The sequence below is a fragment of the Pseudomonas lutea genome, from assembly GCF_000759445.1.
In the GTDB taxonomy this organism is placed as follows: domain Bacteria; phylum Pseudomonadota; class Gammaproteobacteria; order Pseudomonadales; family Pseudomonadaceae; genus Aquipseudomonas; species Aquipseudomonas lutea.
In genome coordinates this window covers 1,262,613-1,320,283 of record NZ_JRMB01000002.1, presented here as the reverse complement: position 1 = coordinate 1,320,283, position 57,671 = coordinate 1,262,613, and the positions used below count along the sequence as shown (strand labels likewise).

Here is a 57,671-nt window from a genome sequence, read left to right as displayed (position 1 = left end):
GGAGCCGGCTTGCTGGCGAACGCGATGCGTCAGGTCCTGCAAAGGGGAATGACCTGACGCGTTCGCGGGCAAGCGCGCTCCTACAAGGGCTAGCGCAGGATCAGAACACCGACGCGTAATCGCCCAGCTCGACCTGAACCGACTTGATGCGTGTGTACTGAGCCAGTGAGCTGATGCCGTTTTCGCGGCCCACGCCGGACTGCTTGTAGCCACCCACCGGCATTTTCGCGTCGGATTCGCCCCACGCGTTGATCCAGCAGATACCGGCTTCGAGCTGGTGAATCACTCGGTGCGCGCGGTTCAGGTCTTTGGTCACGATGCCGGCGGCCAGGCCCATCTCGGTGTCGTTGGCACGGCGAACCACTTCTTCCTCGGTGTCGTAGCCGAGAATGCTCATGACCGGGCCGAAGATTTCTTCTTTGACGATGGTCATGTCATCGGTGCAATCGGTGAACACCGTCGGCGCAACGAAAGCGCCTTTGGCCAGCTCGCCCTCGGTCAGGCGGTCACCGCCGATCAGCAGGCGTGCGCCTTCTTCCTTGCCCTTGTTGATGTAGCCAAGGACGCTCTCCATGTGCGCGAAGCTCACCAGCGGACCGAAGTTGGTGGCATCGTCCTGCGGGTTGCCGACGCGGATGCGTTTGACGCGTTCAAGGATTTTCGCCTCGAATGCAGTCTTCAACGCATTCGGCACGAACACGCGAGTGCCGTTGGTGCAGACCTGACCCGAACTGTAGAAGTTGGCCATCATCGCGATGTCGGCAGCGCGATCCAGGTCGGCGTCGTCAAAGATGATCAGCGGCGACTTGCCGCCCAGCTCCATGGTCACTTCCTTGAGCGACGAACTCGACGCACTGGCCATGACTTTCTTGCCGGTCGCTACTCCACCGGTGAAGGAAATCTTCTCGATGCGCGGGTGCTCGGTCAGCCAGCTGCCAACCTCGCTGCCTGCGCCGGTCAGCACGTTGAACACGCCGTCCGGTACACCGGCTTCGGTGTAGATTTCGGCCAGTTTGAGCGTGGTCAACGACGTTACTTCGCTTGGCTTGAAGATCATCGCGTTACCGGCTGCCAGCGCAGGGGCGGACTTCCACAGGGCGATCTGGATGGGGTAATTCCACGCGCCGATGCCGACCGTGACGCCCAAAGGCTCGCGGCGGGTGTAGACGAAGGAGGTGTCGCGCAGCGGAATCTGCTCGCCCTCGATGGCAGGCACCAGACCGGCGTAGTACTCCAGTACGTCGGCGCCCGTGACGATATCGACGTATTTGGTTTCGGAGAGCGCTTTGCCGGTGTCCAGGGTTTCCAGTTCGGCCAGCTCATCGTTGCGCTCGCGCAGGATGTCGACGGCGCGACGCAGAATCCGGGAACGCTCCATGGCGGTCATGGCGGCCCAGATTTTCTGGCCCTTTTCGGCGCTGACAACAGCGCGTTCAACGTCTTCCCGGGTGGCGCGCTGAACCTCGGCCAGGACTTCGCCATTGGCCGGGTTAATGGCTTCGAAGGTCGCGTTGCTGCTGGCGTCGACGTAGCCGCCGTCAATGTATAGTTTTTGCAATTCGAAACGGGCCATAGAGTCCTCGCGATAGTCTGTGATGGGTAACGATCAAGTGCGCTGTGCGCGGCCTGGATCGTGGTGCCGGCTGCTTCAGCTCGGCGCTTTTGCCAATTGCAGGTCCATGTATTCGTAGGCGATCCGCTGCGCCTGTTCGGTATCGAAGGCGTCCCCGGAGAGCGCGCCACGCAGCCATAAGCCGTCGATCAATGCCGCAAGTCCTCTGGCGGCGCTGCGCGCGTCCTCCAGTGGGAGTGCGCGGCGGAACTGACAGCAGAGGTTGGAATACAGGCGGTGATCGTTGATCCGCTGCAGCCTGTGCAGCGAGGGCGAATGCATGCTGGTTGCCCAGAAGGCGAGCCAGGTTTTCATGGCCGGGCCATTGACCTGACTGGAATCGAAGTTGCCTTCGATGATCACTTTCAGGTGAGCCCGTGGACTGTCGTCGTTCAACGCCCGTCGCCGTTCGGCAACGCTGGCGATCAGCGCATTCATCAGGTGGCGCATCGTCGCTGCGATCAGGCCGTTCTTGTCCTGAAAATAGTGACTGATGATGCCGTTGGAGACTCCTGCCAGTTTGGCGATCAGCGCAATGCTTGCATCGCCCATCCCGACCTGATCGACCGCCGTAAGGGTGGCCTGGATCAGCTGTTGACGCCGAATGGGTTGCATACCGACCTTGGGCATTTGCGAAGCCTCCTGGACTTGCCGGGTAAGTGTGAAGGGCTGGAAACGGCGTCCACTGTAAAGCTTTTTAATTGAACGTTCAATCAACAAAAAAGAACGGGCGTGCGAAATTCGACCTGGAGTGCCTCCTAATCACGTGTCAAAGCGATTACTTGTGGGAGTGAGCTTGCTCGCGATTGCATTGGGTAAGGCAACGTTGTTTTGAACCTGCTGACGCCTTCGCGGGCAACCGCGCTCCTACAGATTTTGCCGTTCCGGCAATCTCTGATCGACGCGAATCTGAGCCATCGCGAGCAAGCTCACTCCTACAGTAGGTTGTGCCTTCGCGCGATGAGCATTCGCCACGAATCTGTAGGAGCCGGCTTGCTGGCGAACCCGCTGTGCAGGCGCCACCTCAGCCGTGATTCTTGCCCAGCAGTGCGTGGTACAGCTCGCTGTCGCCGAGGATCCCGACCAGTTGGTTGTTCTCCTGCAGTACCAGCTTGTTGCCGGTGTGATAGCGGATCTGCAGGGCGTCGCGCATGCCGATGTCGGAATGAACCACGGTTGGTCTGCGGCCCAGCGTATCGACCGACTGCCCGGGCTCCCAACTTTGCAGGTCCAGGGTCGCGCCATGCTGGTGAGCGCCGGTGATGGCGTTGCCATCGGCCAGATCAATCCAGGTATCGTCGGTTGGGTCCAGACACACTTGGGAGCCGTTGATACGCGTGCACTGGGTGATCGGGCGCATTAGGCTGCGGCCGCACAGCACGTTGAGCGGGTTGGTGTGAGCAACAAACGTGCGCACGTATTCATCGGCAGGGTTCAACACAATCTCTTCCGGTACGCTGTACTGGATGATCCGGCCGTCCTTCATGATCGCAATCCGGGTGCCGAGCTTGAGCGCTTCGTCCAGGTCGTGACTCACAAACACGATGGTCTTGTTGAGCTTCTTCTGCAGCGCCAGCAACTCGTCTTGCAGGCCTTGGCGGATCAGCGGATCGAGGGCGGAGAAAGGCTCATCCATCAGCAGAATGTCGGCGTCCATCGCCAGCGCGCGGGCCAGGCCCACACGCTGCTGCATGCCACCCGAGAGCTCGTCGGGCTTCTTGTTGCGCCATTGCGTCAAGCCCACCAGTTCAAGCTTCTCGTCCACCAGCTGACGCCGCTCTTTCTCGGGCCGACCCTGCATTTCCAGGCCAAAACTGATGTTCTCGCGCACTGTGAGCCAAGGCATCAGGGCAAACTTCTGGAACACCATCGCGATGCGTTTGGTGCGCATCATCTTCAGCTCGGCAGGGGTGCAGGCGGCAATGTTGATCTGCTTGCCTTCGTGCTCCACGAACAACGAACCACGACTGACCGTGTTCAGCCCGTTGATGCAACGCAGCAGGCTCGATTTGCCCGAGCCCGACAGGCCCATCAGCACGCAGATTTCGCCTTTGTTGATCTCCAGCGAGGCTTTTTCGACGCCGACGATCTGGCCGGTTTTCTTGAGGATTTCTGGCCGCGTGAGGCCTTGGTCCAGCAGCTTGAGCGCCTCACGCGGGTCTTTGGAAAAGACGACGTCAACCTGATCGAATTTGATGATGCTCATGCGTCAGCCCTCACTTTAGCGTCCGGTTGTTTGCAGATCCGGTCGAGCATGATCGCCAGTAATACGATCGCCAGGCCCGCTTCGAAGCCCAGTGCGATATCAGCGGTGTTCAGTGCGTTGACCACGGGTTTGCCCAAGCCGTCCGCGCCTACCAGCGCGGCAATGACCACCATCGACAGCGACAGCATGATGCACTGAGTGATGCCGGCCGCGATGCTCGGCATGGCATGGGGTAATTCGATGCGCGACAAGAGCTGGCGGCGCGAACAGCCGAAGGCCTTGCCGGCGTCGAGAAGTTCTTGGGGAACGTCGCAGATGCCCAGATACGTCAGGCGTATGGGTGCAGCAATCGCGAACACCACTGTCGAGATCAGGCCTGGTACCACACCGAGGCCGAACAGGGTGAGCGTCGGGATCAGGTAAACGAACGTAGGAACGGTCTGCATCAGGTCGAGTACGGGGCGCATGCAGGTGTAGAACATCGGCTTGTGCGCGGCAATGATGCCAAGCGGCACGCCGATCACCACGCAGACCGCCGTGGCGAATAAAACCTGCGCCAGGGTCTCCATGGTCTCTTGCCAGTAGCCCAGATTGAGTATGAGCAAAAAGGAAATCACGACAAATGCGGTCAGGCCCCACTTGCGTTGAATGAAGTGCGCAAGCAAGGCAACCAGGCCGATCAGCACGAAGGGGTTGAACCAGGTCAGGCCGCCGGTGAGCCCGTGGATCATGGTTTCCAGTGACGAAGCGATGGCGTCGAAGGTGCTGGCGCCGTGCTGCGTCAGCCATTCGACAAAGCCGGCGATGTACTGGCCCAAGGGGATTTTATGATCAGTCAGCATGATAGTGGTTGTCCGCGTGCGGGATGAAAAAAGGACAACAGGCGGGCGTTACCCGCCTGCCTGTCGAGTTACTTCGTCAGCTCGGCTTTTGCGGCTTCCAGGCCAGGTTTGCCGTCCACGGTGGTGACACCTGCCAGCCATGTATCGAGTACTTGAGGGTTCTTTTTCAGCCACGCCTTGGCGGCGACTTCAGGCTTCATTTTGTCGTCGAGGATGTTGCCCATCAGCGAGCTTTCCATCGGCAAGGTGAACGACAGGTTCTTCAGCAGTTGGCCGACGTTGGCGCACTCGGTGGTATAGCCCTTGCGCACATTGGTGTAGACAGTGGCTTTGCCGAAGTCGGGGCCGAAGTAGTCATCGCCGCCAGTCAGGTACTTGATTTTGAAGCGGGTGTTCATGGGGTGCGGTTCCCAGCCCAGGAACACCACGTCGGTATTGCGCCGGGACGCCCGGTCAACCTGGGACAACATGCCCGCTTCGCTCGATTCCACGACTTTGAAGCCTGCGTCTTTTAGGCCAAAGGCGTTTTTGTCGATCATGCTCTGGATCAGGCGGTTGCCATCGTTGCCCGGTTCGATGCCGTAGATTTTGCCGTCGAGTTCTTTCTTGAATTTGACGATGTCGGCGAAGTCGTGAAGGCCTTTGTCGTACAGGGCCTGGGGAACGGCGAGGGTGTATTTGGCGTTTTCGAGGTTGGCGCGCACGGTCTCGACGGTGCCGGCTTCGCGATAAGCCTTGATGTCGTTTTCCATGGTCGGCATCCAGTTGCCGAGGAAAACGTCCATGTTTTTGCCATCGGCCAGCGACTTGTAGGTCACGGGCACCGAAATCATGGTGGTTTTGGTTTTGTAGCCCAGCGACTGCAACACGACGCTGGTGACGGCGGTGGTCGCCGTGATGTCGGTCCAGCCCACATCGGAAAAATTGACCATTTGGCAGGCGGCGGGCTCAGCGGCCTGGGCCAGGATCGGAAGACTCAGCGCAACGCCCAGCAACAGCCTGTGTGAATTTTTCATGTCGGACTCCTTTGGTGTTTTTTTCTCGGCATCAACCGCAGCTGATGCGTTTTCTGGTGTCGGCGAGTCAAGTTGAAAAACAGCTCCATCACTGCGTCTGGCGATTGAGTCGACAACGATCATGTAACAGGGAAAAACAAACGCCTACAGGGGGCGTCGTATCCAGTACACAGGGAGTCGTATCCAGCATCAGTGACGTCGCTTACAGGTTTTTCCTCTGCTCGCCGAATGATTCCCGCGACAAAAGCAGAGTGACGATACGGCAAAAAGTGCCGGAATCGGCTGCGAACACGCTTGCACGTCGGCGTTCGCAGACACGACGTTGGTGGGCATGGGTGAGTCGGTGTGGGACGTCGCCCTGCAAAACAAAAGGCTGATGATGCCGCCATCTCGATGGAATGCTGCTTGAGCGTAGCAGCTTCATCGCCGGCCGCGCGGCGCGCCGGGAACCCTGTTTGCGGGAGGTTTGCGGTTATGGCTATCAGCGTGTTCGACCTGTTCAAGATCGGTATCGGCCCCTCCAGCTCACACACGGTCGGCCCCATGCGCGCTGCTGCACTGTTTACCCAAGGGCTGCGCGAACGTGACCAACTGGGGCGGGTCGGGCGGATAGAAGTGCAGCTTTACGGCTCGTTGTCAGCGACCGGGGTTGGGCATGGCAGCGACAGCGCGGTCATCATGGGTCTGATGGGCGAATGGCCTGATGCGATCGATCCAGGGCTGATCGGCCAGCGCATCGCTGAACTGCGCGAAACCGGGACGCTGCAGCTCAATGGCGATCACCCCGTGCCGTTTCTGTGGCAGCGCGACATGCTGCTCATCGATGAGAACCTTCCCTTCCACCCCAATGCCATGACGCTGGTTGCTTTCGATGAGCAGGGCGAGCTTCATCGCGACACGTATTACTCGGTGGGCGGCGGCTTCGTTGTCGATGAAGCGCAGGCTGCCAGCGGCGTGCTGGACCGCGACGAGACTGTTCTGCCTTACGATTTCTCCAGCGCCGATGAACTGCTGATGCTCTGCGAAAAGCATGGCTTGCGGGTGTCGCAGTTGATGATGGAGAACGAGAAGATCTGGCGCAGCGAAGACGAGATTCGCGCCGGGCTCATGCGCCTCTGGAAGGCTATGCAGGCCTGCGTGGAGCTGGGGTTGAAGCACGAAGGTATTTTGCCAGGCGGCCTGAACGTGCGTCGTCGCGCGGCGCGTCTGCATCGCAGCCTGCAAGAGCTGAACAAGCCGAACGTCATTGGCTCGACCTTGAGCGCGATGGAGTGGGTCAACCTGTTTGCATTGGCCGTCAACGAGGAAAACGCCGCCGGAGGACGCATGGTCACCGCGCCCACCAATGGCGCGGCGGGGATCATTCCGGCGGTGCTGCACTACTTCGTCAAGTTCAGCGACGAGGTCAGCGAAGCCAACGTGGTGGACTACCTGCTGGGCGCCGCGTCGATCGGTATTCTGTGCAAGAAGAACGCGTCGATCTCTGGCGCCGAGGTGGGCTGTCAGGGCGAGGTCGGTTCCGCCTGTGCCATGGCGGCGGCGGGGTTGGCAGACATCCTGGGCGCGACGCCGGAGCAAGTGTGCAACGCCGCCGAGATTGGTCTGGAGCACAACCTCGGCCTGACTTGCGATCCGGTCGGTGGCCTGGTTCAGGTGCCGTGCATCGAGCGCAACGCGATTGCCGCCGTCAAAGCCATCAATGCCGCGCAGATGGCGTTGCGCGGTGACGGTCAGCACTTCATTTCGCTGGACCGGGTCATCCGCACCATGCGCGACACCGGGGCGGACATGCACGACAAGTACAAGGAGACGTCCCGTGGCGGGCTGGCGGTGAGCGCAGTCGAGTGCTGACGGCCCGATCACAGGGCCCCGCGCACGGAGTCCTTCGTGACAGGGCTTTTGTCTGAAGCCATCTGCTGCTGCCTGCAGCGCCTCCGGCAAGGCAACCCAGGCCGCGCCGCTTGCCCGCTTTTCGCCCACGCCGAGAAGCTACCGCTACGTTTTGGCGCGCCGGCCCCGATAGCGAGTCCCAGCCCATCCGAGCCAATGGCTGACTCACTGGATTCCAGCACCCCGTGCATCGGGTGACACTCCGTGACCGCTCGGTCACGCTATCGTTCACACAAGTGCTACGCAATTGCCCATCCCGCCCGCCACGTCTGCGGCTCAGCGGTCCTGAAGTCGCGAATTGAATTGTCCTGTCGCTCCTGAATAGACGCTTCGCGACGTCGCAATCAAGAGTTGTTGAACGCGCATTCAGCTTTAGGCATGGCATTTGCGTTGCACTCACCCAGCTCTCCACAGATGAGAGCGATACAACAAGAGCCTCTTGCTGGGGCCATCAACCGTTTTACGCGTGAGGAGAAATTGTGATGACTTCGTTCAACTCCGGGGCCCAACCCCAGAACCGTGCGCCCCAATCCATCGGCTTTCTGCTGCTGGACAACTTCACATTGATCTCCCTCGCGTCAGCGGTCGAGCCTCTGCGGATGGCGAACCAATTGTCAGGCCGCGAGCTGTATCGCTGGACCACCCTCAGCGTCGACGGCGGCCAGGTCTGGGCCAGCGATGGCCTGCAGATCACCCCGGACGCCGCGATGCACAAAGCGCCGGTGCTGGACACTGTGATCGTCTGCGGCGGCGTAGGCATTCAGCGGACGGTGACCCGTGAGCATGTGAGCTGGCTGCAAAGCCAGGCGCGACAGTCCCGTCGGCTTGGCGCGGTGTGCACGGGCAGCTGGGCGCTGGCATGCGCGGGTTTGCTGGACGGTTTCGATTGCAGCGTGCACTGGGAGTGTCTTGCTGCGATGCAGGAGGCGTTTCCGCGCGTCACCATGAGCACGCGCCTGTTCACCCTCGACCGCAACCGTTTCACCAGCTCGGGCGGCACCGCACCGTTGGACATGATGCTGCACTTGATCAGCCGCGATCATGGCCGTGAGTTGTCGGCTGCTATCTCGGAAATGTTTGTCTATGAGCGTATCCGCAACGAGCAGGATCACCAGCGTGTGCCGCTTAAACACATGCTTGGCACCAACCAGCCGAAGTTGCAGGAAATCGTCGCGTTGATGGAGGCGAATCTGGAGGAGCCGATCGACCTGGACGAACTCGCGGTGTACGTCGCGGTATCCCGGCGCCAGCTGGAGCGGCTGTTCCAGAAATACCTGCACTGTTCGCCGTCGCGCTATTACCTCAAGCTGCGGTTGATCCGCGCGCGGCAGCTGCTCAAGCAAACACCGATGTCGATTATCGAAGTGGCCTCGGTGTGCGGTTTCGTGTCCACGCCGCACTTTTCCAAGTGCTACCGCGAATACTTCGGCATCCCTCCACGGGATGAGCGCGTCGGCTCCAACACTGCGCAACAGGTGGCAATGCTGCCTATTCCGCAATCACTGGTGATGGCGCCATTGTCCGGCCCGCTTTCGGCACTGAGCCAGGCGCGTAACGAGTCGACGTTTGCAAGTGTGCGGCTGTAAGACGCTGTAAGAGAAAGCCCCGTGCGCTGTCGACTCAGGCCTTTGTCTGGCCTTGTTTGAACGTTGCCAGCGCGGGCAGCAGCTGTTGATCGATTGCCTGGCGCACGGCGGGGAGGATGGTGGCACCGCCCTTCAGCATTTTTTCCACCATTTGCCGTAATGCCCGAGCGCGGTCGTCATTCAGACCGCGCACGGCGTGGGCGCACGCCTGCTCGGGGCTGATGCCGGAGGGCACGTCCAGGCCTATTCCTCTGAGTTGGCTAATCAGGTCGTCCTGGTCGATCAGGTCTGTATGCATCATGGCGTACGCTCCGTTTAGGGGAATGCCCCGATTCTGGTGGCGCGGTGTGAGCTCGGCAAGTGCTGGCCCTGCCGATGTCTGGCATGCATATCACCGTGTCGTTTTCGGCTACGTTGTTGTTTAGTCCGCTCGGCATAATCGCTTCATCTACAGTGCGCAGGGTACGGCTTGGTCCCCCTCTGGCCTGCGCAACTGCCTCATCCCGGTTTGGTAACGGCTTAACCGGGTTTTTTTTGCCTGCAGGAAAGCCAACCTTTCAGCCCTTATAGCGATTCGCTCGATCAGCTATCGCTAAACAGTCGCAGGTGTTGCGCATCGACTCGCTAGTCTGAAGCCAGCAGCAGGTTTTTTGCCGGGCGGACGTACAGGGAGATAGATCACCAATGGATATTGATCAACGTCTGAAACCGGGAGACCGAAGAGGCCTTCTGCGCCGAACTCTTGCAGGCTCATGCGCATTTGTCCTGGCAACCGCCTGTGTGATGCCGGCGTCAAGCGCGGAACTGGACAACCCTGGCGCTATACCCCTGGATGCCCCGCGCTCATGGGAGGTGATCGACATTGGCAACGGCTTTTACCAGATCAGGCTCCAGCGCACAGGGGATCTTGAAACAAAGTGCCTGGCCGGTGTGCCCGGGCAAGCGGCCGTCCTGTTGCTTGACTGCGATCCTCACCCTGGCGCGCCTTCGACAGTGCGTCAGTGGAGCTTCCATCGTCTCACCGCCGGTGGTTATCAGGTGGTGAGTCGCTGGGCTGACTTCTATGGATATCCTGCCTGTCTGGCTGCCACTGATAAGTCTCTGGCGCTGATCCCGTGCGCGCCGGGGGTAAGCGGCTCGCAGCTGCCGCAGGACATTGCAAAGCTTTACGCAGATCCCACTGAGCCGCTGACCGAGTAATCACCCGGCGGTGAGCGCCGCCTGATGAAGCGTCTGCCAATGCACGCCTGGTTTGGTAAACTCCGCAGCCTTCCAGGAGCTGCCATGAACTACCGTCACGCCTTCCATGCCGGCAATCACGCCGATGTCTTCAAACACATTGTTCTGACTCGCTTGATCGCGCTCATGTCGCGCAAGGAGCAGCCATTTGCCTATCTCGATACCCACGCAGGTATCGGTCTGTATGACTTGCAGGGAGACCAGGCAACGCGCACCGGCGAGTGGATCGAAGGTATTGGCCGCCTGTGGGATGCCGCCGACGTGCCTGAGATGGCGGCCGGTTACATCGATGCGATTCGTCAGATGAATCGCAAGACGGGTGAATTGCGGTACTACCCGGGCTCGCCCGAATTGGCCCGCCGCCTGACCCGCGAGCAGGACCGCGTGCTGCTCAACGAGAAACATCCTGAAGACGGTGCACTGCTCAAGGACAACATGAAGTACGACCGCCGTGTCGCTGTGCACCTGGGCGAAGGCTGGCATGTGCCCCGCGCCCTGCTGCCGGTGCATGAGAAGCGCGCGGTCATGTTGATCGATCCGCCTTTCGAGCAGCTCGACGAGATGAAGCGTTGCTCCGTCGCCCTGAAAGAAACCATTGCGCGTATGCGCCAGACCGTCGCGGCCATCTGGTACCCGGTCAAGGACCAGCGCGCGCTGAAGCGTTTCTATCAAGAACTGGCCGAAACCGGCGCACCGAAGCTCTTGCGCGTCGAGCTTTTCGTCCATCCGCTCGACACCCCCAATAGCCTGAACGGCTCAGGCCTGGCGATCGCCAATCCGCCGTGGGGTCTGGAAGAAGAGCTGCGCGAGTTGATGCCATGGCTGGCGAAAAAACTCGGTCAGACCCAGGGCGACTGGAAGATGGATTGGTTGATTGCGGAGTAAGTGAGTTGTTGCGGTGAAGCGCCCGACGTCTTCCCGGCTAAAGCCAGTCCTACAAGGATATGCGCAGTGTCAGAGGGATACGCGCGGTGTCAGTGGGATACGCGCGGTGTCAGTAGGACCGGCTTCAGCCGGGAAGAGGCCAGTTGCAACACCTTCAATTCTGCGGCGCGACGACCGACATGTTCCCGGCTAAAGCCAGTCCTACAAGGGATATGCGCGGTGTCAGGAGGGATGCGTGCGTGTCAGTAGGACCGGCTTCAGCCGGGAAGAGGCCAGTTGCAACACTATCAATTCTGCGGCGCGACGACCGACGTGTTCCCGGCTAAAGCCAGTCCTACAAGGATATGCGCAGTGTCAGAGGGATACGCGCGGTGTCAGTAGGACCGGCTTCAGCCGGGACGAGGCAAGTTGCAACACCATCAATCCTGCGGCGTGACACCCGGCGTCTTCCCGGCTAAAGCCCAGTCCTACAAGGGATACGCGCGGTATCAGTGGGACCGGCTTCAGCCGGGAAGGGGCAAGTTGCAACACCTTCAATTCTGCGGCGCGACGCCCGACGTGTTCCCGGCTAAAGCCAGTCCTACTCGAGCACCCATTCACAACCCCACAATGGATACTCCTCCCGCTGACTTACCAGACCTGCCCTTACTGGGTTATTAACGACGTAGCGCGCCATTTCGACAAGGTCCTCTTCGGCCCTGACCCCGTGATCGTGATAACCCTTCTGCCATGTGAGTGTTTTCGCGCCGTGAGCCTTGTTCACTGCGAAGGCGCTTCTCCCCTTCAGCGCTTGCATGACCGCGGGCAGTGACCCTGCCTTGAGCGCGAACAGCCAATGCAGATGGTCGGGCATAACCACCCACGCCATTGAGTGCACAACCCCAGACTCATCCAGTTGCTCCATTTCCGTGCGCACCCTGCAGGCTATTTGAATATCAGTGAATATAGGCAGGCGATTCTTGACCACAGAGGTCACAAGATAGACGTTCCCTGGCTGGGAAGATCGCCCGATACGGAGAGACCGTGCGTGTTTGATTTCCTGCATTCCATTGCTCCTCTTCGTGTGAGGACAAACAATAAAAGCAGAACGCGGATTCAAGTATGGATAGTGGTTGTCAGAAGATTTCTGGCGGGCGGTGATATGTCAGTAGGACCGGCTTCAGCCGGGAAGGGGCAAGTTGCAACACCATCAATTCTGCGGCGCGACGCCCGACGTGTTCCCGGCTGAAGCCAGTCCTACAAGGGATACGCGCGGTGTCAGGAGGGATACGCGCGGTATCAGAGGGATACGTGCGTGTCAGTAGGACCGGCTTCAGCCGGGAAGAGGCCAGTTGCAACACCATCAATTCTGCGGCGCGACGACCGACGTGTTCCCGGCTAAAGCCAGTCCTACAAGGGTTATGAGCGGTGTCAGTGGAACTTTTGAGGTTGTTGGGGGGTTGGTTCAGTTACCCGCCAGGCTCGGCGGCATGCAGACACCGGTCCCACCAATGCCGCAGTAGCCTTGAGGATTTTTCGCCAGGTACTGCTGGTGATACGCCTCGGCGAAATACACGGTGGGCGCTTGATCGATCTCGGTGGTGATGTCACCAAGACCCGCCTTGTTCAGCTCGGCCTGATACACCTCGGCGCTTGCTTTGGCAGCCTGCAGTTGTTCAGGCGTTGTGGCGTAGATCACCGAGCGGTACTGCGTGCCGATGTCGTTACCCTGGCGCATGCCTTGTGTCGGGTTATGCAGCTCCCAGAACATCGCCAGCAGGGCTTCGTAGCTGACCTTCGCCGGTTCGTAGACCACCAGCACGACTTCGGAATGGCCCGTCGGGCCAGAGCACACTTCTTCGTAGGTCGGGTTCGGTGTGAAACCGCCTGCGTAACCCACAACGGTGCTGACCACGCCTTCACGCTGCCAAAAGCGACGTTCCGCCCCCCAGAAGCAACCCAGCCCGAAAATCGCGAACTCAACGTCCTCGAAGAACGGTCCGAGCAGAGGCTTGCCGGTGACGAAATGAGTCTCCGGCAGCGCCATGGGAGTTTCGCGCCCGGGCAGTGCCTGCTGAGCGGTGGGTAAGACGTTTTTATTCACAAGAATTTCCGAGCGCAAAACCATGAGGCACATCCTCTCTGGGACAGAACAACCAGACGCGTTGTCATTGAAACCGGTATATGGGGTCAGAATCGGCTGATGCAAATGCAGGGCGGCAAGTGTGCCGCACTGCCGCGGAGCAGGGAAGGGTGACTCAGGCGAGCGGGCCGCGTGGATAGCGACGCAACTTCTCGATCAGGTCTTCGCCAGGAATCGGCTTGTCGAACAGGTAGCCTTGCCCAACATCGCAGCGGTGGCGACGCAAGAAGGCCAGCTGTGCGGCCGTTTCGATGCCTTCGGCGACGACGGTCAGCTTGAGGTTGTGGGCCATGGCTATGACCGCTGACGTGATCTCCATATCGTCCTGATCATCAGGAATATCGCGAATGAAGCTGCGGTCGATCTTGATCACGTCGATGGGGAATTTCTTCAAATAGCTGAACGACGAATAACCCGTGCCGAAATCGTCCATCGCCAGGGTCAGGCCCAGGGTCTTCAACGACTCCAGCTGCAGCCGCGTATCTTCGGTTGCCTCCAGCAAGAGGCCTTCAGTCAACTCCAGCTCCAGCAGCGAAGGGTCCAGTTGCTCATCGCGAAGGATAGTGGCGAGGGAGCTGACCAGCTCCGGATCAGAGAACTGCTTGGGCGACACGTTGATCGCCACGTGGAGCTTGCCGTAACCGGCAGCTGTCAGCTGCTTGCTCATTCGGCAGGACTGACGCGCGACCCATTTACCGATCGGAATGATCAGCCCGGTTTCCTCCGCGACGCTGATGAACTGATCCGGGCGGATCATGCCTTTTTCCGGATGATTCCAGCGCAACAGCGCTTCCATGCCCAACAGACGACCGCTGCGCAGGCACAGCTTGGGCTGGTAGAACACTTCGAGTTCGTTCTGCGTGAGTGCGCGACGCAGGTTGTTTTCGACGAACAGCTTGTAGCTGGCCTCCGCGTTCAGCGCCTCGGTGAACACCTGAACCTGGTGCTTGCCGTTTGCCTTGGCCTTATGCAGCGCCAAGCCTGCGTTCTTCATCAGCGTTTGCGGGTCGCGGCCGTGAATCGGCGCGCAGGCCAGCCCGACCGAGCCGGTAACGCTGATCAACTGGTTATCGACAAACATCGGCTTGTCCAGCGTGCTCAGCACTTCGCTCGCAACCCGCTGGCCTTCTTCCGGGCTGGTGTCGTCCAGCAGCACAGCGAACTCGTTGCTGGCGAAACGCGCCAGGATTCCGCTGGGGTTGAGGCTGTTACGCAGGCGACGCGCGAGGCTGATCAACAGCTTGTCGCCCGTCTGATGGCCGAGGCTGTCGTTGATGCGCTTGAAGTTGTCGATGTCGACCAGTAACAGGCTGATCGGCGTTTCCACGTCGCGGGCAAAATGCTCGTCCAGCGTGCGGATGAATGCCGGGCGATTACCCAGATTGGTCAGGTTGTCGGTGTACGCCAGCCGCTCGATCCGCTGCTGAGAGAGCTTGGCCTGAGTGATGTCTTCGTAGATTCCGATGTAATGGGTCAGCTCGCGATCGTCGCCGTATACCTTGGAAATCGACAGCTGGCCCCAGTACGGTTCGAGGTTCTTGCGGCGGCTCTTGAATTCGCCCTGCCAACTGTTGCCATTGACCAGACTGGAATTGGCATCCAGCAGCAGCTCGCTGAGATTTTCCAGGGCGGGCAGTTCCGACAGAAGCTGCCCGTGGACTTCATCGGCAGGGTACTGAGTGATCTCGGTGAAACTGGGGTTGACGTACTCGACCACGCCATCGCGGTTGACCAGCAGAAAGGCGTTGGCGCTTTGCTCCACCGCGCGCTGGAACAAGTGCAAGGCGCTGGTGGCGGTACGGCGGTTGTGATTATTGATCGCGTGGGCGAACTGATCGGCCAGCTCGCCGGCGAAGGCGATCTCATCGGACTGCCACTCGCGTGGTGCGCCCGTCTGTTCCAGGCACAGGACACCCACCACATTGCCGTCAATGCGCACCGCGGCGTCCAGGATGGCGGTGATGTTTTGGGTGCGCAGTCGCTGGACCAGCTCTTTGGTGCGCGGGTCCTGCTCGACATCATTGACGTCAATGGCGCGGCTGGTGTGCAGCACCTCCAGATAGCTGGGGAATTCGCTGATGTCGATCGCGTCGGTTTTGGGGAAGGTGCTGGTGTCCCGCCGATACTCGGCAATGGGCTCAAGGGTCTGACCGGTGAGGTACCACAAGCTGGCGCAGGAGATGTCGTAGATCTCGCAGGCGCTTTTGGTGATCAGTTCAGCAGCTTCCTGCAGGGAGTTGCTCGTGCTGTAGCGATGACGCGCCAGGCGCAGAATCAGGCTCTGCTGAGCGCGCACCCGCTCAAGGTGCTGCAGTTGTTCGTGCTGTGCCCGTTGATTGAGCTCCAGCGCGATCTGCAGTCGGGAATTCTGTACTTCCAGATCAGGGCTGATGGCCTGCTCAGCGGATTCGGCTTGCTCATCCACCACCATCAGGTACCCGCGCAACAGATGCCGATTGCGCTGCTTATAGCCTTCGCCGATTTCCAGCAGGCTCAAGGGCCCGCGTGCGGTGTGCAGGGTATAGCGAATGACGTAATGAGCGCTGACCGCCAACTGCGTCTGCACGGCGTCATGCAGCTGATAGCGCGCCTCTGGCTCCATGAGGCTTGCGTAGGGCGAACCCACCAGCGCGCAGAGTTCGACTGCAGGCATGCTGAATTGCTTTTCGCAGTTTGGATCCAGATACAACATGGCCCAACTGGGTTCATTCAGCCGCTCGAAACGCAGCATTCCGAGCCGCGAAGGCACCGGCAATTGCGTCACGACCTCGGCCGCCGTTCTTCCGGCAGCATCAGGTTGGCTTTTCATGAAGGAACTCGCTGTCAGGGTGCTGTCGCGTACGGGCATGGAACCCGCCTTTAAATCGCGTGCCGCAAGGTTGCATCATGGCGATCGGGCTGACAAGTGAGCGCGATGGCTTAGTGCTATAAAACTGTCGGCAGACGGTTGATTCGATGTAAGTAATGGGTCGGATTGTCTGGATGAGGTCCAGGCGCTTGATAGTCGTGCATGATCAGCTATCGGCCAAGGGTTCGCCTACTGTAGGCGTCCTTTTCAAAAAGCCAAAAAAAGCCCCGCCAGTGAGCGGGGTTGAGGCACGAGCGTGGCAGCTCGAAAATTGATCGGAGCCCGTTTCGATGGAAACGGGCTCCGTACGGCTTACAGCAGAATCGTGCGGATATCCGCCAGCAATTCGCTCAGACGCTTGGTGAAACGCGCGGCGGCTGCACCGTTGATCACGCGGTGATCGTAGGACAACGACAGCGGCAGCATCAGGCGCGGCTGGAAGGCTTTACCGTCCCAGACCGGTTGCATGGTGGCCTTGGACACGCCAAGGATCGCCACTTCAGGCGCATTGACGATCGGCGTAAAGCCGGTGCCGCCGATATGGCCCAGGCTGGAGATGGTGAAGCAGGCGCCCTGCATATCGTTGGCCGAGAGCTTCTTGGAGCGTGCCTTTTCAGCCAGTTCGGCCGCTTCGGCCGCCAGTTGCAGCAGGCTCTTCTGGTCAACGTTCTTGATCACAGGGACCAACAGACCTTCCGGCGTATCGACCGCGAAACCGATGTTGAAGTACTTCTTGCGAATGATCGCCTTGCCGCTTGGCGCCAGTGAACTGTTGAAGTCCGGCAGCTCCTTGAGCATGTGTGCGCTGGCTTTGAGCAGCAGTGGCAGCACGGTCAGCTTCACACCGGCTTTCTCGGCCACGGCTTTCTGTGCGATACGGAAAGCTTCCAGATCGGTGATGTCGGCTTGGTCAAACTGAGTGACGTGCGGAATGTTCAGCCAGCTGCGATGCAAACCGGTAGCGCCCAGTTGCATCAGACGCGTCATCGGTACTTCTTCGGTTTCGCCGAAACGGCTGAAATCGACTTCCGGGATCGGCGGGATGCCCATGCCGCCGGAGGCGCCGCCAGCAGCAGGCGCATCCTTGGCTTTGGTCATGATCGACTTGACGTAGGCCTGCACGTCTTCTTTCAGCACGCGGCCATGAGGGCCGGTCGCCGACACAGCATTCAGCTCGACGCCAAACTCGCGAGCCAGCTGACGCACAGCCGGGCCTGCGTGAACCTTGGCGCCATTGTTGGCAGGTGCAGCGGCTGGCGCGGCGGCCGGTGCAGGAGCACTTTCAGCCTTGGCAGCCGGAGCGGCAGGCGTAGCAGCGGCCGGGGCCTTGGCTTCAGCGCTCGCCGGAGCCGGGGCTGCAGCTTGCGCCGGAGCCGCAGCAGGTGCAGCACCTGCCACTTTCAATTTGAGAATCAGATCGCCAGTGCCGACTTCGTCTTCCACTTTGACGCTGATGCTTTCGACAACGCCAGCAGCAGGAGACGGAATCTCCATCGAAGCCTTGTCGGATTCCAGGGTGATCAAGGATTGATCAGCTTCAATGCTGTCGCCCACTTTGACCATCAGCTCGATGATACGAGCCTTGCCCGACGAACCGATGTCCGGGACGTGAATATCCTGAACGGTGTCGGCTGCGGCAGGTGCCGCTGCTGCCGGTGCAGCTTCGGCTTCTGCAGGTTTTTCCGGTGCGGCAGCCGGGGCTGGCGTGGCAGCAGCAGGAGCAGCAGCAGGCTCGGCAGCCGCTTCGCCTTCGACTTCCAGTTCGAACAGCTCGTCGCCTTCTTTCAGACGGTCGCCCAGCTTCACTTTCATCGCCTTGATGACACCGGCCTTCGGCGCAGGGATTTCCATGCTTGCCTTGTCGGACTCCAGCGTCAGCACGCTCTGGTCAGCCTCGATGCGATCACCGACCTTGACCATCAACTCAATGACTTCACCTTCACCGTTGCCGATGTCGGGTACGCGAATTAACTCACTCACAATGTCTCTCCTTAGGAGAACCTGTTCCTCGACTGCGCCGATCCATCTGCGCCGAAACAGCCTGGATGCTCATTTACCGGAGTAAATTCCGCATCGGCGGCTGTTTCGCGCACGTTTCAGCGCTCTATTCGATCGTTACGCAGACCTTAGCAGTCCAGCGGGTTGCGCTTCTCAGGATCGATGCCGAACTTGGTAATGGCTTCAGCCACGACTTTAGGTTCGATATCGCCGCGATCGGCCAAGGCTTCCAGGGCGGCCAGCACAACGAAGTGACGGTCGACTTCGAAGAAGTTACGCAGTTTCTTGCGGCTGTCGCTACGGCCGAAGCCGTCGGTGCCCAGAACCTTGTATTCCTTGGTCGGAACCCACTGACGGATCTGGTCAGCGAACAGTTTCATGTAGTCGGTGGACGCGATTACGGGACCCTTACGGCCATTGAGGCACTCTTCAACGTAGCTCAACTGTGGCTTCTGGCCCGGCTTCAGACGGTTGCTGCGCTCGACGGCCAGGCCGTCGCGACGCAATTCGTTGAAGCTGGTGACGCTCCAGACGTCCGCACCGATATTGAATTGCTCGCGCAGGATCTTCGCCGCTTCGCGGACTTCACGCAGGATGGTGCCCGAACCCAGGAGCTGCACGTGGTGCGCGGCTTCCTTGGTGTCTTCTTCCAGCAGGTACATGCCCTTGATGATGCCTTCCTCGGAACCGGCCGGCATGGCGGGTTGCGTGTAGGACTCGTTCATCACGGTCAGGTAGTAGAAGACGTCCTGTTGCTCTTCGAACATCTTCTTCATGCCGTCCTGAATGATCACCGCCAGCTCGTAGCCGTAGGTTGGATCGTAGGTGCGGCAGTTCGGGATGGTCGACGCCAAAATGTGGCTGTGACCGTCTTCGTGCTGCAGACCTTCACCGTTCAGGGTAGTACGGCCGGCGGTGCCGCCGATCAGGAAGCCACGGGTGCGGCTGTCGCCTGCAGCCCATGCCAGGTCGCCAATCCGCTGGAAGCCGAACATCGAATAGAAGATGTAGAACGGAATCATCGGCTGGTTATGGCTGCTGTACGACGTACCGGCCGCGATGAACGAGGACATTGCACCGGCTTCGTTGATGCCTTCTTCGAGGATCTGGCCCTTCTTGTCCTCGCGGTAGAACATCACTTGTTCTTTGTCGACTGGCTCGTACAGCTGGCCTACGGAAGAGTAGATGCCCAGCTGGCGGAACATGCCTTCCATACCGAAGGTACGCGCTTCGTCCGGGATGATCGGAACGATGCGCTGCCCCACTTCCTTGTCCTTGACCAGTTGGGTCAGGATGCGCACGAACGCCATGGTGGTGGAGATTTCACGGTCGCCTGAACCATCAAGGATGGCTTTGAGGGTTTCCAGAGGCGGGGTCGGCAGGTTGAAGCTCTGCGCACGGCGCTGCGGCACGAAGCCACCGAGTGCTGCACGGCGTTCTGCCAGATAGCGCGCTTCGGCGCTGCCTGCTTCAGGCTTGTAGAACGGCAGGGCTTCGAGCTGATCGTCTTTGATCGGAATGCTGAAGCGGTCACGGAAGTGACGCAGGCTGTCGACGTCGACCTTCTTGGTGTTGTGCGCGGTGTTTTTCGCTTCACCGGCGCCCGTACCATAACCCTTGATGGTCTTGGCCAGAACAACGGTCGGCTGACCCTTGTGGTTGACCGCTTCGTGGTAGGCCGCATAGACCTTGTACGGGTCGTGGCCGCCACGGTTGAGTTTCCAGATTTCGTCGTCGGACATGTCCGCAACCATCGCCTTGAGTTCTGGCGAGTTGAAGAAGTGTTCGCGCACGAAAGCGCCGTCTTTGGCCTTGTAGTTCTGGTATTCGCCGTCGATGACTTCGTCCATGCGACGTTGCAGGATGCCGTCGACGTCCTTGGCCAGCAGTGGGTCCCAGAAACGGCCCCAAATGACTTTGGTTACATTCCACTGAGCACCGCGGAACACGCCTTCCAGTTCCTGGATGATCTTGGCGTTGCCGCGAACCGGACCGTCCAGGCGCTGCAGGTTGCAGTTCACCACGAAGATCAGGTTGTCGAGCTTCTCGCGACCGGCCAGGGCGATGGCGCCCAGGGATTCCGGCTCGTCGGTCTCGCCGTCGCCCAGGAAGCACCAGACTTTCTGCTTGCCTTCAGGGATGTAACCGCGGTGCTCCAGGTACTTCATGAAGCGCGCCTGGTAGATCGCCTGAATCGGACCCAGACCCATGGAAACGGTCGGGAACTGCCAGAAGTCTTTCATCAGCCACGGGTGTGGATAGGACGACAGGCCATTGCCATCGACTTCCTGACGGAAGTTGTTCATTTGCTCTTCGGTGATGCGACCTTCCATGAACGCACGGGCGTAGACGCCTGGCGATGCGTGACCCTGGAAGTAGATCAGGTCGCCGCCGTGTTCATCGGTCGGGGCCTGGAAGAAATAATTGAAGCCGATGTCGTACAGGGTTGCGCTGGAAGCGAAGCTGGAGATGTGACCGCCCAGATCCGGGTCGCCGATGTTGGTCTTGACCACCATCGCCAAGGCGTTCCACCGTACCAGCGAGCGAATGCGGCGTTCCATGAACAGGTCGCCGGGCATGCGTGCTTCGTGGGTAACGGGGATGGTGTTGCGATAAGGCGTGGTGATGGCGTACGGCAGCTGCGAACCACTGCGTGTGGCCAGCTCGCCCATACGGGTCATCAGGTAATGAGCACGGTCTTCGCCTTCTTTGTCGAGAACCGATTCCAGGGCGTCCAGCCATTCCTGGGTTTCGACGGGATCGAGGTCTTGCATGGCTTGCTCCAGGGCGGAAAGGCTTCCAGAATCGGTTGCCTGAGTTTGTTGCGACTGGCCTTGTGGGCAGACGATGTAAAATTCTTGGATGACCGGATGGGTCCCCGGTGTTGTGTAGTTTTACTACAAATCTCGGGCTAATTCAGCTTTTTGACTTGTATATACAGTAGTAAAACTACACCCGAGCGATGTAGGTGCTCGTTATGCAGTGTCCGGTAAAACGAAGAGCTTGGCTCAAATACCTGACGAATTGCCTGGTTAGGCATTCGTGAACCAATAATCTTCGCTCACCCGCAATTTTTAACCTTTGTTCGACAGTCCGCGCCATGACGCTCATGAAACCGGGCGGCGGACTGCCTTTTGAACGCCGATCAAGGATAGACCATGAGCCTTCCCCCGCTGGCCGAGCTGCCGGCTGTCCTCTTGCCTCTGGTTACCCGCGCGCGCCAGTCCTGGTGCAGCGCGCTGGAGTCTCAGACAGACGAAGCCAGGCGGCAGTTTCAAGCCTGGCCCAAGGGACGGCTATCGGCGTTCGATCGCGTGTGTGCCGCCAGCGATTTTGTCGCCGATCAGGTATCACGCGATCCGCTGATGCTGCTCGACCTCGCCGAAACCGGTGAGCTGGAGCGCAGTTTTCAGCCCGGCGAGCTGCTCGGGCAACTCGCCAATGCGGTTGTCCAGGCGGCCAGCGACGATGAACTGGGGCGTAATCTACGTCGTCAACGCACGCGCCAGCAAGTGCGAATTATCTGGCGGGATCTGACCCGGCAGGCTGATCTGGTGGAAACCTGCCGCGATCTCTCGGACATGGCAGATGGCTGCATCGATCTGGCTTACAAGTGGCTGTACGAACGCCATTGCCAGCAGTTCGGCACGCCGACCGGCCGTCGGACAGGCGAGCCGCAACAGATGGTCATCCTTGGGATGGGCAAGCTGGGCGCCGTTGAATTGAACCTGTCGTCAGACATCGATCTCATCTTTGCCTACCCCGAAGGCGGCGAAACCCAAGGCGTCAAACGTCCGCTGGACAACCAGGAGTTTTTCATCCGCCTCGGCCAGCGGCTGATCAAGGCGCTGGATCCGGTCACGGTGGACGGCTTTGTCTTTCGCGTCGACATGCGCCTGCGCCCGTATGGGTCTTCCGGTGCGCTGGTGCTCAGCTTCAATGCATTGGAGCAGTACTATCAGGACCAGGGTCGCGACTGGGAACGCTACGCCATGATCAAGGCGCGGGTGGTCGGCGGCGATCAGCAGAAGGGCAGCGAACTGCTCGACATGCTGCGGCCCTTTGTCTACCGCCGCTACCTGGACTTCTCGGCAATCGAAGCGTTACGCACCATGAAGCAGCTGATCCAGCAGGAAGTTCGTCGCAAAGGCATGGCCGAGAACATCAAGCTGGGCTCGGGTGGCATTCGCGAGGTGGAATTCATCGCCCAGGCGTTTCAGCTGATTCACGGCGGACGTGATCTGAGTCTGCAGCAGCGACCGCTGCTCAAGGTGCTCAAAACCCTTGAAGGCCAGGGCTACTTACCAGCTGCGGTCATTGATGAATTGCGCGAAGGCTATCAATTCCTGCGTTATACGGAGCACGCCATTCAGGCGATTGCCGACCGCCAGACGCAAATGCTCCCGGATGACCCGCAGGATCAGGCGCGCATCGCATTCATGATGGGCTTTGCCGACTGGGCGATTTTTCATGAGCGGCTGATGTACTGGCGTGGCCGCGTCGAATGGCACTTCCGCCAAGTGATCGCCGACCCGGATGAAGAAGAGGGGCAGCAGGACCACGGCGAGGAAATCGTCGGCGGCGAGTGGCTGCCGTTGTGGGAAGAATCACAGAACGAGGAGAGCGCCTGCCTTCAATTGCATGAAGGCGGGTTCGCTGATGCGACCAAAGCGCTGAAAAATCTGAGCAACTTGCGCAGCAGTGCTCAGTTGCGCTCGATGCAGCGTCTTGGCCGCGAGCGTTTGGATGCGTTCATTCCCCGGCTGCTCGCGCAGGCCGTTGAGCACAATAATCCCGATTTGGTGCTGGAGCGCGTGCTGCCGCTGGTTGAAGCGGTGGCGCGTCGTTCGGCGTATCTGGTCTTGCTGACCGAAAACCCTGGCGCGTTGCGTCGATTGCTGACCCTGTGCGCGGCGAGCCCCTGGATTGCCGAGCAAATTGCCCGCTTCCCGCTGTTGCTCGACGAATTGCTCAACGAAGGCCGGTTGTTCAGCCCGCCCCAGGCCCTTGAACTGGCAGCCGAGCTGCGCGAGCGTTTGACACGTATTCCCGAGGACGACCTGGAGCAGCAGATGGAGGCGTTGCGGCACTTCAAACTGGCGCACCGGCTGCGCGTCGCCGCCTCGGAAATCACCGGCAGTTTGCCGCTGATGAAAGTCAGCGATTACCTGACCTGGCTGGCCGAAGCGATTCTGGAACAAGTGCTGGCGCTCGCCTGGCGCCACACCGTCGCCCGCCATGGCGCACCACGCCGCCCGGACGGCACGTTGTGCGATCCCGGGTTTGTCATCGTCGGCTACGGCAAAGTGGGCGGCATCGAACTGGGTCATGGTTCGGATCTGGACCTTGTGTTCATTCACGACGGCGATCCCCAGGCTGAAACCGACGGCGCCAAGCCGATCGATGGCGCGCAATTCTTCACGCGGCTCGGCCAGCGGATCATTCACCTGATCACCACCCAAACCAATTCCGGCCAACTGTACGAAGTCGACATGCGCCTGCGTCCGTCGGGCGCCGCGGGCTTGCTGGTCAGTTCCCTCGGGGCATTTTCCCGTTATCAGGAGAACGAGGCCTGGACATGGGAGCATCAGGCGCTGGTCCGCGCACGCGTGCTGGTGGGCAGCACTGACGTGGGGCGACAATTCGAGGCCGTGCGCGCGTCCGTACTCGGCCGGGAGCGGGATTTACAAAAGCTGCGCCAGGAGGTCAGCGAGATGCGCACCAAGATGCGCGACAACCTCGGCACCCGCGCCACGGCGGCAGGCAAGGCGGCGAATGCGTTTGAGCCCACGTCCCGCTTCGACCTCAAGCAGGACGCCGGAGGTATCGTCGATATTGAATTTATGGTGCAATACGCGGCCCTGGCGTGGTCCAGAGAGCATCCTGCGCTGCTTCGCTACACCGATAACATCCGCATTCTGGAAGGCCTTGAAGAGGCGGGTCTGATGGCCGCCGCTGATGCCGGCCTGCTGCGTGAGGCGTACAAGGCTTATCGCTCGGCCGCGCACCGGCAGGCTCTGCAGAACGATCCGGGCGTCGTGGCCGGTGACCAGTTCGCAACCGAGCGGCGGGAAGTGATGCGGATCTGGGAGCAGCTGGGGTTGAGTTGATCGCGGGCAGGGTTCGGATCTAACGGATCTCTATAAAGCTATGACAGGGAGGCGTCAGGCGGCGTGTGCAAGCATCACGCAGTCTGATGGGCCTCCCTGCTCGTTTCTGGTCGTTTTTGGATTGAGCATGAGAATTCTGATCGTAGGGCCCAGCTGGGTCGGTGACATGGTGATGGCGCAGACGCTGTTCCAGTGCCTGAAGCAGCGTCACCCGCAGTGCGAAATCGATGTGCTGGCGCCCGAGTGGAGCCGGCCGATTCTCGAACGCATGCCCGAAGTGCGCACCGCCTTGAGCTTCCCGCTCGGCCATGGCGCGCTGGAACTGGCCACGCGCCGGCGCATTGGCAGGTCCTTGAAAGGCCAGTACGACCAGGCGATTCTGCTGCCCAACTCGCTCAAGTCGGCGCTGGTGCCGTTCTTTGCCGGTATTCCCAAGCGCACCGGTTGGCGCGGCGAGTATCGCTACGGCCTGCTCAATGACGTTCGCACCCTCGACAAACAGCGTTACCCGCTGATGATCGAGCGTTTCATGGCCCTGGCCTACGACAAAGGTGCCGAACTGCCACGGCCATATCCACAACCCAGCCTGCAAATCCAGCCGGCCAGCCGTGACGCGGCATTGGCCAAGTTCGGCCTGAGCCTCGACCGCCCGGTGCTGGCGCTGTGTCCGGGCGCCGAGTTCGGTGAGTCCAAACGCTGGCCCTCCGAGCACTACGCCAAGGTTGCTGAAGCGCGCATTCGCGAAGGTTGGCAAGTGTGGCTGTTTGGATCGAAGAATGACCATGCGGTGGGCGAGAGCATCCGTGAGCGGCTGATTCCCGGCCTGCGTGAAGAGTCGGTCAACCTCAGCGGCAGCACTTCTCTGGCCGAAGCCATTGACCTGCTGTCCTGCGCGGACTCCGTTGTGTCCAACGACTCGGGGCTGATGCACGTGGCCGCTGCGCTGAATCGCCCATTGGTGGCGGTGTACGGTTCGACGTCACCCGGCTTCACGCCGCCGCTGGCCGATCAGGTAGAAGTTGTTCGGCTCGGTATCGAATGTAGCCCATGCTTCGACCGCACCTGTCGCTTCGGTCATTACAACTGCTTGCGCTTGCTGGAGCCTGAGTCAGTGCTTCAAGCGCTGGGCCGCATCAGCGGCACGCCGGTCGAGGTTTCCTGACTTGCGGGTATTGCTGATCAAAACTTCCTCGCTGGGCGATGTTATCCACACCTTGCCCGCCTTGACCGATGCGCTTCGCGCGCTGCCCGGCATCCAGTTCGACTGGGTGGTTGAGGAGGGTTTCGCCGAGATACCGACCTGGCACCCGGCGGTTGCCAATGTGATACCCGTCGCGATTCGGCGCTGGCGCAAAAATCTCTGGCAGACCTTCAAAAATGGTGAATGGCGCCAGTTCAAGCAGCGGCTGCGCGACGCGCGCTACGATCTGGTGATCGACGCCCAAGGCCTGCTGAAAAGCGCCTGGCTCACCCGCTACGTCAAAGCGCCGGTCGTCGGGCTGGACAAAACCTCTGCGCGCGAGCCCATGGCCGCTCGTTTCTACGATCGGCCCTACGCTGTTGCTCGTGGCCAGCATGCGGTCGAGCGTTTGCGGCAGTTGTTTGGTCAGGCGCTGGGCTACGCTGTACCGGCCGGGCTGGGTGATTACGGCCTGGATCGCAGCAGGTTGCTGGAGCCGGACAGCGGCTTGCCGTTTGTGTTGTTCTTGCACGGCACGACCTGGGACAGCAAGCACTGGCCGGAGCTGTATTGGCGGCAGCTGGCTGAACGCATGATCGGCCGAGGGCTGGAAGTTCGTCTGCCGTGGGGCAACCCGGCCGAAAAGGCGCGGGCTGAGCGAATTGCCGATGGCCTAGATAACGCCGTGGTGCTGCCCAAGCTCAATCTGGCAGGGGTCGCTCGCGTTCTGGCGGCTGCGCAAGGCTGCGTTGCAGTGGACACCGGGCTCGGCCATCTGGCCGCTGCACTCGATGTACCGACCCTGTCGCTGTTTGGCCCGACCAATCCGGGCCTCACCGGGGCATACGGCAAATCGCAGGTTCATCTGGCAGCCGATTACCCTGCCTGCGCTCCCTGTCTGCAAAAGAAATGCACTTACCGACCGACGCCGGAAGATCAGCGTCAGGTCGACACCGAACGCGAGTGGCCGATGTGCTTCACTCGCCTGAATCCCGAGCGGGTAGCGAACCAGTTAGGCGCGCTATTGCTGGCAAAGGAACATCCCTGATGCAACTGGCATTCGTGCTCTACAAATACTTTCCCTTCGGTGGCCTGCAGCGCGACTTCATGCGCATTGCACTGGAGTGCCAGCAGCGTGGCCATAAGATTCGTGTCTACACCCTGATCTGGGAGGGCGACGTGCCGCCCGGCTTCGAGGTGCTGGTGGCGCCGGTCAAGGCAATCTTCAATCATCGCCGTAACGAAAAACTCACCGACTGGATGAACGCCGACCTGGCCAAGCGCCCTGTGGACAGGCTGATCGGCTTCAACAAGATGCCCGGCCTGGACGTGTACTACGCCGCCGACGGTTGTTACGAAGACAAGGCCCAGAATCTGCGCCATGGCCTGTACAAATACTGGGGCCGCTACCGTCATTTCGCCGACTACGAGCGGGCAGTGTTCGCCAGGGACGCGAAGACCGAAGTCCTGATGATTTCGGAAGTGCAGCAGCCACTGTTCATCAAACACTACGACACGCCGCTTGAGCGCTTTCATCTGCTGCCGCCGGGGATCTCCCAGGACCGCCGGGCCCCGGCCAACGCCGCCGAGATCCGCGCCGAATTCCGTCGCGAGTTCAAGCTGGGCGACGACGATCTGCTGCTTGTGCAGATCGGCTCCGGCTTCAAGACCAAAGGCGTCGATCGCAGCCTTAAGGCGCTGGCGGCCCTGCCTGCCGAACTGAAAAAACGCACGCGGCTGTTTGTAATCGGCCAGGACGACCCCAAGGTATTCCAGCTGCAGAGCTCGACGCTGGGCCTGGGCGAGCACGTCACGTTCATGAAAGGGCGCAGCGACATACCGCGGTTTCTGTTGGGCGCCGACCTGTTGATCCATCCGGCCTACAACGAAAACACCGGCACCGTGCTGCTTGAGGCGCTGGTGGCAGGACTCCCGGTGCTGGTCAGTGCGGTGTGCGGGTATGCCCATTACATCGCCGAGGCCGACAGCGGTCTGGTGCTGGACGAGCCGTTTGAACAGAACCAGCTCAATCAGTACCTGGCGCGCATGCTCAAGGACGACTCAGCGCGCAGCACCTGGAGCCGCAACGGGCTGGCATTCGCCGACACGGCTGACCTTTACAGCATGCCGCAGCACGCTGCGGATGTGATTCTGGCGGAGCACCACGGATGAAACTGATCCTTGCTGAACCCTTCAAGTCCCTCTGGGCCGGGCGCGATGCGTTCGAGGCCGTCGAGGCGCTGGACGGCCAGGTGTATCGCGAACTTGAGAACCGGCGCACGTTGCGCACCGAGGTCGAGGGCCGTGGTTACTTCGTCAAGATCCATCGCGGCATTGGTTGGGGTGAAGTGGCAAAGAACCTGCTGACCGCGAAACTGCCAGTGCTGGGCGCAGGTCAGGAGTGGGAGGCGGTCAATCGACTGCATGAAGTCGGCGTTCCAACCATGACCGCCGTGGCGTACGGTGAGCGGGGGAACAACCCGGCCATGCAGCACTCTTTCATCATCACCGAAGAGCTGGCACCGACCGAAAGCCTGGAAGACGTCAGCCTCAACTGGCGCACCGCGCCCCCCGAGCCGCGCATGAAGCGCGCGTACATCGCCGAAGTGGCGAGGCTGGTCGGGATGATGCATCGCGCCGGGGTCAACCACCGCGACTGCTACATCTGCCATTTTCTGCTGCACACCGACAAACCCGTCACACCCGAGGACTTCAAACTCTCGGTGATCGACCTGCATCGTGCCCAGACCCGTCCGACAATCACCCAGCGCTGGCGTAACAAGGACTTGGCCGCGCTGTATTTCTCGGCGATGGACATCGGCCTGACCCGACGCGACAAGTTGCGTTTTCTCAAGGGCTATTTCCAGCAGCCGCTGCGGCAGATTCTGGCTCAGGAGTCGGCGTTGTTGAGCTGGCTGGAAGGCAAAGCCGAAAAACTCTACCAGCGCAAATTGCGCTACGGGGACGCGCTCTGATGGCGGGCTGGAATCTGGAGCCTGGCTACGCGGCGCTGACGGATGATTTCGGCACGCTCGACGCCGTTTTCGCCCTTAAAGGCGAGCGGCTGACGCGTGACCCGTTGTCGGAAGTCATCCGCGTCGAACGCGGCGGCGTGAATTATTACGTCAAGCGCTACGTCGCAGCGGGCAAAGGCTTGCGGCGGTATCTGGGTCGTCCTCGTGTCAAGTCCGAGTGGCAGAACCTCAAGCGCTTCGCCAAATGGGGTATTCCCACGGCAGAGGTCGTTGCATGGGGGCTGGAGCGCAATGGTGCCGCCTACGACCGTGGCGCATTGATCACCCGTGAACTGCCGCGCACTGAAGACCTGTCCGAACTCGCGCGGCTCAACGACACCCGTCTAGACAGCCGCGCCTGGGTCAACGGCGTCAGTCAGCAGGTGGCGCGTTACACCCGAACCATGCACGACCATCACTTCACGCATAACGATCTGAAGTGGCGCAACTTGCTGGTAGACGATCAATCCACCGTGTTCCTGATCGACTGCCCCAACGGCGCGTTCTGGGTCAGTTTCATGCTGCGCTATCGGATCACCAAGGACCTTGCGTGCCTGGACAAGGTTGCCAAATATCACCTGTCAGCCACCCAGCGTCTGCGTTTCTATCTGCAATACCGTGGGCGTGAACGCTTGAATGATTCAGACAAAAAGCGCATTCGCCACATCGTCAGTTTTTTTGAGGGTCGCGAATGACTGTTTTCATTGCCGAGGCCGACCGGGGTCTGCTCGAACGACACGGCCTGGCAACCTTTGAGGCGCTATGGGACGTACAACTCGATGCGGTCGACGAGCCCAATACCGGTCGTGGTGGCTGGAGCAGTGTGTTTCGCCTGGAGCTGGAAGGCTCCGGCTACTACCTCAAGCGCCAAAGCAACTACCTGACCTACACCCTGCATCATCCCCTTGGCGAGCCGTCATTCTCACGAGAGTTTCGTAATATCAGCCTGTATCAGAAGCTGGGTATACCGGCGCTGCACGCCGTGTTTTATGCCGACAGGAAGGTAGGCGGCGAACACCGTGCCATTCTGATGACCCGCGCGCTGGATGGCTGGACTGATCTGGATACGTTGTTGCAAGACTGGCCTGAGCGAGCGGCCACCGAGCGGTTGGCGATCCTGCAGGCGTGCGGGCAACTGGCGCGCACGCTGCACAAGGCCGGGCAGGTACACGGTTGTTTTTACCCCAAGCACATATTCATGAAGGCGCGTGGCGGGGCGTACATGGCGCAACTGATTGACCTGGAAAAGACGCGCAAGTCCATCTTCGGTCAGCGCGACCGGGTCAAGGACATCGAGCCTTTGCTGCGTCGCGCACCGGTCTGGAGCGAGGCCGACATCCGCGAGCTGCTGGCGGCGTACGTGCAGGCTCCTGCCGACAGCGGGCTGGTTGACGCGTGGTGGCAACGGGTCGCCAAACGGGGCAGCCACAAGCGGCGGGATCGGTAGGCATCGCTTGGCGTGCCTGATTGATCACTGTCCTGAGCAAACCTGTGGGAGCCGGCTTGCTGGCGAATGCGGCTTTTTGGGTTACGCATATATAAGACGGTGAGTGGCGATCGCCAGCCCGCTGGCTCCTGCAGCACACTAATTGCCGCTCAGATCTGCGGTCTGGATCCGGGCTTGATAAAAGAGGGCGCCGATGCGTTTGTCTGAACTGAAAAACGCCGGCCGCACTCCGGCACTGCCAATGAGCATTGCCCTGGAGGATGCGGCGGGTCCTGCCGAGCTTCAGTTGCTCAGCCTGCTGCGCGTGCTGCCGGGTCAGCGTTATGTTGGTGCTGGCATTTGGCGCGGGCGCACGGTGTTGGCCAAGTTGCTGGTTGGGTCGAAAGCCCCTCGACACTTTCAGCGTGAACGCGACGGCGTGCAGGCATTGGCGAAACAGCGTTTGCCAACCCCATTGCTGCTGGCTGACGGTCTGCAGGAAGGTGAGGGCGGCTGGTTGCTGTTCGAATTTCTGGATCAAGCCCAGAGCCTGGGCGATGCCTGGAAATCCGTAGAGAGCCTGCCCCCATTGGCCGCTGAACAACAGTCGGTGCTCGGCGATGCCTTGGCCGCCGTGGGCCAGATGCACGCCAAAGGCCTTTGGCAAGAGGACCTGCATCTGGACAACCTGCTGCGTCAGGGCTCGACGTTGTATTTGATCGACGGCGCGGGCATTCGCGTCGAGGAAGCGGGCAAGCCGTTGTCCCGGCAAAAGGTGCTGGAGAACCTTGGCGTCTTCTTTGCCCAGTTGCCGAAGTCGCTGGAGCCTTTCACCGAGGAATTATTGGTCTATTACCTGCTGAGCAACGGCGAGCACGGCTTGCCGGTCGAGGCGCTGCAAAAGCAGATCGACAAGGTGCGCAGTTGGCGGTTGCGCGATTACCTGATCAAGATCGGCCGTGAATGCAGCCTGTTCAGTGTCGAAGACGGGCCGTTCGCCTTGCGCGCCATTCGCCGTGAGGAGGTGGCCACGATGCTCCCGATTCTGGAGCGGGCGGACGGGCTGGTCGATGGCGGTCATCTGTACAAAACAGGTGGTGCGGCCAGCGTCGCCAAGGTAGACGTCGCCGGCCGCGAGTTGGTGATCAAGCGTTATAACATCAAGAACCTTGCGCACTGGCTCAAGCGCTTCTGGCGGCCGTCCCGTGCGTGGCATTCATGGCGAGAAGGCAATCGGCTGGAGTTTCTCGGCATTGCCACACCCAAGCCTCTGGCGCTCCTTGAGAGACGTTTCCTGTGGCTGCGTCGCGAGGCGTACCTGGTGACCGAATACTTGCCCGGGCCTGACGTCATTGAACGCTTTGCGCCTTTTGTAGCGTCAGGCAATGCGCCCGAAGCCGAGCTACAGGCGCTGGATGTGCTGTTTGCACAGTTGATTCGCGAACGCATCAGCCACGGCGATCTGAAGGGTCATAACGTCTTCTGGCACGAGGATCGCTGGTCGCTCATCGATCTGGATGCGATGTGTCAGCACAGCTCCCACGCCTCTTTCGCCGCCGCTTTTGCCAAGGACCGCGCGCGCTTCATGCGCAACTGGCCGGCCGACAGCGCGCTGCACCAGGTGCTGGAGCAGCGCATTCCGACGCTTTCAAAAACCCAGGACTGACCCGTCAGCCTACGTGCTTGAGGTTCATCTCTCCCAGCGCTTCGATCAAGGCTTCAAGGCCGTTGAACCGTTGGCGATGAACCTGCGGCCAGCCTTCGCGCTCCACATAAACCTTGCCCGCAGGGTCATATCGCACGGGTGTTTCCTTGAGCGTCAAATCCCTTGCCCGGTGAATGACGGTCGGCTGTAACGGATTGGACGCGTCGACGAGGAACATGCCCGGGTTGTGCAGCCTGGCCTCCACCGGAATCGCCAGCTGGGGTCGCGCAGGCAATTCGATCTGGATACGGAAATCATTCTTCACCGCTACCCGCTCCTGTCCTATGCCGCCAAGCACCAGCTCGCCCGGATCGATCGTGATGCCTTGACCCTGTCCCGGGGCCACATCCACTACCCGCACGCCAATGCCTCGTTCCAGTTCGGCAATCCCGGGCACGCTGTTTTTGAACGTATTGGCATGGGATTCACCCACCAGCGCAATCCATTTGTGTGAACCCATGACCTGTTGATGCCTGCGCATCGTGCGTGAGGCAAAGTAGCTCAGCACTTGCTGGCGGGTGGTGTCGGAATTGGTCGGCACGTGGCGAATGTAATAACTGGCGGCGCAATCCACGGCGCGGATCTCAATGCCATGCCGCCTGGCCTGAACCACCAGGTTCTCAAATGAATAGACGCCCGAGGGGTCAGTGCCGAAGCCTTTGTCCAGGTGCTTGAGGTCGTGCAGCAGGCGCTTGCTCATCGCTCCGGTGTCGGCGAAGCGGTCAAGGTCGGTCTGGTGGATGTCGGTCAGTAAGTGCTCCATGTACAGCGTCTTCACGTCCTGCCGGGCGAGATGTTCCATGTGGTCGAGAATGAAGCGCTTGCTGGCTATCGCCGAATGCGTTTCACCGACCACCAGCCCCGAGGTGTTTTCGTACAGCTCTTCGATCACCATGCTCAGTGGCGTCTCGGCTTTGACCTGAGGAAGGATCACCCGCTCCGGCAGCGCCGTCGTGAGTACAGAGCGGGCGTCTATCTGCAGCTCTTTGGCGATTGTGAAGAACGCGTCCCGGACCTCCAGCAGATGGCTTTCGACAAAAAAGTAATCCGGGTTCAGGCCACGATGGCGGAAATGGGCCAAGTCATGAAAGACCGTCCTCATGTGCACCGGCAACTGATAGTGGCTGTCGATCAATGATTGCTGGATCGCACCCAGCGGGTATTCATCGACCCAGGACGCCGCATCGGCACGGGTCCAGTGCCCGCCCGGGTTCAGGTCGAAACCGTGATCACCGACATAGGGGTTTGTGTCGTTGCGGGAAGGGGAAACGAACGCGCGGCGTTGGGGGTCGATCCCCCACTGCGAGTTTGGACGCCCTTCAAGTAAGAGCTGCAGCGCTCCGTCCAGTGAGGTGTTTGACGGGCTGACCTGCGCAGCGGCACCGGCGGCTTCGCTGAGGGTCGGGTTGCCGACCTGAGCGATGAAGTCGGCGCGGGATGCGGCACGGTTCACGGTATCGGTGTCGGCAGCAATCCGGATGGGTCCGCCCCGTGCGCCGTCTTCAACGCGCAGGCTCAATACGCCTTGCAACTCACTGATCCCGGGCTGCCGATGCCGGGTATTGGCGAGCCGGTGGTCAAGCAGCGCAATCCAGCGTCTGGAGGGATGCGCCTGGACGTCCTGGCTGATGATCTTGTTGCCGAAAAACACGGCCATCTTTTGCGTCGCCAGCGAGTCGTTCAGCGCAGAAGCCACTTCGTTGTCGGCATAGTCATAACTGACGGATGAGCTGAAGGGCCGCACTTCGATGCCATGGCGGTGAGCGGTTTTGATCAAGTGGTAATAGTCATGTTTGTCGCTGCCGTTTTTCAGCGCGCCGTCGTTCACTGTGTCGAGGTGATGTTTGATCATGTGCGAGCCGCTGCGTGTCCGGTTACCCAACGCCCTGTACTTCTGCAGTTTGTGAAGGTGTTGGTCGGTCTCCAGGTGCTCGATGTACAACACCTCAACCTTCTGCTCGGCCAGCGAAGACATGTTGTCGATCAGCATCTGTTTGCTGGCGACAGAGGTAGGGGCCTCGCCAATCACCAGCCCGTTGGATGTTTCCAGAGCGACCTTGAAGAAGTCCGGCACCGTGATGCCTTCTTCCAGCACGGGCAACGCAGGCTTGCCGGGGAGCCACGGTTGCTCGAAAAACATCCTGGCATCGCGATACAGATTTTCGCGCAACGCCTTATAGGTCGAGCGCCCCGTCTTGAACACCGCGTCGAAAAACTCCCGAAGCCCAAACGGTCCCTCCTCGAAGCGCTCAGCCTGGCGGGGGCTGACGATGCCAAAGATATAACGCTGCAGCGATTCCGGCATCTCGTAATCGCTAATGTCACCCACTGCGGTTGTGGGGCCCGCGGGCGTCTCGCCCAAGCGGTGAAATGCGGGCAGGACGCCGCCTTTTAGCCGGGCAGGCTCAAGCAGTTGCCATTGCCGCTGGCTATCAAGGCGAACCGGTTGCCTGCCGAAAAAAGCGAACGGGTTGCGCGGGTCGATGATCTGCCAGGTGCTCAGCCCTGGGTCGTACTGCACCTGGAATATCTGGCCATGCAAAGAGACGTAGCAGTTTCCACGCAGGACCTTGACCCCACGACCGTGTTCGCTGGCGTGGACTACGGCTTCTTTCAGCGAAACATTGACTGCGTAACCGCTGGGCAGGTGAGCGACGTCGTTGCCTGGAACCGGCGGGGTGTCTTGCTGCAACGCGTGCCATATGCCGCTCGCATCCGTGCGCGCGTAGTGGCCGGTAGGCTGAAGCGTCTCCGGAAGCAGCGCCTGAGTTCGGTAAAGCGGGACGTGGCGGTTGCCCGAGGGTTGCCCCGCCCAGAACAAGGTGTTCTCCACCACGACGGGCCGCAGCGTTTCATCGGTGGGCTGGGGAATGGAACGCACGCGCCGACCCGCTTTTCCCGGCCCGGCCAGTTCTTTCAGCACGCCGCCGAGCCCTTTGATCCCGCTGTGAAGATCGCCCGCCGCGCCCGCCGCATTGAGCCAGACGCTGAGCACATGAACGCTGGCGGCAGCGTGATCCCGCTCGCTCAGTGCGCTCAAGGCCCGATAGCCGTCAACGCCGGCGATGAGCATGCCGACTGCGAAACTGGCCGGCGGGAAGGGCAGGGTCACGGCAGTGGCGATGAGCTCGAAGCCGCCCCACAATTGCCGCGCGAGCATGTCGGCGCGACCCTTTTCGGTGTCCTGAACATCCCGAATTCTGCGCTCGATCACTTGGTTAAAGCACACGTCGTACAGATCACGAAACGGCTCCCTTGGCAGTGAGGGCTTGCGGCCTTTGCCGTGTTTCAAATCAGCGAACGCGAACGCCAGCGGCATGCCGGCTTTTAGTCGCGCCCGGCTCAGGTAGTAGTCGCCCATGCCCTCGCTCAGCAACGTGTTGGAGAACGCCGTCAGAGGGCGAAACGCGCGGCCATCCGGGGCCTGCGGTGTATACAGCAACACCTGATCCAGGGTTTTTGCTTCGGGCGGCCGCAGCAGAAAGCAGCCGTGGATAATTTCTGCCGGGACGCCGGTGATTCCCGCCTGCACATTCACGCGTAGCGGATAAACCGGGTAGCGCAGCCGCTCCGCCGGGCTCTTGTGATGCATATTGAGGACAGAGCCGGTCAGCCAATCCAGCTGCGATGCGTCGATGTGCCCTTCGAGAAAACTGCGCAGCGCATCCGCGCGCATTTGCAGTTGAGTCAACAGCAGGCTGTGCCGGCGGCTCCAGGCGTAGCCTTCGTTGGTGGGGTCCAGGAGTTGCCCTCGAATCATCGCGATGTACTGATCGGCCACCCACTGACCGCGAACCGATGCGGCGACGTTCTCCGGGCTTAGCGGCGAGAGATCCACTCCTTCCGGGCCGTAGAAGCTGGCCGTCGTATCGGCAGACGCGTTGAGAAGGCCAATCGAATCGTCGTAACCGTCGCGCAGCAGCTGTGTGTACGAAAGAGTTTCCCGCGGCGTGCGAACAATGATTCGGTCCGGGTCGACGGTTCCGGGAGCCACCCCCAGCAGCTGACTGAGCTGTTGGCGAGCGGTCTGGTGCATATAACTATTGAAGTCGATCGCCTGGGTGCGCGCGGCGGATGTGTAAAGGTCTGCGGCGCCGACAAGCGCGTCCTCCGCCGCCACCATTTGCTGGCGCTGTTCAGGACTGGCACGCAGAAACCAGTGCGGCGTGTGTTGCTGTTGCTCTGAAAGCGTCACCTTGACCCGCGCAGACACCAACGCACGCAAACCGGTGCTGTAATCCGCAAGGGTGGTGAAGCTGAGCCAGTCCGGGATAGGTGCGGGCTTTTCGCTCAGATTCTGCAGCTGGTGTTTCAGCGTGTCTCTTCTCTCGGCGCTTATTTGGTTCAACAAGAACCCGGTCAGTTCAGCCGACGCGCTCCAGCTCACCAGTTCGACCAGCAACTGACGGTCATTCTCGAATCGCTGAAAATTCCGGGCGCGGGGGCTGTCCGGCGTAAACATCAGCAACCCGTCCGGCTGCCCCGCTGCATCAAGTTTGCGCAACACCAATACGCTGCCGAGGGTGTCACGCCCATTGAGTTTGATGTGCTGAACGGCAACGTGGGGAGAGGCGGGTGCGGTGGTGTGTGGGTCAAGCGATTCGATCATCAGCAGATCGGCGGGCTGAATGTACCCCTGCAGCTCTGCGCCACGGGCTTGCGCCACCAACTGGAGATGCATTGCTTCGCACATCATGCGCTGGGTGACCGGCGAGCCGAGCGCCTCACGTTGCGCAGGGCCGAAGCGGGCGCGCAGGTCCTGCTCACTAATGACGTCGGCCAGATAGGAGGGTGTCAGGCCGGCAAGCTCCGGCTCCAGCGGCTCGCCGGCATAGGTGATCCGGGTGCGCGCCTGAAAGGCAGAGTCCTGCCCGGTGTCGCCGGGGTGCAGTCCGTACAGCGCCAGCTGCGTCAGCGAACGGCTGACCGTATAGGGTTGTTCTGTAAGTGGCAGCGCGCGTTCGGTGGTTATCAGCACATCATCGGGGTCAATGTCCTGGCCCAGATCGTTGGCCAATCGCGCGCGCAAATGGCTCCGTGCGAATTGTTCAGCGCAGGCCGCGCTGCCCATGACACTCGTCAGCGCACTGCGCGCCTGTTCGTAGGCCATCAGACCGGCAACGTAGCGCTCGCGCTGTTCTTCACTGGCCATTTCCAGCCAGGCGGGCTGGGCACGGCGCCGCTCTCGCAGAAACCGGCGATCTTGCGCAGCGGCGACGACAGCTTCCGGCCCCCAGGACTTTGGCTGACGGAGGCGGTCTTCAAGGCGTGCCGCGAGGACTTCAGGCGAGAGATTATCGCCGGTCTCAAGCAGCTCATCAATTTCAACGCGTTGCTTCGCCAGCAACTGATCCAGAGCGTGCTCATAGGGTGAGCCCTTGACGGGCCTCAATTGAAAATCAGCGGGGCTGATGGGCTCCGGGAATATGTCGCCGCCTGCGCCGATTTCAAGCCAGGCCTGACGCGTGCTTTCGTGCATCAAGCGCAAAAGAGGAAGGCGTAATACAGGATGGTTGATGCGCCGCGCCAGCGCTTGCAACAGCGCTTCGTGCGAGACGAAGCCTTCAACCGACTGGCCAGGCAGGCAGAGCAACGTCTGGCCCGCCTGAGCAGTCGCAATAATGGCACCCGCAAGCTCAATGCAGGTGTGTGGATCAACCTGCAATTCAAGCGCGCTGAACACCACGTGCTCTTGTGCGTCCATGCCAGGCAGGCACCTTGAGTACTCGCGGTGCAACTCGCCCTCTTCGATGTTGAGCAATACGTCATCGCGCAGGGTGAGCTCCAGGCCGGTCACGAAGAGCTCGCGTCGCGAAATATCGCGCGCGCTTACCGCTTCCCAAAACCTCGAGTTGGCCAGGTGCAGCGGCGCGGACCGCGTGATGCGCTGAGTATCGGCGCTGGCGTCAAGCGAGGTGGCTGTGTCAGGGAGGTGCAGACATTCGGCGTCGAGTACCGCTGCCAGCGTGGTCAGCCGGTCAAGTGCCGGTGAGTGGGTTGAAAGTGTTTCCATGGCGTACAGCATCCTGAATGATCGATGCGCGCAGGGCGCGCAAGGGCCGGGCGATGAGCCCGATGGTTCGTCGAGCCACAAATCAATCAGAAGGCTGAAACGTGTGGTGCTACATAGTTAACGCACAAGGCGAGGATCAAACGTGTAGGCGCGGCCAATGGCTGTGACGGACTTCATTCCCTGCGACCCATTCCAAAGCCATTACGCTATAATCCCGCCCTTTAGCTGTCTGCCGCCGTTGCGCCAGACACACCTTATTTGTCAGGCGCGTGATGCCTGCATGCAGACTTAAGAGGCTAGACCCCTGTGGCATTGACGATCCTTGGCCTGTCCGGCGCCCTTAGCCATGATCCTTCCGCAGCTTTGTACATCGACGGCAAGCTGGTCGCTGCGGCCGAAGAAGAGCGTTTCGTACGCGACAAGCATGCCAAGAACCGCATGCCCTACGAATCAGCGAAATTCTGCCTGGAGCAGGCGGGCATCAAGCCTTCCGACGTTGATGTCGTGGCCATTCCCTTCGCGCCCATCAGCCTGTTCGGCGAAGCGCGCTGGCATTACGCGAAGCGTTACTGGTATGCACCGGATCGCGCGCTTGACGCGATCTTGATGGGCAACCGCCGCTACAAGCGCTATCGCAACAAGATCGTCTGGTGTCTCGAACAGCTGGGCTTCGATCCTAAAAAGATCAAGATCGAGCCCGTCGAGCACCACTTGGCACACGCCTCCAGCGCCTACCACTGCTCCGGTTTCAAAGAAAAAACCGCGATTCTCGGTATCGATGGCAAGGGTGAATACGCCACCACCTTTTTCGGCTACGGCGAAAACGGCAAGATCCACAAGATCAAGGAGTTCTTCGATCCGGATTCGCTCGGTGGCCTGTACGGCGCAATCACCGAGTTCCTCGGCTTCGAGATGCTCGACGGCGAGTTCAAGGTCATGGGCATGGCGCCTTATGGCGACGCCACCAAATACGACTTCTCACGTCTGGCCAGCTTTGAAAATGGCGAACTGGTGATCAACACCGAATACGCCAACGTCATCGGGCTGCGCCGTTATAAAGAGAAGGGCAAAGGTTTTTACTTCTCGCCCAAATTGATTGAATGGCTCGGCCCCAAGCGCGAAGGCGACATTGCCGACGAGCCGTACATTCACTACGCCGCCAGCATGCAGGCGCTGTTTGAAAAGCTTTCGCTGCAGATGATCGACCACTACCTGGGCGACATCCTCAAGGAAACCGGCAAGCTGGCCTTTGCCGGCGGCTGCGCATTGAACGTCAAGCTAAACCAGAAAATCATTGCCCGCCCTGATGTCAAAGAGCTGTTTGTCCAGCCGGCTTCCGGTGACGCAGGTACTGCGGTGGGTGCAGCTGCTTACGTTTCACACGCGCGGGGCGTACCGGTCGAGAAGATGGAACACGTCTACCTCGGCCCGTCCTACAGCAACGAAGACGTTATCGCCGCCTGCGCCCGCCATCCGAGCAAACCGAAGTGGCGCAAGATCGACAACACCCCCGAGCACATCGCCAAAATCATGGTCGAGGGCAATCCCGTGGCCTGGTTCCAGGGCCGCATGGAGTTTGGTCCACGCGCCCTCGGCGGTCGCTCGATCATCGGTTGCCCGAGCATCCCCGGCGTGGCTGATCGCATCAACCATCAGATCAAGTTCCGCGAGCGCTGGAGGCCTTTCTGCCCGTCGATGCTCGACACCGTCGCTCCTCAGATGATCAAGATCGATCACCCGGCGCCGTTCATGACCTTCACGTTCGAAGTGGCGGAAGAATGGAAAACCCGCGTGCCTGAAGTCGTGCATGAAGACGGCACATCCCGCGCCCAGGTGCTCAAGCGCGAGTACAACCCGCGCTATTACGACATGATGAAGGCGCTGGAAGACCTCACCGGCAATGGCGTCTCGCTCAACACGTCGCTCAACCGTCGTGGCGAACCGATGATTTGTTCGCCTACCGATGCGTTGAACATGTTCTTTGGCTCCGATCTGGAGTACCTGATCATGGAAGACATTCTGGTGGTCAAAGACGGTGTGGACAGTCATGACACGCTCAGCTGAGCGGCATGTCCTCCAGTTTTGCCACGGCTACGACGGGCCGTTTCTTGACTGTGCCCGTCAATACGCAAGCTTGTTTGCAGGCCGGGGCTATCGCGTCACCACGGTCTTTCTGACCGGGGCTGCCGACGCCGAAGTCGCAGCCAGTTGCGCGTCGGACGAAGTGCTGTTCATGGAGTACAGCTCCAAGGCAATCGGCGGCATGAAGCTGGCAGCGATCCGCGATCTGCGCAAGATTGCGGCCTCGCGCAGCTTCCACTTTTGCATTACCCACCGCTTCAAACCCACCTACATTGCCCTGCTTGCGACCAAGCTGCCGGTGATCGGTGTTCATCATGCGTTTGGTGATTACCGCCGTCGCAGTCGCAAAGTCATGGCCAACATGTTCCGCGCGCGCCTGAGCCTGTTGGGGGTTTCGGACGCGGTGCGCGATGACATCCGTAAATGCCTGCCGAAGTGGCCGGCCGATCGGATTCAAACCCTCTATAACCGCATCCATGTCGATCAACTGACCGCCACATTGCTGTCCCGCGAGCAGGCACGCGAAGCGTTGGGGCTGGCCCAGGATGCGTGGGTGGTAGGTAATGTCGGACGGCTGCACCCCGACAAGGACCAATCGACGCTGCTCAAGGGATTCGCGCAGGCCTTGCCTGATCTTCCTGCCGGCAGCCAACTGGTGATTCTCGGTCAGGGTCGACTGGAACAAGACTTGAAACATCTGGCCGGTGAGTTGGGCATTGGCAATCACGTCTTGCTAACAGGGCAGGTGCTTCAGGCCAGCCGCTACTTCAGGGCGTTCGACGTGTTCGCGTTGAGCTCCGACCATGAGCCCTTTGGCATGGTTTTGCTGGAGGCCATGGTTGCAGGCGTGCCGTTGCTGGCGACAGCCTGTGGCGGCGCCAGAGAGGTCGTCGAGGGCGTGGGCATTCTGTTTCCTCTCGGTGGTGTCGATGGCTTGGCTCAAGGGCTGGTACATCTTTCGCGTATGGACGCCGAGTTGCGGCAGTCCTGCGCCGAGGCCATGTTGCAGCGGCTGAACGATCGCTTTAGCGATGAGGCGGTGAAAGCCGTGTTCTGGCAATTGCCGCAGGTTGTAGCGCTTACTTCTGAAACCTGAAGTCATTACTGCAGTCAGTGGTCATTAGCGTCTGATCACACTGAAAACGCCGCTACATAGCAAAGGATATGGATGGGAATGGTGGTAAAAAAATTGCCGGCGCGTGCGGGCTACGTAGCGGCTTTGCTGCTTGCAGTGGTGATGCTTATCCTGTTCCTGGGGCCATTCTGGTGGCCCGGTGAGTCAAGTTCCTGGGCCGCTTTCATCCGTGCGGCGCTCGTCATAGCACTCCTCTGTGCAGCTCCGGCAATGAGCCGGCGATCTTTTGCCATTAGCCCGCTGGTCTGCACCGTATTGCTGCTGTTTGCCTACTTGTTCATCAACAGCGTGATGGCGGACGACGACTTGAAGTCAATGCGGCGGATTCTACTCATCCTCGTGTTTTTCGTTGGCGTGGGGCTGGTGCGGCCGATCGGCAACTTTGACTGGGAAAAAATCCTCAAACTGTCGGTGCTGGTGGTCGCGCTCTTTGCAGCGTTTTCGATGATCAACCTCGCCGCCCATGGCGCCTTCGTTTTGGGCTATCGCCAGATGTTACTGGCTAGCTCGGGCGTTCCGGATGTCGCTGACTTCGGTAATACCATCGTGGCCGGCATGAATTACGGTCTGTTTTTGTTGGGCGGGATCTGGCTGACATTGCGGTCGCGGCGCCGTACAGAGATCGCGCTCTGGCTGGTATGTTGTGCCGTTATCGCTATCTATATCTATTTCACTTTCGCGCGCAGCGCCTGGCTGGCCTCGTCGGTGGGCGGGCTGGTTTTGCTGAGCACGATGACCAGCGGAAAGCTGCGCCGCAATATCCTTATACCTGCCGCCGTTATCGTGGCGCTGGTGCTCGTATTCGGGTTCAGCGAGCTGGCCTACGAGGTTCAGACCCGCGGTGTAACAGGCCGCAACGAGGTCTGGGCCGCGGTGTTCGAGCGCCTGTCAGGCCATTGGTGGTTTGGCGTTGGCGCGGGCACGCCATTGGGGGATGTACGCCTCTCGACCGGGCAAGTCGTGCGCAATACACACGGCCTGTATTTTGAAGTTCTGTACCAGTTCGGTGTTGTCGGTCTGGCATTGCTGCTGGCAACCATGCTGCATGCCGGCGCCTGCCTGCTGCGCGCTCGACAGACCTCTGAGCTCGCGCGGCTTTGGCTGGCGATCCTCTGTTCCGCAGGTGTCGTCATGACCGTTGAGCTGCACACCTTCGTCGGCTCGCCGAATGTGGTGTGGGAATGGTTGTGGCTGCCCCTGGCCGGTGCGGTGGCAATCTCCAGGGAGGCGCGACGTGCTGAGGGTTGAAACCCGAGGCGAGCGGCGCTGGTTGCTTGGCAGGGATCTAGAAGTGTGTCTGCAGGGTTTTGGCCACTCACGTCACTCCGCCACCGGGCCGGTGTTTTTGTTGGCATCCGGGCCTTCAGCCAGCGAGTTCCCGCTGCAGCGCTACCGAAGCCTGCCCGTCGTCGCCATGAACGGCTCGATCGTGCGTTGCGTCGACGAGGGCATAAAGCCTTTCTATTACCTGTGTGACGACCCGAACTTCGTCATCGGTCGGCCTGAGCTGGCGCTGCTGGGTGTTGCCCACGGCGAGCACCTGGCGATGAGTCTGGATGTGCTTCAGGCGATCCATGCCGCTGACGCCACCGCGTTGAATGGCAAAAAGATTTATCTGCTGGAGCGGGTCAACCGCCAGGATGGCAAGGCCGTGTTGTCAGACCGCGCCTACGCATGGTCAATCCGTCATGACGAGGAGCTCATATCAGACTTCTCGCTGCTGCGTCGCAAGCCGAATCGCATCGGCTTCAGCCTGAACCTGAAGCGAGGCTATTTTGGCAGCCGCACGATCCCCTTCGGTGCGCTGCAGCTGGCCTGTCATTTGGGGTTTCGCCAGGTCTTCGTCGTCGGAATGGACCTGCGCCAGAGCGGGGGGCGGTTTTATGAAAAGGGCGCGGCGGCTTTGCCCAGCAGCCTGGATGAAGATTTCGAACAGTACATCCTGCCCAGCTTCACCCTGATGGCCCGCAGGATTCTGCCCAGAACCGGCATGCAAGTGTTCAACCTGTCCGCCGTAAGTCGAATGCCGGAGCGTGTCATCCCCAAAATCACGCTGCAGCGCCTCGACGAATTACTGGGCGCCGAGCTCGCCGGCCTTAGTGCCGCCTCTAGTCAAGCAGCGCCTGGAGACGCGTCGTAAAGTGCGGGCTTCGGCCGCGGGTGTAAGCAGAGACAAAAGCTGCTCCCGCATCGCTGTCGACCAGCCACGCGCGGTCTTCCTTATAGCGGAGCAGGTGCTGGAAATTACGCAGCCGCTTGGATTCGCTCAGCGCCCGTCGCTGGCACTTCATGTCAGAGATGTCGATCAGGCCCAGCTTTGACTCAGGAGTAAGGATCACGTTGCCCAAGTGCAGCGAGCGGAAATAGACACCGCGGTCGTGCAAGTTGGCAATGAACGTTCCCAGCTCGGCCCGTAATGGCGCGTTTTCACCGCTTTGCTTGAGCACTTGCCGGATGGTCAGCCCAGGCAGCGGTGTGTAACGCACCGCATCGCGGCTGATGCTGGAAATCCGGTAAGTAGCGATGACGTCCGGGCAGGGGACACCGCGCTTTTTCAGCGCGTCGATGTTGTCAGCGAAGCGTTGCGCGTAAGGAAACAACAAGGCCGAACTGAGCAGGCGCTTGCGGCGGAACAGCTTGAGAATAGTGCCGTCCTCAAGCAACAGAACCTTGTCCCCGGATCCGTCCGCTTCCAGCACGGTGGCGTTTTCTCGCAAAGCCAGATAGGCGCTGTGTTCCAATGGGTGCATCGGCATACTTACCTGAACAAATGCGGCATGTTACCCGAGTCAGCCCCGCTTGGGTCGCAGCAGGGGTCGACAAATATGGGTTGTGCTACCATGCCCGCCTAATTTTTTCGTGCGGATTCCCATGAGCAGTCCTGATCCTCAAGCTAAAACGACCCTGGCGATTTACTTTCGTCTATTGACCTATGTGCGGCCGTACATTGGCCTTTTCTGCTTGAGCATTGTCGGCTTTCTTATCTTTGCATCCACCCAGCCGATGCTCGCCTACATTCTCAAATACTTCGTCGACGGCCTGGCCAATCCCGAAGCCAGCCTGTTCCCCGGTAACCCTTATATCGGCCACCTGCAATTGCTGCAGGCGGTGCCGCTGATGATCGTATTGATCGCGGCCTGGCAGGGTGCTGGTTCTTATCTGGGTAACTTCTTCCTGGCCCGCGTCTCCCTCGGGCTGGTGCATGACCTGCGTGTCGTGCTGTTCAACAAATTGCTCACGTTGCCCAACCGCTTTTTCGACAACAGCAACTCCGGGCATCTGATCTCGCGCATTACCTTCAACGTGACCATGGTCACCGGCGCTGCCACGGATGCGATCAAGGTCGTGATTCGTGAGGGTATGACAGTCATCTTCCTGTTCGGCGCACTGCTGTGGATGAACTGGAAACTGACCCTGGTGATGCTGGCGATACTGCCGCTGATCGCTGTCATGGTGAACAGCACCAGCAAGAAGTTTCGCAAGCAGAGCAAGAAGATTCAGGTGGCCATGGGTGACGTCACGCATGTGGCGTCGGAAACCATCCACGGCTACCGGGTGGTCCGCAGCTTCGGTGGCGAAGACTACGAAAAGGCGCGTTTCGAGAAGGCCAGCCGCAGCAATACCAAAAAGCAGTTGGCGATGACCAAGACCGGCGCCGTCTATACGCCGATGCTGCAATTGGTCACTTACAGCGGCATGGCGATCGTGATGTTTCTGGTCCTGTATCTGCGCGGTGACTCTTCGGCTGGCGACCTGGTGGCATACATCACCATGGCGGGCCTGCTGCCCAAGCCCATTCGCCAGTTGTCCGAAGTCAGCTCCACCATTCAGAAAGGCGTCGCCGGTGCAGAGAGCATCTTTGAACAGCTGGACGAAGAGACCGAGCAGGACCTGGGCAGCATAGAGCGCGACAAGGTGTCGGGCCGTCTTGAGGTCAAGAACCTTACCTTCACCTATCCAGGCACTGAAAAGCGTGTGCTGGACGACGTGAGCTTTGTCGCCGAGGCAGGGCAGATGGTAGCGCTGGTCGGCCGCTCCGGCAGTGGCAAGTCCACGCTGGCCAGCCTGATCCCGCGCTTCTACGACCACGTCCAGGGTGAGATTCTGCTCGACGGCGTCGAGACTCAGGATTACACCCTGCGCAGCCTGCGTCGTCAGATCGCACTGGTGAACCAGAACGTAACGCTGTTCAACGACACCATTGCCAATAACATTGCCTATGGCGATCTGGCCGGCGTGCCCCTCGAAGAAATCAAGAAAGCCTCGGCCGATGCGTATTCGGACGAATTCATCGATAAGCTGCCTCAGCAGTATCAAACCCTGGTTGGCGAAAACGGCGTGCTCCTCTCCGGCGGTCAGCGTCAGCGTCTGGCGATCGCGCGCGCGTTGTTGAAAAACGCGCCGCTGCTGATTCTCGACGAGGCCACCTCGGCGCTCGATACCGAATCCGAACGCCATATCCAGAAGGCGCTGGAAAAAGTCATGCAGGGCCGCACCACGCTGGTCATCGCGCACCGTCTGACGACCATCGAGAAGGCCGACGTCATTCTGGTGATGGACGAGGGCCGTATCGTCGAGCGCGGCACGCACGCCGAGCTGCTGGCGAAGAACGGTTACTACACCCGTCTTCACGCCAAACAGTTCGAAGAGGACGAGCCTGTCGAAATTGACCGGGCAGTCGATGCATGCTGAGCCACTTGCGCGCATGGCGTGAGCGAGGCTGGACGGTCATTGATGCGCCGACGTACGCCACGGTATGGCAGCAGTACGGCGGCAGCGTTGCCACTCACCCGCAGGTCATCGCGCGTCTGGCGGGGCTGGTCGATATACCGGTGCGTTATCTCGGTTGGCAGCAGGACGGCAATATCGTCGCTGCCGTAGCGTGCTGGGGCCGGGATCTGGCATTGGCCAAGAAGGTTCTCAAGCAGCGTAATCGGCGCTTTTTCGATCTCGGCAACGCGGAGATTATTTTGCCGGTCGCCCAGGCCGCGAAGGTGTCCGTGCGTCAGCGGATGAGTTATGTCTCGGAGCTGAACGCCGGGCAGATCGCCACCCTCAAACCGCAGGCCGAGAGCTTGGCGATCGCCCGGGCGCCCGAGGACTATTCCAAGAAATTTCGCTACAACCAGCGCCGCGAGCAGCGATTGCTCGAAGAGGCGGGCGGGGTGATGCAGCCAATGCTGGATTTCTCGTCCGAGGATCAGGCGCGCATATACTCCGACCTGTTCCATGCGCGCTGGGGGTTCGATGTACCGGGCAAGGACCATCTGGCCAGCGTCTTCGAACTGATGCGCGAATTCATGACCGGCTCGATGATCCTCCTGGAAGGCAAGCCCATTGCCGCGCAGGTGCTTTACCGGGTGGAGTCGCCAGAATGGGTGTCAGTGGAGTACATCAACGGCGGCGTCGATCCGGCGCATCAGGCGTTGAGCGCTGGCAGCGTGTTGAGCTTCGTCAACACCCAGAACGCCTGGGCCGATGCCAGGGCAGTGAACAAACCGTTGCGCTATTCCTTCGGGCGCTCCGATCGCGAATACAAAGACCGCTGGTGCCAGACGGTGCCTGTCTACAGGGTTGGATGACATGTCCGGGCGCAAGCAGCAGCTTCTCAAACGACACCGACGCAACAAGCGCCTGACGCTGATCATCGGGCTGCTGCTGCTCGCCGTGATCGGCATTGGGGTCGCCTGGTGGTGGGTGCCGATACTGATCGCTGCCGCCTGGATCGCGCACGAGGCCTGGTTCTCCGACCATCTGTTTTATTCGCCCAAGAGCGATTACCACTACCAGTTCCCCGATGCTGCCCACGTGCAAACGGTCTCCGTCATCAATGACAAGCTGCAGCTGAGCGAGCCGTTGGGCGAGGGCGAAACCCTGCTGCTGGAGCTCGACCTGCGCAGCACCTGGCTCGGTCGCTGGCTCGACCCGTACGTGCTGGCAGGGGATGACCGCCAGGATTTCGAACGCGGTTTCGCCGGGCGCCGCTACGTGAACCTCACCGGGCAGCGGGCCGTCGTCGCGGACGGCACGCTTCGCCTCAAAGGCGGTTTTTGCCGAGTCGGCGACAGCGCGCGGTTGTATGTGCTGAGCAACCCGGATTACAGCCAGCAACGTCTGATGATCCTCGCGCCTCACGCCGACGACGCCGAACTGGCAGCCTTCGGTCTGTACAGTCGGGCCGCCGAGCGTTGCATCGTCACCGTGACCCAGGGCGAAATCGAGGCCGAGCGCTATGAACAGCTCGGGCTGGACCGTGCCGAAGCCGCGCGCCTGAAAGGGCGCCTGCGGACCTGGGACAGCCTGGCGATTCCGCTGTGGGGCGGGGTGCCGCAGAGTCACTGCGTGCAGTTGGGTTACTACTGCCTGCAATTGCCGGCCATGGCACAGGCGCCGGCTGAGCCTTTCGGCTCCCGCGATTCATCGGAGAGCGATATTCGCAGCGCGCGGCAGCACAACCCATCGCCATTGCCGGGTGATCAGGACGGCGCGCCGACCTGGCACAATCTTGTCGCCGATCTCGCAGCCCTGCTAGACGCTTATCGTCCGGATGTCATCGTGCTGCCGCACCCGGAGCTCGATCCCCATGCCGACCACATCGCCACCACCCAGGCGTTATACGAGGCGGTCCACAAAAGTGCGCACACGCCAGAAGTGGCGCTGTTCTACGCCAATCACCTGCACGACAACGACCGCTGGCCCATGGGCCTGGCGGGCAAAGGCGTCGCCTTGCCTCCGTTCGTGGAGGCGCCGTCGGTTGATCAGCTCTGGAGCACCTCACTCAGCTCGCAAGTGCAGCTGGACAAAGCCATGGCCCTGGCAATGCAGCACGACCTTCAAGGCCCTCTGGCGCTGAAGAAACGCCTGCGCCGGCAGATTCAACGCTGGCTGGCAGGTCGCGAATGGCCGCTGACGGGAGACGACGAATTCTTCCGCAAGGCCGTTCGCCGTCATGAGGTGTTCTGGGTGCGCCGCTTTCCGCGGCCCTAGCAGTGCCGTTTGATTCAAGGCCATCCGGCCAGCCAGCGCTGATCGCTGTGCTAAGATTCCGTCCTTGTCCATTTCTGCCACGGGTTGTTCGATGAAGTTGTCCATGCCGCGTTTTGATCAGGCTCAAGTGTTAGTCGTCGGCGATGTCATGCTCGACCGCTACTGGCACGGTGGCACTTCAAGAATCTCCCCCGAAGCACCGGTCCCGGTGGTCAAAGTCGATCAAATCGAAGACCGTCCGGGCGGTGCCGCCAACGTTGCCCTTAACATTGCAGCGCTCGGCGCCAAGGCATCACTCGTCGGTGTCACCGGTGTCGACGAAGCCGCCGACAGCCTGAGCAACAGCCTCAAGGCCGCTGGCGTCCACGCCAGCTTTCAACGCATTGCCCATCAGCCGACCATCGTCAAACTGCGCGTGATGAGCCGGCACCAGCAACTGCTGCGCATCGACTTCGAAGAACCCTTTGCCACTGATCCCGAGGCGCTGAGTCGTGAGGTTGATGCGTTGCTCGATGGCATCAAGGTGCTGGTTCTGTCCGACTACGGCAAAGGCGCCCTGAAGAATCACCAGGTCCTGATCAACGCCGCTCGCGATCGCGGTATCCCGGTTTTGGCCGACCCTAAGGGCAAAGACTTTGCGATCTATCGCGGTGCCAGTCTGATCACCCCGAACCTGAGCGAGTTTGAAGCCATCGTCGGCCACTGCGTTGATGAAGCAGAGTTGGTTGCCAAAGGCGCGGCGCTGATGCAAGACCTGAACCTGGGTGCTTTGCTGGTCACTCGCGGCGAGCATGGCATGACTTTGCTGCGTCCGGACCAACCGACGCTGCACCTTCCAGCCCGCGCCCGCGAAGTGTTCGACGTAACCGGTGCTGGCGATACGGTCATTTCCACGCTGGCGGCGGCCATTGCTGCGGGTGAGGAACTGCCGCACGCCGTGGCGCTCGCCAACCTGGCGGCGGGCATCGTCGTCGGCAAGCTGGGCACCGCCGCAATCAGCGCCCCGGAACTGCGCCGTGCCATACAGCGCGCCGAAGGCTCCGAGCGCGGCGTGCTGACCCTCGATCAATTGCTGCTGGCGATCGACGATGCGCGCGCCCACAACGAGAAGATCGTGTTCACTAATGGCTGTTTCGATATCTTGCACGCAGGTCATGTCACCTATCTGGAGCAGGCGCGTGCGCAGGGGGATCGGCTGATCGTAGCGGTCAACGATGATGCCTCGGTCAGTCGCCTGAAGGGGCCGGGGCGCCCCATCAATAGCGTTGACCGACGCATGGCGGTACTGGCGGGACTTGGCGCGGTGGACTGGGTAATAAGCTTCCCGGAGGCCACTCCTGAAAATCTTCTGACCCATGTCCGTCCCGACGTGCTGGTGAAGGGCGGCGATTACTCGGTCGATCAGGTCGTCGGCGCTGACATCGTTGCGTCTTATGGCGGGACCGTGAAAGTGCTGGGGCTAGTGGCAAACAGTTCGACGACAGCCATCGTCGAGAAGATCCGCGGCCAGGACTGATCCACGGCTCATCGTGCAGAGTGGCACCGTTGCCGCTGCCATTTTTGTATTCGCAGTTCGGTATGTGAACGTATGAAAGTCATGTTACTGGTGATGGATGAGCAGCGCGTCATTCTGGACGGCCTGTACGAAACCGTACGGCAGCATTGTGACACCTGCGACATCTTTCGCCTGAGCAAGCAGCAGCAGCTGAACCTCGGCCCGTTTCTCGCCTCGGTCGATTACCAGCGCTACGACCGGGTGGTGATCTTCTCCAGAGTCAAGCGGCTTGCTCGCCAACGTGCAGTGCTCAAATGCATTCCCGGGCTGATCTTTCTTGAGCACGACGCGTATCAGAATTACATGGACGCCAGCAAATACTGCGGTCTGTATTCACGCCTGTACCGCCAGTTGCCATGGAGCCGAGCGCTGCTGTCCGGCGCAGTCGTGGCCCGCCGCATGCGTGGCGAAGGCATCGACGCGGTGTTTGTCTCCAAGGGCTACGACCAGCAAATGCTGCGCAATCTCGGCCAGCCTCGGGACATTCCGGTGGGCTTTCTGGGCAGCCTGAAAAGCCGCGAGTATTCGCAGCGCAAGCAACTGGTGGAAAACCTTGCACAGCGCGCCGGCATGCTGGTTACTCGCACAGCGTCAGGGACCGAGTACCTCGAAACGCTCAATCGCATCCGGATCTTCGTCAGCGCCGACATCGGTATGGGCGAGTTCATGATCAAAAACTTTGAAGCCATGGCCTGCGGTTGCGTGCTGCTCGCGTGGAGCCAGGGTGAAGAGGACGACCTGCTGGGTTTCAAGGAAGGTCAAAACGTCCTGTTCTATCGCACCGAAGAAGAAGCCGTCGAGAAGATTCGTCTGCTTCAGAGTGACCCCGATCTTGCTGCCCGCATCGCCGCTGCCGGTCAGGCCTTCGCTGAGGAGCGTTATTCCTTTGCTCGCGTGGGCCGCGATCTCGCTACTGAAATCCAGCGGGAAATGCGTCCATGGCGGCGCCCATCCGCCCTGACCCGAACTTGGGTCAAGCTGCGCCACGGCATGCAGGTGCCGGCCTGATGCCCCTGCCGTCAGACAGCGACAGCGCGGCGCCCATTAAGCCAGCCGCATTGCCGGGGGCCGATCAGGACGTGTTCGGCGCATTGCCGTCTGCGCTGCGCGAATGCCTCGCGAGCGCCGCCCGGGTCATCCTCATCGCCAACAACCCTGCCATCAGTCAGGCCGATTTCGATGCGTTGGGTGTCGGCCCCGACGACGTGGTGGTCAGCTTTAATCTGTGCACCAAAGCCGCTTTGCTAAAGCCCGAGAGCGTCAATCTGTTCGTCCACGGCTTCAACGCGCCAGACTGCTATTTCTTCGGGCTGCCGGCGTCGCGCGATGTCCAGAGGTTGACCGACCAGCCTGACGCGCGCTGTTTCACGCTGCTGGTCGGGTGCGCCGTGCCGTTGTGTCCGCTGCCCGAGGTCGCGCTGTATTGGGATCGCATTCCGTTGCCGGCGCTGGCCGACCACTACCCGGTTCATCGCGCCAACGGCAAGCGCTTCGTTGGCCCCTCCACGGGTTTCAACGTGCTGGTGCTGCTCGATTGGCTTCGTGCTCATTCCGGTTACCGCTACCGGCTGCTCACACTCGGTTTTTCGAATGAAGCCGGCAAACTGTGGGGCGGTCATGCCTGGGACTACGAGCGTAACTGGCTGCTGGGCGCGGACGTCGAGGTGATCGCGCTCAAGCCCCAAAGTTGGTGGCGCAGGGTGTTTTTGCGTCAATGAGCAGGCAGGAAGTCCATGGCCTTTAAAATGCATTCGTGCCCATGGCCGTGCATTCGGAGAGTTCGTCAGTGCTGAACATTGCGGTCGCGTTTTTTGGTATTCCGCGAAACTCGGAAATCTGTTTTCCCTCGATCGAGGCGAACGTGCTTGGCCAGTTGCCCAAGGGCAGCAACGTCAAATGCTTTTACCACCTGTACAAGATCGACGAAGTGCACAACCAGCGCTCGGCCGAGAAGGGCGAACTCAAGGCTGAAAACTACACCGTTTTCCAACCGATGACGGGCGTTCTCGAGTCCACCGACGGGGTGCTTGAACGCTGGGATTTCGAACGTGTGAAAGCACTGGGGGATACGTGGGCCGATGAGCACGTCTCACTGCGCAACCTGATCTACCAGCTCAACTCCCTCCACACCGTGACGGGCATGATGGAGTCCTTTGATCCGGATTTCGTGGTATTCGTCCGCCCCGACAACTTCTTTCATTCGCCGCTGCCGGACTATGTCTTCCATTCTCCAGAGGCCCGGCGCATGAATGCCTATATACCGGACTGGCAGTGGTGGGGCGGGTTGAACGATCGTTTCGCCATTTGTGGTCGCGATGTGTACCGCGCTTATGGCAAGCGGATCGAGCGCATCTTCGAGTTCTGCGAAGCGACGGGGCGCAAGCTGCATTCGGAACGCTTGCTCAAATACGCACTCCTGAAGGCCGACGCCCGGGTTTGCACCCTGCCAACGACCGCTTCGCGGGTGCGCATTACCGGTGCGTTTGCCGAGGAGTCCTTTTCGCCAAAGCGCGGAATGGGCAAGCGCGAAAACCGGTATTTCCATTTCTTCGCCCAGTTGCGGACCTGGCGTGACAGGCGCCTCACTCCCAAGGGCTGAAGAGCGGGTTATTTGTGCAAGCCGCCACGAACCAGTCTGACCAATCGCCGCGCCTTGATTCGCAGTTTGGTCAACCCTGACTTGGGTTTCTTCTTCGGCGTCATGCCCTGCTGCACCAACCAGTCCTTCCAGCGAATGCGTTCCTCACGTACCACCCAGCCTTCCTGCGCGGCGAAACTCTCAGCCAGATAAAGACCGCGGGTGCCGGCGGGTGACAGTTTGTCGTTTTTCAGCGTGTACAGCTCGGGCAGCGGAGAGCCGTTTTCCAGTGGCATCAAATAGAGGTCCGGTTTGCTGCGATTGAGCCGCGCCACCAGTTCGTTGTTCTCCAGGCTCTCATCCACATGAAACAGGCTCAGCGGACGCGCCTCTTTCGGGACTTCCAGACGCATGTCGTAAATCAACTGCAGCGAGGCGGTCGGCAGGTGTACGTAAGCGCGCGGCCGCTCGATCAACGTCAGGCTGCCGCATTTTACAGGCCGCGCCGCGCCGGACAGCGGGCTCAGGCGAAACGGCATCGCTTCACGGTAATGCAGGGCTGCGGAGTAGGGCGCCGGCAACCAAGTGTCGTTGAAGCGCCCGCCGAGCCAGCCCTGGGGGGTCTCGATCAAGCATTCCTCGGCGACTTCCTGAACTGCGGTGTGCAGGGGCAGATTCAGCTCGTGCGCCGGCACATAGCCGGAGATCAGCTTGAGCACCACATCGCCCCGATCCTGCCGACGTTGGCGAACCAGCACCCAGTAGTCACGGTTTTGCCAGCTGAGCGTCAGGCGTACCGACACGCCAAGGTTGGCCAGTTCGGTGGAAAACCGGTCGCAGTCCTGCACCTCGATTTTGCGACGCCGTGCCAGAGTTTGAGCGAAATTGAGAGGCATCCCGACGCTCTGGTAGGTCAGGCCTTCCGGGGTGGCTTCGACGAATAACGGCAGGGTTTTGAAGTTACTCGGGTTTTTCCGAATCAGGGTGCGCGGCATTTCGGCTCCTTCTTGCGTTGGGGTCGGCCGTGCGTCTTAGGACTGACGACGGATCACGGCAGCGGCGGTTGCCACGTTATGGGCCAGATGCAGCGGATTGATGGTGCCGACGATAGCACCCGTTACGCCAGGATGCTCAAACAGCAGCTCGAAACTGGCGCGCACCGGATCGACACCGGGGCTCAGGCATACATGTCCGCTCGCCAGCGCCTTTTTGACCAGCACCGCTTTGTTGTGTGCGGCAGCGTAGTCCAGAACCGGTTTCTCGCCCTGTTCGTTGAGGTTGTAAGTGACCATTGCGCAGTCGCCCTGCTGCAACGCCAACAGTCCGCCCTCGACGGTCTTGCCGGAAAACCCGAACCCGCGAATCTTGCCCTCGCGCTTGAGCTCGGTCAGGGTCTGGTAAACGGCGCACTCGTTGAGCACGTGCAAATCATTGCCGTCGGAATGCACCAGCACCAGGTCGATGAAGTCCGTCTCAAGGCGCTGGAGACTGCGTTCCACCGACAGGCGCGTGTGGGCAGCGCTGAAATCGTGTCGCGACTGACCGGCTTCGAACTCCTCGCCGACCTTGCTGACGATCACCCAATCCTGACGTTGTCCGCGCAGCAGAGGCCCGAGACGCTCTTCACTGCGACCGTACGCCGGCGCGGTATCAATCAGGTTGATGCCCAGATCCCGGGCCATCTTGAGCAGCATCTGCGCTTCAAAGTCATCAGGAATTTTGAAGCCATTGGGGTACTTAACACCCTGGTCCCGACCCAGTTTCACCGTGCCCAGGCCCAGAGGGGAAACGTTGATGCCAAGCGCGCCGAGCGGTCGATGCAGATCGTGCAGGGTATTCATGGCAGCAGTTGATCCCAGACCGGAATGGCAAGGGGCGGCTTTGGAAAGTCCGTGTAGGGTGGCTGGGGTGTGGGGTGGATATCATCGCGCGACAGCGATGCCAGCACGCGGTCGGCAAAATCGGGCGCCAGAGCAAGTTTGGTCGGCCAGCCCACCATCAAGCGGCCCTGCACGTCCAGAAAGGCGTTGTCGGGGCGCACCAGCCCGCTTTGCTGCGGCTCGGCACGGTCCACGCGCAAGGTGGCGAATTGCGCCTGGCTGAGGTCCACCCAGGGCAGCAGGTTGGTGAGCTCTTTTTTGGCTGCGGCAATCTGCTCGGCGGGTTCGCGGGCGACGCCTTCAGCCTCGGCGATGTCGCCGCCCAGGTACCAGACCCACTGGCCGTCGGCCGCAGGGTGTGTGGTCACGGTGATCCGCGGCTTGGGCCCGCCGCCCAGGCAATGCGCATAGAGCGGTTTGAGCGTCGGGCCCTTGACCAGCACCATGTGAAGGGGGCGGCGTTGCATGGCCGGCTGACTCACGTTGAGTGCCTGCAGCAGGTCAGCCATTCCACCGCCGGCGCTGAGCACCACTCGCTGGGCATGAATGTCGCGGCCGTCGACGCGCAGTCCGACCAGTTCGCCATCCTGGCGCAGCGGTTCGATGTTCTGGCCCGCAAGCAAGCTGTCGCCGGCCAGGTCGGCCAGTTTTTTCACCAGGCTGGGGATGTCGATGACCAGCTCGGCCAGCCGGTAGACCTTGCCCTTGAACCTAGGGTCTTGCAGTGCTGGCGGCAAGTCGCTGCCCTTGACCTGATCGACACGGCCGCGCACGGCCTTGCTGGCGAAGAAACTGGTCAGGTTGCCCGCGATGGTGCCAGGCGACCAGAGATAGTGAGCTTCAGAGAGCAGGCGTACGCCCGAGAGATCCAGTTCGCCTTTGCCGGCCAGCGCTTCGCGCCACCGACGAGGCATGTCGGCGATGGCTTCCGACGCGCCCGACAGCGCGCCGTGCAGCGCATATTTTGCACCGCCGTGAATGATCCCCTGGGACTTCAATGTCTGGCCACCACCAAGGCTGGCCTTCTCCACCACCACCGTCGAGAAGCCTTGATGCCGCAGCCGCGCGTTGAGCCAGAGGCCGGCAACGCCTGCGCCGACAATCAGGACATCAGTGGAAATAGCAGATGACATGGGCACCTCAAATGGCGAAACGAATGCCGGGCATTATAGGGGATGGCTGTTTTCAGTAACCCCTTAATGTCCCGCCGTCTTCGAGAATAGCTGGATCACCACGACCCCTGCGACGATCAGCCCCATACCGGCGATGGCAGGCAAATCGAGTTTCTGGCCGTAGATAAACAGCGCAGCGATGCTGACCATGACAATCCCCATGCCGGCCCACACGGCATACGCAACGCCGACCGGGATGGTTCGCACCACCAGCGTGAGCATCCAGAATGCGATGGCATAGCCGACGATCACCAGCAGCAGTGGAATCGGCGTGCTGAAGCCTTTTACGGCTTTCATGGAGACAGTGCCGATGACCTCGGCACAAATAGCGATGGCCAACAGGTAGTAGGCGGACATTCGGTGCAGCTCCTTTTCAGTGGCCGACATTAAAGCGGCTATCCCGGTGGGGAACAACCAGGCTCGCCTGTCCTGCGCCGGAAGCGATTCTGGAAGCGACTCTTGATGCGAATTTGACAGCGATTGACTGATAAACTCCGCGCCCATGAATAGAACCCTCTACAGCATCCTGTTTCACCTTGGCCTTCCACTGATCGCCCTGCGCCTCTGGCTGCGCGCGCGCAAGGCGCCGGCGTATGCACAGCGTGTCGGCGAGCGCTTTGCGCTGGGTCTGCCCGCCATGCAGCGCGGCGGCATCTGGGTTCATGCGGTGTCCGTGGGCGAAAGTATCGCGGCAGCACCGATGATTCGGGCGTTGCTGGCCCGCTATCCGCAGTTGCCGATCACTGTTACGTGCATGACGCCCACGGGGTCGGAGCGGATTCAATCCCTTTTTGCCAACGAACCACGCGTCCAGCACTGTTATCTGCCCTACGACTTCCCATGGGCAGCCGCGCGTTTTCTCGATCACGTCCAGCCGAAGATTGGCGTGATCATGGAAACCGAGCTGTGGCCCAACCACATTCACCAATGTGCGAAGCGCGGCATCGCGACGGTATTGGCGAACGCGCGACTGTCGGAACGCTCCGCGCGCGGCTATGGACGTTTTGCCGGCCTGACGCGTCCGATGCTTGCCGAGATGAGCCTGATTGCCGTGCAGACCGAAACCGAAGCGCAGCGCTTTCGCGATTTGGGCGCCCGGCCGGAGTGCGTCACCGTGACCGGCTCGATCAAATTCGACCTGACCATTGATCCGCAACTGCTGGCCAGTGCCATTGAGCAGCGCAAGCAGTGGCAAACCCTGGCGCGTCCAGTGTGGATAGCCGCAAGCACCCACGCGGGCGAAGACGAAGTGGTCTTGGCCGCCCACCGCGCAGTGATGGAAAGCCATCCTGACGCGCTGTTGATTCTGGTGCCCCGTCATCCGGAGCGATTCAGCAGCGTGTTTGAGCTCAGCCAGCAACAGGGGTTTATGAGCGTGCGACGTTCGACCGGAGAGTCAGTCACCCACGGCACTTCGGTTCTGGTAGGCGATACGATGGGGGAGTTGCTGTTTCTCTACGCACTGGCCGACCTTGCCTTCGTCGGCGGTAGTCTGGTCCCCAATGGCGGTCATAACCTGCTGGAGCCGGCGGCACTCGGTAAGCCCGTTTTGAGTGGCCCCCATCTCTTCAACTTCCTCGAAATCGCCGCGATGCTGCGCAATGCCCGAGCTCTTGAAGAGGTCAGTGACTCAGCCGAATTGGCCGCAGCCGTTCGGAGATTGATCGACCAGCCCGAGCGAGCGAAAGAGATAGCCGACGCCGGCCTTGCCGTGATGAAGGCCAATCAGGGCGCGCTGCAGAAACTGCTGGATGGGATCGCGCGGTTGCTGCACTGACTGCCGGCCTGCATTCAACAGAGCAACACTGACTGCTGGCCTGCGTTCGATGGAGCAACACTGCTGCTGCTCTGTATTCGATGGAGCAACGCGCACTGCTGCCGATCTGCACTCGAAGGGGCAAAACGCGTCTGTAGGAGCCGGCTTGCTGGCGAACGCGGGGTGTCAGCCGACCATGGCGCTGAATGTGCCAATTTTCGCGGGCAAGCGCGCTCCTACAGGTTTTGCGCAGGGCATGCTTTACAGCAAGGTGCCATTTTTTGCGCTGGGCATCCGTGGCCAGCGAAGCGGCAACGTCTTGCGCCGGGCTTTGATTAGCAACGCTGGCAAAAACCCCTGTGCAGACGCCGATTATGAATGTGACGCCACCATCGTAGGAGCGCGCTTGCCCGCGAATCGATTACCGCCACAACGCTGCATCCCCTGGCTGCTGACCTACATTCGATGAAGCAACACGCACTGACTGCTGGCCTGCGTTCGATGGAGCAACACCGCTGCTGCTCTGCATTCGATGGAGCAACACTGCTGCTGCTCTGTATTCGATAGAGCAACACGCACTGCTGCTGATCTGCACTCGAAGGCGCAAAACGCATCTGTAGGAGCCGGCTTGCTGGCGAACGCGGGGTGTCAGCCGACCATGGCGCTGAATGTGCCAATTTTCGCGGGCAAGCGCGCTCCTACAGGTTTTGCGCAGGGCATGCGTTACAGCAAGGTGCCATTTTTTGCGCTGGGCATCCGTGGCCAGCGAAGCGGCAACGTCTTGCGCCGGGCTTTGATTAGCAACGCTGGCAAAAACCTCTGTGCAGACGCCGA

43 protein-coding genes (1 of these 43 only partly in view) are annotated in these 57,671 nt (G+C 60.5%); 26 read left to right on the top strand and 17 right to left on the bottom strand.

Features of this window, described 5'->3' with window-relative positions; genetic code table 11:
* Nucleotides 1-100 precede the first annotated feature (100 nt).
* The 5 genes from betB to LT42_RS18070 form a co-directional block, all read right to left on the bottom strand.
* Nucleotides 101-1,573 carry a betaine-aldehyde dehydrogenase gene (betB, locus tag LT42_RS18090; RefSeq protein ID WP_037015931.1) on the bottom strand — a complete coding sequence of 491 codons (1,473 nt, stop codon included), beginning with the start codon at nt 1,571-1,573 and terminating at the stop codon, nt 101-103.
* A gap of 75 nt (nt 1,574-1,648) precedes the next feature.
* A complete protein-coding gene (gene betI, locus LT42_RS18085; RefSeq protein ID WP_037015929.1) occupies nt 1,649-2,242 on the bottom strand; it encodes a transcriptional regulator BetI in 594 nt (197 codons plus the stop codon).
* Nucleotides 2,243-2,636: 394 nt separating this feature from the next.
* A complete protein-coding gene (gene choV / locus LT42_RS18080; RefSeq protein ID WP_037015927.1) occupies nt 2,637-3,818 on the bottom strand; it encodes a choline ABC transporter ATP-binding protein in 1,182 nt (393 codons plus the stop codon).
* A complete protein-coding gene (gene choW, locus LT42_RS18075; RefSeq protein ID WP_191943081.1) occupies nt 3,815-4,663 on the bottom strand; it encodes a choline ABC transporter permease subunit in 849 nt (282 codons plus the stop codon). The genes choV and choW overlap by 4 nt, the downstream gene beginning before the upstream one ends.
* Before the next feature lie 65 nt (nt 4,664-4,728).
* On the bottom strand, nt 4,729-5,676 hold the full coding sequence (locus LT42_RS18070; protein ID WP_037015922.1) for a choline ABC transporter substrate-binding protein: 948 nt from the start codon (nt 5,674-5,676) through the stop codon (nt 4,729-4,731).
* A gap of 474 nt (nt 5,677-6,150) precedes the next feature.
* Here LT42_RS18070 and LT42_RS18065 point away from each other — a divergent pair, with 474 nt between their 5' ends.
* Nucleotides 6,151-7,527, top strand: coding sequence for an L-serine ammonia-lyase (locus tag LT42_RS18065; RefSeq protein ID WP_037015920.1), 1,377 nt, complete (start codon nt 6,151-6,153; stop codon nt 7,525-7,527).
* A 521-nt stretch (nt 7,528-8,048) separates the two neighbouring features.
* Nucleotides 8,049-9,152: a choline metabolism transcriptional regulator GbdR gene (gene gbdR, locus LT42_RS18055; protein WP_037015915.1), complete on the top strand. Its 1,104-nt coding sequence runs from the start codon at nt 8,049-8,051 to the stop codon at nt 9,150-9,152.
* Nucleotides 9,153-9,186: 34 nt separating this feature from the next.
* On the opposite strand, the gene LT42_RS18050 is transcribed toward gbdR, so the two are convergent.
* The gene (locus tag LT42_RS18050) at nt 9,187-9,453 is read right to left on the bottom strand and encodes a hypothetical protein (protein ID WP_037015913.1); all 267 of its coding nucleotides are present in this window, start codon (nt 9,451-9,453) and stop codon (nt 9,187-9,189) included.
* Between the two features lie 482 nt (nt 9,454-9,935).
* On the opposite strand from LT42_RS18050, the gene LT42_RS18045 reads away from it, so the two are divergent.
* Both LT42_RS18045 and LT42_RS18040 read left to right on the top strand, forming a co-directional pair.
* Nucleotides 9,936-10,352: an RICIN domain-containing protein gene (locus LT42_RS18045; RefSeq protein WP_037015911.1), complete on the top strand. Its 417-nt coding sequence runs from the start codon at nt 9,936-9,938 to the stop codon at nt 10,350-10,352.
* Nucleotides 10,353-10,436: 84 nt separating this feature from the next.
* Complete coding sequence (locus LT42_RS18040; RefSeq protein ID WP_037015909.1) at nt 10,437-11,276, top strand: 23S rRNA (adenine(2030)-N(6))-methyltransferase RlmJ; 840 nt, start codon at nt 10,437-10,439, stop codon at nt 11,274-11,276.
* 580 nt (nt 11,277-11,856) lie between these two features.
* Here the strand turns inward: LT42_RS18040 and LT42_RS18035 are convergent.
* The 5 genes from LT42_RS18035 to aceE all read right to left on the bottom strand — a co-directional run bounded on the left by LT42_RS18035 (nt 11,857) and on the right by aceE (nt 21,018).
* Nucleotides 11,857-12,321, bottom strand: a complete 465-nt coding sequence (locus LT42_RS18035) for an REP-associated tyrosine transposase (protein ID WP_037015907.1) — start codon at nt 12,319-12,321, stop codon at nt 11,857-11,859.
* 399 nt (nt 12,322-12,720) lie between these two features.
* Nucleotides 12,721-13,383, bottom strand: coding sequence for a peptide-methionine (S)-S-oxide reductase MsrA (msrA, locus tag LT42_RS18030; protein WP_037015905.1), 663 nt, complete (start codon nt 13,381-13,383; stop codon nt 12,721-12,723).
* 130 nt (nt 13,384-13,513) lie between these two features.
* Complete coding sequence (locus tag LT42_RS18025) at nt 13,514-16,207, bottom strand: sensor domain-containing phosphodiesterase (protein ID WP_037017510.1); 2,694 nt, start codon at nt 16,205-16,207, stop codon at nt 13,514-13,516.
* Between the two features lie 351 nt (nt 16,208-16,558).
* A complete protein-coding gene (gene aceF, locus LT42_RS18020) occupies nt 16,559-18,226 on the bottom strand; it encodes a dihydrolipoyllysine-residue acetyltransferase (RefSeq protein ID WP_037015904.1) in 1,668 nt (555 codons plus the stop codon).
* Between the two features lie 146 nt (nt 18,227-18,372).
* A complete protein-coding gene (aceE, locus tag LT42_RS18015; RefSeq protein WP_037015902.1) occupies nt 18,373-21,018 on the bottom strand; it encodes a pyruvate dehydrogenase (acetyl-transferring), homodimeric type in 2,646 nt (881 codons plus the stop codon).
* 384 nt (nt 21,019-21,402) lie between these two features.
* Here aceE and glnE point away from each other — a divergent pair, with 384 nt between their 5' ends.
* The 8 genes from glnE to LT42_RS17975 all read left to right on the top strand — a co-directional run bounded on the left by glnE (nt 21,403) and on the right by LT42_RS17975 (nt 31,640).
* Nucleotides 21,403-24,354 carry a bifunctional [glutamate--ammonia ligase]-adenylyl-L-tyrosine phosphorylase/[glutamate--ammonia-ligase] adenylyltransferase gene (gene glnE, locus LT42_RS18010; RefSeq protein ID WP_037015901.1) on the top strand — a complete coding sequence of 984 codons (2,952 nt, stop codon included), beginning with the start codon at nt 21,403-21,405 and terminating at the stop codon, nt 24,352-24,354.
* 127 nt (nt 24,355-24,481) lie between these two features.
* Complete coding sequence (gene waaF / locus LT42_RS18005) at nt 24,482-25,516, top strand: lipopolysaccharide heptosyltransferase II (protein ID WP_037015899.1); 1,035 nt, start codon at nt 24,482-24,484, stop codon at nt 25,514-25,516.
* A 1-nt stretch (nt 25,517) separates the two neighbouring features.
* Nucleotides 25,518-26,582 (top strand): lipopolysaccharide heptosyltransferase I, encoded by a 1,065-nt coding sequence (gene waaC / locus LT42_RS18000; protein WP_037015898.1) that lies wholly within the window; start codon nt 25,518-25,520, stop codon nt 26,580-26,582.
* The gene (locus tag LT42_RS17995; RefSeq protein ID WP_037015896.1) at nt 26,582-27,706 is read left to right on the top strand and encodes a glycosyltransferase family 4 protein; all 1,125 of its coding nucleotides are present in this window, start codon (nt 26,582-26,584) and stop codon (nt 27,704-27,706) included. Before waaC ends, LT42_RS17995 begins: the two co-directional genes overlap by 1 nt.
* Nucleotides 27,703-28,509 carry a lipopolysaccharide core heptose(I) kinase RfaP gene (rfaP, locus tag LT42_RS17990; RefSeq protein ID WP_037015895.1) on the top strand — a complete coding sequence of 269 codons (807 nt, stop codon included), beginning with the start codon at nt 27,703-27,705 and terminating at the stop codon, nt 28,507-28,509. Before LT42_RS17995 ends, rfaP begins: the two co-directional genes overlap by 4 nt.
* On the top strand, nt 28,509-29,243 hold the full coding sequence (locus LT42_RS17985; protein WP_037015894.1) for a lipopolysaccharide kinase InaA family protein: 735 nt from the start codon (nt 28,509-28,511) through the stop codon (nt 29,241-29,243). Before rfaP ends, LT42_RS17985 begins: the two co-directional genes overlap by 1 nt.
* On the top strand, nt 29,240-29,995 hold the full coding sequence (locus tag LT42_RS17980; RefSeq protein WP_037015891.1) for a lipopolysaccharide kinase InaA family protein: 756 nt from the start codon (nt 29,240-29,242) through the stop codon (nt 29,993-29,995). Before LT42_RS17985 ends, LT42_RS17980 begins: the two co-directional genes overlap by 4 nt.
* 193 nt (nt 29,996-30,188) lie before the next feature.
* A complete protein-coding gene (locus LT42_RS17975) occupies nt 30,189-31,640 on the top strand; it encodes a lipopolysaccharide kinase InaA family protein (protein ID WP_037015889.1) in 1,452 nt (483 codons plus the stop codon).
* Between the two features lie 4 nt (nt 31,641-31,644).
* On the opposite strand, the gene LT42_RS17970 is transcribed toward LT42_RS17975, so the two are convergent.
* Complete coding sequence (locus LT42_RS17970; RefSeq protein ID WP_052075325.1) at nt 31,645-37,692, bottom strand: membrane-targeted effector domain-containing toxin; 6,048 nt, start codon at nt 37,690-37,692, stop codon at nt 31,645-31,647.
* Between the two features lie 306 nt (nt 37,693-37,998).
* Here LT42_RS17970 and LT42_RS17965 point away from each other — a divergent pair, with 306 nt between their 5' ends.
* The 4 genes from LT42_RS17965 to LT42_RS17950 all read left to right on the top strand — a co-directional run bounded on the left by LT42_RS17965 (nt 37,999) and on the right by LT42_RS17950 (nt 43,049).
* A complete protein-coding gene (locus tag LT42_RS17965; protein ID WP_037015883.1) occupies nt 37,999-39,756 on the top strand; it encodes a carbamoyltransferase family protein in 1,758 nt (585 codons plus the stop codon).
* Nucleotides 39,740-40,870, top strand: a complete 1,131-nt coding sequence (locus LT42_RS17960) for a glycosyltransferase (protein WP_037015879.1) — start codon at nt 39,740-39,742, stop codon at nt 40,868-40,870. Before LT42_RS17965 ends, LT42_RS17960 begins: the two co-directional genes overlap by 17 nt.
* Nucleotides 40,871-41,119: 249 nt before the next feature.
* Nucleotides 41,120-42,157 carry an O-antigen ligase family protein gene (locus tag LT42_RS17955; protein ID WP_160176724.1) on the top strand — a complete coding sequence of 346 codons (1,038 nt, stop codon included), beginning with the start codon at nt 41,120-41,122 and terminating at the stop codon, nt 42,155-42,157.
* Complete coding sequence (locus LT42_RS17950) at nt 42,144-43,049, top strand: lipopolysaccharide core biosynthesis protein (RefSeq protein ID WP_152597692.1); 906 nt, start codon at nt 42,144-42,146, stop codon at nt 43,047-43,049. The genes LT42_RS17955 and LT42_RS17950 overlap by 14 nt, the downstream gene beginning before the upstream one ends.
* On the opposite strand, the gene LT42_RS17945 is transcribed toward LT42_RS17950, so the two are convergent.
* Nucleotides 43,018-43,659: a lipopolysaccharide kinase InaA family protein gene (locus LT42_RS17945; protein WP_037015874.1), complete on the bottom strand. Its 642-nt coding sequence runs from the start codon at nt 43,657-43,659 to the stop codon at nt 43,018-43,020. The two genes, LT42_RS17950 and LT42_RS17945, sit on opposite strands and share 32 nt — an antisense overlap.
* Before the next feature lie 121 nt (nt 43,660-43,780).
* Here LT42_RS17945 and msbA point away from each other — a divergent pair, with 121 nt between their 5' ends.
* From msbA to LT42_RS17910, 7 genes are all read left to right on the top strand, one after another.
* A complete protein-coding gene (msbA, locus tag LT42_RS17940; RefSeq protein WP_037015872.1) occupies nt 43,781-45,601 on the top strand; it encodes a lipid A export permease/ATP-binding protein MsbA in 1,821 nt (606 codons plus the stop codon).
* Nucleotides 45,595-46,491, top strand: a complete 897-nt coding sequence (locus LT42_RS17935; protein ID WP_037015869.1) for a GNAT family N-acetyltransferase — start codon at nt 45,595-45,597, stop codon at nt 46,489-46,491. Before msbA ends, LT42_RS17935 begins: the two co-directional genes overlap by 7 nt.
* 1 nt (nt 46,492) lies before the next feature.
* Nucleotides 46,493-47,896: a PIG-L deacetylase family protein gene (locus tag LT42_RS17930; RefSeq protein WP_037015866.1), complete on the top strand. Its 1,404-nt coding sequence runs from the start codon at nt 46,493-46,495 to the stop codon at nt 47,894-47,896.
* Nucleotides 47,897-47,987: 91 nt separating this feature from the next.
* On the top strand, nt 47,988-49,412 hold the full coding sequence (gene hldE, locus LT42_RS17925) for a bifunctional D-glycero-beta-D-manno-heptose-7-phosphate kinase/D-glycero-beta-D-manno-heptose 1-phosphate adenylyltransferase HldE (protein WP_037015863.1): 1,425 nt from the start codon (nt 47,988-47,990) through the stop codon (nt 49,410-49,412).
* A 72-nt stretch (nt 49,413-49,484) separates the two neighbouring features.
* Nucleotides 49,485-50,459, top strand: coding sequence for a glycosyltransferase family protein (locus LT42_RS17920; RefSeq protein ID WP_037015860.1), 975 nt, complete (start codon nt 49,485-49,487; stop codon nt 50,457-50,459).
* Nucleotides 50,459-51,169 (top strand): hypothetical protein, encoded by a 711-nt coding sequence (locus LT42_RS17915; protein WP_052075323.1) that lies wholly within the window; start codon nt 50,459-50,461, stop codon nt 51,167-51,169. The genes LT42_RS17920 and LT42_RS17915 overlap by 1 nt, the downstream gene beginning before the upstream one ends.
* A gap of 68 nt (nt 51,170-51,237) precedes the next feature.
* Complete coding sequence (locus tag LT42_RS17910) at nt 51,238-52,050, top strand: hypothetical protein (RefSeq protein ID WP_037017501.1); 813 nt, start codon at nt 51,238-51,240, stop codon at nt 52,048-52,050.
* Nucleotides 52,051-52,058: 8 nt separating this feature from the next.
* Here LT42_RS17910 and LT42_RS17905 read toward each other — a convergent pair whose 3' ends face one another.
* From LT42_RS17905 to LT42_RS17890, 4 genes are all read right to left on the bottom strand, one after another.
* A complete protein-coding gene (locus tag LT42_RS17905; protein ID WP_037015857.1) occupies nt 52,059-53,024 on the bottom strand; it encodes a hypothetical protein in 966 nt (321 codons plus the stop codon).
* A gap of 36 nt (nt 53,025-53,060) precedes the next feature.
* Nucleotides 53,061-53,870, bottom strand: coding sequence for an aldo/keto reductase (locus LT42_RS17900; RefSeq protein WP_037015854.1), 810 nt, complete (start codon nt 53,868-53,870; stop codon nt 53,061-53,063).
* A complete protein-coding gene (locus LT42_RS17895; protein ID WP_037015851.1) occupies nt 53,867-55,042 on the bottom strand; it encodes an NAD(P)/FAD-dependent oxidoreductase in 1,176 nt (391 codons plus the stop codon). The genes LT42_RS17900 and LT42_RS17895 overlap by 4 nt, the downstream gene beginning before the upstream one ends.
* 63 nt (nt 55,043-55,105) lie before the next feature.
* On the bottom strand, nt 55,106-55,438 hold the full coding sequence (locus LT42_RS17890) for a DMT family transporter (RefSeq protein ID WP_037015848.1): 333 nt from the start codon (nt 55,436-55,438) through the stop codon (nt 55,106-55,108).
* A 145-nt stretch (nt 55,439-55,583) separates the two neighbouring features.
* Here LT42_RS17890 and waaA point away from each other — a divergent pair, with 145 nt between their 5' ends.
* The 3 genes from waaA to LT42_RS17875 form a co-directional block, all read left to right on the top strand.
* Nucleotides 55,584-56,858, top strand: coding sequence for a lipid IV(A) 3-deoxy-D-manno-octulosonic acid transferase (waaA, locus tag LT42_RS17885; RefSeq protein ID WP_037015845.1), 1,275 nt, complete (start codon nt 55,584-55,586; stop codon nt 56,856-56,858).
* Nucleotides 56,859-57,003: 145 nt separating this feature from the next.
* Nucleotides 57,004-57,306, top strand: coding sequence for a hypothetical protein (locus tag LT42_RS17880; protein WP_037015842.1), 303 nt, complete (start codon nt 57,004-57,006; stop codon nt 57,304-57,306).
* 189 nt (nt 57,307-57,495) lie between these two features.
* Nucleotides 57,496-57,671, top strand: partial view of a hypothetical protein gene (locus LT42_RS17875; protein ID WP_152597691.1) — the 5' portion only. It continues 52 nt past the right edge of the window; the window shows 176 of its 228 coding nt (coding positions 1-176); it begins with the start codon at nt 57,496-57,498; its stop codon lies beyond the right edge, outside the window.

Bases quoted from the DNA above. Each gene is read 5' to 3' on its own strand.
- betB (WP_037015931.1), bottom strand. From the start codon at position 1,573: ATGGCCCGTTTCGAATTGCAAAAACTATACATTGACGGCGGCTACGTC.
- betI (WP_037015929.1), bottom strand. From the start codon at position 2,242: ATGCCCAAGGTCGGTATGCAACCCATTCGGCGTCAACAGCTGATCCAG.
- choV (WP_037015927.1), bottom strand. From the start codon at position 3,818: ATGAGCATCATCAAATTCGATCAGGTTGACGTCGTCTTTTCCAAAGAC.
- LT42_RS18070 (WP_037015922.1), bottom strand. From the start codon at position 5,676: ATGAAAAATTCACACAGGCTGTTGCTGGGCGTTGCGCTGAGTCTTCCG.
- LT42_RS18065 (WP_037015920.1), top strand. From the start codon at position 6,151: ATGGCTATCAGCGTGTTCGACCTGTTCAAGATCGGTATCGGCCCCTCC.
- gbdR (WP_037015915.1), top strand. From the start codon at position 8,049: ATGACTTCGTTCAACTCCGGGGCCCAACCCCAGAACCGTGCGCCCCAA.
- LT42_RS18050 (WP_037015913.1), bottom strand. From the start codon at position 9,453: ATGATGCATACAGACCTGATCGACCAGGACGACCTGATTAGCCAACTC.
- LT42_RS18045 (WP_037015911.1), top strand. From the start codon at position 9,936: ATGCCGGCGTCAAGCGCGGAACTGGACAACCCTGGCGCTATACCCCTG.
- LT42_RS18040 (WP_037015909.1), top strand. From the start codon at position 10,437: ATGAACTACCGTCACGCCTTCCATGCCGGCAATCACGCCGATGTCTTC.
- LT42_RS18035 (WP_037015907.1), bottom strand. From the start codon at position 12,321: ATGCAGGAAATCAAACACGCACGGTCTCTCCGTATCGGGCGATCTTCC.
- msrA (WP_037015905.1), bottom strand. From the start codon at position 13,383: ATGGTTTTGCGCTCGGAAATTCTTGTGAATAAAAACGTCTTACCCACC.
- LT42_RS18025 (WP_037017510.1), bottom strand. From the start codon at position 16,207: ATGAAAAGCCAACCTGATGCTGCCGGAAGAACGGCGGCCGAGGTCGTG.
- aceE (WP_037015902.1), bottom strand. From the start codon at position 21,018: ATGCAAGACCTCGATCCCGTCGAAACCCAGGAATGGCTGGACGCCCTG.
- glnE (WP_037015901.1), top strand. From the start codon at position 21,403: ATGAGCCTTCCCCCGCTGGCCGAGCTGCCGGCTGTCCTCTTGCCTCTG.
- waaF (WP_037015899.1), top strand. From the start codon at position 24,482: ATGAGAATTCTGATCGTAGGGCCCAGCTGGGTCGGTGACATGGTGATG.
- LT42_RS17995 (WP_037015896.1), top strand. From the start codon at position 26,582: ATGCAACTGGCATTCGTGCTCTACAAATACTTTCCCTTCGGTGGCCTG.
- rfaP (WP_037015895.1), top strand. From the start codon at position 27,703: ATGAAACTGATCCTTGCTGAACCCTTCAAGTCCCTCTGGGCCGGGCGC.
- LT42_RS17985 (WP_037015894.1), top strand. From the start codon at position 28,509: ATGGCGGGCTGGAATCTGGAGCCTGGCTACGCGGCGCTGACGGATGAT.
- LT42_RS17980 (WP_037015891.1), top strand. From the start codon at position 29,240: ATGACTGTTTTCATTGCCGAGGCCGACCGGGGTCTGCTCGAACGACAC.
- LT42_RS17975 (WP_037015889.1), top strand. From the start codon at position 30,189: ATGCGTTTGTCTGAACTGAAAAACGCCGGCCGCACTCCGGCACTGCCA.
- LT42_RS17970 (WP_052075325.1), bottom strand. From the start codon at position 37,692: ATGGAAACACTTTCAACCCACTCACCGGCACTTGACCGGCTGACCACG.
- LT42_RS17960 (WP_037015879.1), top strand. From the start codon at position 39,740: ATGACACGCTCAGCTGAGCGGCATGTCCTCCAGTTTTGCCACGGCTAC.
- LT42_RS17955 (WP_160176724.1), top strand. From the start codon at position 41,120: ATGAGCCGGCGATCTTTTGCCATTAGCCCGCTGGTCTGCACCGTATTG.
- LT42_RS17945 (WP_037015874.1), bottom strand. From the start codon at position 43,659: ATGCACCCATTGGAACACAGCGCCTATCTGGCTTTGCGAGAAAACGCC.
- msbA (WP_037015872.1), top strand. From the start codon at position 43,781: ATGAGCAGTCCTGATCCTCAAGCTAAAACGACCCTGGCGATTTACTTT.
- LT42_RS17935 (WP_037015869.1), top strand. From the start codon at position 45,595: ATGCTGAGCCACTTGCGCGCATGGCGTGAGCGAGGCTGGACGGTCATT.
- LT42_RS17930 (WP_037015866.1), top strand. From the start codon at position 46,493: ATGTCCGGGCGCAAGCAGCAGCTTCTCAAACGACACCGACGCAACAAG.
- hldE (WP_037015863.1), top strand. From the start codon at position 47,988: ATGAAGTTGTCCATGCCGCGTTTTGATCAGGCTCAAGTGTTAGTCGTC.
- LT42_RS17920 (WP_037015860.1), top strand. From the start codon at position 49,485: ATGAAAGTCATGTTACTGGTGATGGATGAGCAGCGCGTCATTCTGGAC.
- LT42_RS17915 (WP_052075323.1), top strand. From the start codon at position 50,459: ATGCCCCTGCCGTCAGACAGCGACAGCGCGGCGCCCATTAAGCCAGCC.
- LT42_RS17905 (WP_037015857.1), bottom strand. From the start codon at position 53,024: ATGCCGCGCACCCTGATTCGGAAAAACCCGAGTAACTTCAAAACCCTG.
- LT42_RS17900 (WP_037015854.1), bottom strand. From the start codon at position 53,870: ATGAATACCCTGCACGATCTGCATCGACCGCTCGGCGCGCTTGGCATC.
- LT42_RS17895 (WP_037015851.1), bottom strand. From the start codon at position 55,042: ATGTCATCTGCTATTTCCACTGATGTCCTGATTGTCGGCGCAGGCGTT.
- LT42_RS17890 (WP_037015848.1), bottom strand. From the start codon at position 55,438: ATGTCCGCCTACTACCTGTTGGCCATCGCTATTTGTGCCGAGGTCATC.
- waaA (WP_037015845.1), top strand. From the start codon at position 55,584: ATGAATAGAACCCTCTACAGCATCCTGTTTCACCTTGGCCTTCCACTG.